Source organism: Paenibacillus sp. JT31N11 (assembly GCF_056269285.1).
In genome coordinates this window covers 288,358-346,028 of sequence record NZ_JBWDNQ010000001.1, presented here as the reverse complement: position 1 = coordinate 346,028, position 57,671 = coordinate 288,358, and the positions used below count along the sequence as shown (strand labels likewise).

Below are 57,671 nucleotides of genomic sequence, written 5' to 3'. Positions count from 1 at the left end.
CTCAGGGCCGATAGCAAGCTCCGTACGCGAAAATTGATGTAGCATATGGTACAGCACCTCCTAAAAGTCCTGCATAAGCAAGGACAGCCTCTCAGTACGATACTTCTGTCTTATAGGCATGCATCCCCGCCGGATAACCCGGGGGAACGCTCCAGCCGTACCGGGATCGATCCGTCCTTGTTTACACGAGGTCTATGTTAAATGTGCAGCTTTCCCGCAAGTCTACTCAGCTGGCGTTCCGGCAGCGGCTGCTGCGGCTTCCGTCTGTTTTACCGGCTTGGGAAGCGTGCGAATATGAAGCTGCTGCAGCTGTGACAAATCGACCTCGGATGGGGCATCGACCATCAGATCGGTTGCGCTTGCCGTTTTTGGAAAAGCTATCGTCTCTCGCAGATTGGTACGGCCGGAAAGCAGCATCACCAGACGGTCGAAGCCAAAAGCGATTCCTCCATGCGGCGGCGTTCCATAATCAAATGCATCCAGCAGGAAGCCGAACTTCTCATGCGCTTCTTCGGAAGAGAAGCCAAGCGCCTTGAACATTAGCTCCTGTACCTCGCGTTTGTAAATACGCATGGAGCCCCCGCCCACTTCATACCCATTGAGCACCAGATCGTACGCTTGCGCGCGGATTTGACCCGGATCCGTGTCGAACAAAGCCAGATCCTCCTCGTTCGGACGGGTGAACGGATGATGTTCCGCCACGAAACGTTTGGAATCTTCATCCCAGCCAAGCAGCGGGAAATCCACAACCCAAGCAAATTTGAAGGCCGACTCATCAATCAGGCCCAGATCCTTGCCGATCTTCAGGCGCAAATTGCCAAGCACATCGGCGACCACTTTCTTCTTATCGGCCGAGAACAGCAGCAAGTCGCCTTCTTCCACGCCAAGACGCTCGGTAAGCGAAGCGATTTCCTCCGGCTTGAAAAATTTCACGATTGGTCCACGCCATTCGCCTTCCTTGACCGTTACCCAAGCCAGGCCTTTGCCGCCGTAACGCGATGCAAACGGCTGGAGGTCATCCAGCTCCTTGCGGCTCCAGCTGGCACAGCCCTTGGCATTGAGCGCCTTTACAACGCCGCCGCTTGCCGCTACGCTGGCGAATACTTTAACATCGCTGGTGCTCACGATATCCGTGATATCTTCCATCTCCAGGCCAAAACGCAGGTCAGGCTTATCCGAGCCGTATTTGTTCATGGCATCGGCATAGGTAATTTGCTGGAAAGGGGCTTGAATGTCGACCTGTACGGTTTCCTTAAGCAGCCGGACAACCAGCTTCTCCATCAGCTCAAGCAGCTGCTCCTGCGACAGGAAGGAGGTCTCGATGTCCACCTGCGTAAATTCAGGCTGACGGTCGGCGCGCAGATCCTCATCGCGGAAGCAGCGGGCGATCTGATAATAACGCTCAAGTCCGCTGACCATCAGAAGCTGCTTGAAGATTTGCGGTGACTGTGGGAGCGCGAAGAATTCGCCGGCGTGTACGCGGCTTGGCACCAGATAATCACGCGCGCCTTCCGGCGTGCTTTTGGTCAAGATCGGCGTTTCCACATCGATAAAGCCTTCTCCATCGAGGAAGTCGCGGAATATTTTGGCCGCTTTGGAGCGAAGCTGAAGCGTTCTTTGCATTTCCGGACGGCGAAGATCCAGATAGCGGTATTTCAAACGTACCGATTCATCCACTTCCACGCCATCCTCAATAGGGAATGGAGGTGTTTTGGCCGCGTTCATGATTTCGATTTCCGTAACGCGGATTTCAATTTCACCTGTTGCAATATTCGCATTGACCGTTTCCGCATCGCGTTCGACTACCTGACCTTTGACAGCCAGTACATATTCATTGCGCGCGCGGTCTGCAACAGCCAGCGCATCTCCGGAGAAATCCGGGTTGAAGACGATTTGCACAATGCCTGTACGGTCGCGAAGATCAATGAACAACACGCCGCCGAGGTCGCGCCGGCGCTGTACCCAGCCGTTCAATGTAACGGTCTGGCCTACTTCCGTTTTCGTTAACAAGCCGCAAGAATGAGTTTTCAACATCATGATTAGAGTCGACTCCTTTTAAGGTGTGTTCGTATTTTTGGCCATACACAAATCCGGATCGTACATTAAGAAAAAAACTGTCGTTACCCCAGAATTTCATCGGCCAGCCGGTCAAGCGGAACGAAGCGCTGCTCGCCGCTTGTCATATCCTTCAGAGCAATCTCGCCCTTGGCCAGCTCGTCATCGCCCAGTATCGCGGTGTAGCGTACCTGCAGGCGGTCCGCTGATTTCATCTGGGCCTTCATTTTCCTCCCCTGATAATCCCGTTCTGCCGCAATGCCGCGCAGGCGCAGCTGCTGCAGCACCTTCGTCAGCTCGCGTTCTGCCGCTTCGCCGAGCGCAACCAGGTAGACATCGACCCCGTTCAAATTCTCAAGCTCCACGCCCTGCGCTTCAAGCAAAATCACTGCGCGTTCCAAACCAAGTCCAAGTCCGACGCCCGGCTGATCAGGACCCCCGATATCGGCAACCAGTCCGTTATAGCGGCCGCCGCCGCCTACGGTATCGATAGCGCCGATGCCTGCAGCCTTGTATTCGAAGGCGGTGTGCGTATAATAATCAAGACCGCGCACAAGCCGGGAATTGATCGTGAACGGGATATCCATATCAGTCAGGCTGCGCTGCAAACCCTCAAAATGCGTCCTGCTCTCCTCATCCAGGCTGTCCAGAATGGACGGGGCGCCTTCAAAAAGATGCTGATCCTCTTTGCAGTCCAGCACACGCAGCGGATTGCGGTCGATCCGGGCCTGGCAATCCTTGCACAGCAGCCCGCGAATCGGATTCAGGAAGCCGAGCAGCTCACCGCGAAATGCGGCACGAACAGCAGGCGTTCCAACGGAGTTGATTTCCACGGTCACTCCGCTAAGGCCAATTTCTTTATAGAACATATAGCCCAGCGCAATGACTTCCGCATCGAGAGCGGGGTCAACCGCGCCGAGCGCTTCTACGCCGAACTGGTGAAACTGGCGGTAGCGGCCTGCCTGCTGGCGTTCATAGCGGAACATCGGGCCGATGTAATACAGCTTCGTCAAATCCGGTTCCCCATACAGCTTGTTCTCGACAAAAGCCCGTACTGCGCCTGCGGTACCTTCCGGGCGGAGCGTGATGCTGCGGTTGCCGCGGTCCATGAATGTGTACATCTCTTTCTCTACAATATCCGTCGCTTCTCCCACACCCCGTTGAAACAATTCTGTCGCTTCAATAATCGGTGTACGGATTTCCCGGAAATTAAACCGTCGGCAAATATCGCGTGCTTTGCTCTCTACAAATTGCCATCTTTCTACAGAACCAGGCAGAAAATCCTGCGTTCCAGGCGGCTTCTGAAACCCCATCGTTAACCCCTCCTTCTTATAATGGCCCTTCCTTCGCAAATACCAATTCAATTGCATCTGATGGGGAAAACCCGGCTGCAACGGCTTCCGGGCAGATAGCCCTCTTCCCCTTGTACCTTATTGGACTAGATACGTGTGTGATGATTCTACGCTCTATAAGGCCAAAAAAGCTCCCGCCCCTGCCTTATCAAAATAAGGCAAAAGGGACGAGAGCTGCGATAAACGAAGCTTCCGTGGTACCACCCACATTTCGAATCAGACCGCCAGCAAGCACGGCATTGATTCGCTTTACCCGGTTAACGCCCGATTACGCAGATCGGCTAATGTGCAACGGAACTGATGCAGTCCGTTTGCGGTTCACCGATTGTCCTCCGGGAAGTCTGTTCGTTCATGCACGCCGAGGATTCTTGCAGCCAAGGAATCCCTCTCTGAATTGGTGCGGGTTGAACGACGCGGTCCCATCACTGGATCGACACAATATAACAATCATTGTAGCGATGGGAATGGGGGCTGTCAAGGGGGATGCCCCCTAAATCCCCCGGAGGGAGACCCCAAAGGGTTCCGGCCCTCTGGACACCCGGCAGAATAACGTTGGCGATGCTGCCAAGCGGGTTAGCTGCTGCGAGGTCGCCTCGTTTTTCGTCCCTTGCGGGACCTGCAGCTGCCCCCTAAATCCCCCGGAGGGGGACCCCAAAGGGTTCCGGCCCTCTGGACTCCCGGCAGGGTAACGTTGGCGATGCTGCCAAGCAGGTTAGCTGCTGCGAGGTGGCCTCGTTTTTCGTCCCTGACGGGACCCGCTTTTACTTTTTCTGCGCTCGGGGCACCTGGTGTCCCTTCGGGACTGGAATAACGTTTGGGGTTCAGAGAGCGCATGAGCGTGACTATTTATGGTTTCTATTTTTCATCCCTGACTGGACCTGTTGATGCCCCCTAAATCCCCCGGAGGGGGACCCCAAAGGGTTCCGGCCCTATGGACTCCCGGCAGAATAACGTTGGCGATGCTGCCAAGCGGGTTAGCTGCTGCGAGGTGACCTCGTTTTTCGTCCCTTGCGGGACTCACTTTTACTTTTTCTGCTCTCGGGGCACCTGATGTCCCTTCGGAACTGGAATAACGTTTGGGGAACAGAGGGCGCATCAGCGTAATTATTATGGTTTCTAGCTTTCGTCCCTGACGGGACCTGCAGCTGCCCCCTAAATCCCCCGGAGGGGGACTCCAAAGGGTTCCGGCCCTATGGACACCCGGCAGAATAACGTTGGAGATGCTGCCAAGCGGGTTAGCTGCTGCGAGGTCGCCTCGTTTTTCGTCCCTTGCGGGACCCACTTTTACTTTTTCTGCGCTCGGGGCACCTGATGTCCCTTTGGGACTGGAATAACGTTTGGGGAACAGAGGGCGCATCAGCGTAATTATTATGGTTTCTAGCTTTCGTCCCTGACGGGACCTGCAGCTGCCCCCTAAATCCCCCGGAGGGGGACCCCAAAGGGGTCCGGCCCTCTGGACTCCCGGCAGAATAACGTTGGCGATGCTGCCAAGCGGGTTAGCTGCTGCGAGGTTGCCTCGGTTCTCGTCCCTTGCAGGACCCACTTTTACTTTTTCTGCGCTCGGGGCACCTGATGTCCCTTTGGGACTGGAATAACGTTTGGGGAACAGAGGGCGCATTCATGCAACTATTTAAACTTTCACGTTTACGTTACTGGAGACTGAAAAGTAAACTTATCAAACTTAAACATCACTCAAAAACCGGCTCTGTCACACCAACGTTATTATGGGGCGAAGTCCACCAGGCGACTTGGGAGCACAGTAAGGAAGTGTGTCCCGCAAGGGACGAAAACGATCCATGGTGAGAAGTAACTTCCATGCGTTTCTCTGTGCCGCCAACGTTATTCATTCCGGGTGTCCAGAGGGCCGGCGGCCCTTGGGGTCCCTCCTGTGGAGGGATACAGGGAGGTGAATGTAAAAAGAAAAAAACCTACAAACAATGTTGTAGGTCCATCAATAATATATTCAAAAAAGGGGGTCGACCTTTATTATAGGTTCAACATGTTATAGGAACATTGAAAATAAGTTACATTTTCATTACAAAATTAAAAGCGTTTCCTTTCACACTTCACAACCGTGCTCGACATTCCAAAAAAATTACCTACATGGAGATGCAAGCAATGTTTGATTAGAAAAAATCACAACATTCTCCGCACAAGATGAGAAAGAGGCCTCACTTCAGCTACGGCCTCTCCTCTCTTTGCACATCCTCAACTGCCGCGCTCGCCCTGAGTTTCTCGGCGTGGAGCCACTGCCCCGCCCAACCATTCGGCAGCGATCTCCTCCTCAAGCTCCGAGAAGATCAATGCTTCCCGGCGGTCCGCCTGAAGCAGTCTCCTGGAGGATCGTTCCATACCTTGCTCCTTACGCGACTGGTGCATGGCGGCAAACCCCTTTTCACCCATTTACTTAAAAAAGTCGTCCAGAGTCCGTAAGGCGGCAGATAAAAAGATCTGTCGCCAAGTCTCAAGGAAAAACCAGCCGGGTTATGAATTCTCCATTCCCGCTGCATCGCCTTTTTAAGCTTATATGGTTACTAGTGTTGCCCATGCGCCCGGAATTAAGCCGTGTCCGGCCGGTTTGGAATAAATTCTCTTCCTGACTCCCTTATTGCCTGCTGTCCAATAAAAGAGTGACCGGACCCCAATTGACCAAAGAGACATCCATCACTGCCCCAAAACGCCCCGTCTCCACATGAAGCCCACTGGACCGCAGCACCTCGTTAAAGTTTAAATACAGCGCTTCGGCCTGCTCCGGCTTGGCCGCAGCCATGAAATTGGGACGCCTGCCCTTTCGGCAATCGCCGTACAAAGTGAACTGGGAAATTAATAAAATGGACCCTCCGGTATCAAGAATGGATAAATTCATTTTATCGCTGTTATCTTCAAAAATCCGCAAGCCCGCAATTTTATCAGCCATCCAGCGGACATCGTTTTCGGTATCTTCATGCGTAAGACCTACCAACAAGACAAGACCTTGCTCGATGGAGCCCACCGTCTCGCCATCGATGGTTACGGCCGCATGCTTGCTTCGCTGCACAACGACTCTCATATGTCTATAACCCTCTTCATTACCTATTGCATGATCCGATGGACCGAATACACATCCTTCACACGCTTGATCTTCTCCACAACAGACTGCAAATGTTCCAGATTACGGATCAGGATGGTCATGTGGATCATGGCCAGCTTGTTCTTGTCAGAACGTCCGGACACCGCGGAAATATTGGTTTTGCTCTCCGACACGGCCTGAAGCACTTCATTCAGCAAGCCGCGGCGGTCATGGCCGGTAATTTCAATATCCACACTATAGTTGGCCTCAATGGACTGCTCCCACTCCACTTCAATAACGCGTCCCGCTTCCTCGCCGCCTTCACCGAGTGGAATGTTCTGGCAATCCGCCCGGTGAACGGATACGCCGCGGCCCCGGGTGATATATCCGATAATATCGTCGCCGGGGATCGGATTGCAGCAGCGCGCAAATCGAACGAGCAAATTATCCAGGCCTTTGACCGTAACACCATGGGTGGGCCGCGTCTTGCGCTGCGCCGGTGCGGTCTTGACATCCTTCTTCTCATTCGTCAATTCAATTTGATTGGCTTCTTCTGCTTCTTTGCGCATTTTTTCCGTCAGCTTGGTTACAATCTGGGCAGCAGTGATGCCGCCGAAACCGATCGCGGACAGCATATCGTCGATATCGTTAAAGGTGAATTTGGCGGCAGCTTCCTGCAGCTGCGAATCGCTGAGCCATGCCGGGGGCTCCAGCCCCAGACGTTTCAGCTCGCGCTCGAGCATGTCTCGGCCTTTCTCCACATTCTCTTCGCGGCGCTCTTTCTTGAACCACTGCTTGATTTTACTGCGGGCATGAGAGGATTGGGCGATTTTGATCCAGTCCTGACTGGGGCCGTAGGAATGCTTCGAGGTGAGAATCTCAACGATGTCACCGGTCTTCAGCTTGTAGTCAAGCGGGACGATTCGTCCGTTGACCTTGGCTCCGATCGTACGGTTGCCGACCTCCGTATGAACCCGGTAAGCGAAATCCAGCGGTACCGCACCTGCCGGCAGCTCAAAGACTTCCCCTTTTGGGGTAAATACAAAAACAAGATCGGAAAAGAAATCCATCTTCAGGGATTCGACAAATTCCGATGCGTCGCTGGCCTCATGCTGCAGCTCGATAATTTCACGGAACAGCGTCATTTTATCCTCGAAATAGCCGCCTGGCACTACGGCCCCTTCCTTGTAGGCCCAGTGGGCGGCAATCCCGAATTCGGATGTGCGGTGCATGTCCCACGTTCTGATCTGCACCTCCGTAGGCTCCCCTGTCGGTCCGATCACTGTCGTATGGAGCGACTGATACATATTGGCTTTGGGCATCGCGATATAATCCTTGAAGCGGCCAGGCATCGGCTTCCAAAGCGTATGAATAATACCGAGTGTGGCATAACAATCCTTGATATTATCCACAATAATACGGATGGCGAGCAGATCGTAGATTTCGTTGAACTGCTTGCTTCTCGTCGTCATTTTTTTATAAATGCTGTAAATATGCTTGGGCCTGCCGGATATATCGCCTTCAATATTCATTTCCTCGAGCTTCTCGGTGATCCGTCCGATGACGTCGGCGATATACTGCTCCCGCTCCGTGCGTTTCTTCTTCATCAGATTGGCAATTCGGTAATACTGCTGGGGATTCAAATAGCGCAGCGCGATATCTTCCATTTCCCACTTGATGGCAGAAATACCAAGACGGTTCGCGATCGGACAGAAAATCTCAAGCGTCTCATAGGCGATACGCCGCTGCGCTTCCTCTGACTGATATTTGAGTGTGCGCATATTATGAAGGCGGTCGGCAAGTTTAATAAGAATGACACGGATATCCTGCGCCATCGCGACAAACATTTTCCGGTAATTCTCGTTCTGCTGCTCTTCCTTGGAGCGGAACTGGATCTTCTCCAGCTTGGTCAGACCGTCCACAACCGCCGCGCATGGCTCGCCAAACCGGGACCTGACCTCTTCCAACGGGACGGTCGTATCCTCGACCACATCATGAAGGAGAGCCGCTATTATCGACAATACATCCATCTGCATATTGACGAGAATTTCCGCAACTGCAACAGGATGCAGGATATAGGGCTCACCTGATTTACGAACCTGCCCGTGATGGGCCTGATCTGCAAAATCATAAGCTTCCTGAATTTTTTGCAAATCCTGTTCCTTCATATAGGTGGAAGCTATTTTGAGTAACTGCTCGATGCCCATGAAACGTCCCTTCCCGACTTCTATTTCCCCTTATTATGCCCCCTGTCAGGGCTCAGCGTCAACTATGGCAGCCATTGGCGGCACTCTTGCCCCTCTTGTGAAGCGAGCCACCGGACCTGACATAGGCCCTTCATACACTAGCATGATGCGGCATACCTCATGCAGCCGGTCAAAGCAAGACCTTCGCCCCATTCACAAAACAAAAAGCAAGGTCAACTCTCACTGTTGATAGATGAGAAGAAAGCCTTATAAAATGATACGGAATGAACTTTATAAATTGAGAAAAAACACCGGAACATGATCATTCCGGTGTTTTTTCTTACCATCTGTTCGAAGGAATCAATAGGTCATCAATGAGAAAATATCAAGGTCGCCAAGCTTGCTGCGGCCGTCCAGATAACCAAGCTCGATCAGGAAGGCCGCTCCGATTACTTGTCCGCCAAGCTGATCGATCAGATTGAGTGTCGTTGCAATCGTTCCTCCCGTAGCGAGCAGATCATCTGCGATAAGCACTCTCTGGCCAGGCTGGATGGCGTCCTTGTGAATCGCCAGCTTGTCTTTGCCATACTCAAGATCATAATCGGCTTCTACCACCTCACCCGGAAGCTTGCCGCTTTTACGAATCGGTACGAATCCAACGCCAAGCGCAACCGCTAGCGGCGCACCTACAATAAAGCCGCGGGCTTCCGGTCCGGCAATCAGATCAATCTGCTTGTCTGCCACCGCCTGCTTCAGGGCATCGATAACCGCGCAGTAAACAGGACCATTGTTTATCAGTGTTGTAATATCCTTAAATCGAATGCCCGGCTGTGGAAAATCGGGAATAATCCGAATATAATCCTTAAAATTCATGAAACGCCCACTCCTTTTATTATGGATAACGGTAAAACTTCCTCCGCCTGCTCAATAATCCAGCCGGCAAGCTCTTTGGTTTCTGCGAACAAAATCTGCTCCGTCTTCTCCCGCCGCAGCGCATCACGATATGTCGGAGAATGGGCAAGCTCTCTTTTGACGGGATCGGCGACAAGCCGGAGCTCATTGTTCTCTGTATGGATCAGCTCCAGCTCCAGAAACACCTTCAGCATGAAAGCGGCAGACGCTTTCTTCCAACCCATCATGACAGACAGCCGATCCGCTGCGCCATCCTCGTTGATTGGACATACGCGACGAAGGGTCTGGTACAGGTGGCCGAAATTCTTGCGGTCCGTATGGGAGAATGGCTGTACGGCTGCAGTTTCAGGTTTTATTTGCTTGTCCTGACGCGATGCGGCAGATTTCGCTTTGCTGCCTGGCTTGTCTTCATTGCCGTTAAAGGATTCGCTGTACATGGCGTAGACCCTTTCAATCCCTTGGCAAGCCTTAATGGAGGAAGCGAGCTTATCTGCAGAAGGCGGCCTCCCCAGAATAATCAATTTAGAGCAATACCAGCTAGCTTCTGCAGCATCTTCATAAGTGACCATTCGAAGGCCATCCGGGAGAGCCGCGGATTCCGATTCCCTGACGGCCTCAAGCCATACCGGCGATGGAATCAGGACCAGGACAGATTCCAGATCGTCATCCTTGATCAGCTTGAGCAAAGCTGAGAACGAATCGCTGCCGGCTTGTCCACGGCGATCAAAAAGCTGAATATGCGGTACCCGCATATCGCCAACCATGAACTGCACCCTGCGTTCGCCATTCCATTCATTGATGGAAAGCTCGCCAACCAGTTCTAGCTCAGCGTCATCGGAGAGCTTATCCAACTGTTTGCCGAAGCCAAAACCGACCGCATCCAGCAGCTTCCCGTCGCCGCTTAGCGACAGCTTCAAATGCTTGCTCTCCCTGCCAATGGCCCGCCGGTCCGCAAGCTTCGCCCCTTGCAGAAGCAGCTTAGGGGCCATATTGCCGTTTCCAAACGGCTCAAGCTGTCCAAGCTGCTCCAATACATCCATGGAAGCATCTTTGATTGTACACGGCATATCAATCAAGGTTCCCGGGATCCAGTCTTCCTCCGTGAGCCATTCATCCGCCAGTTGGCACAGACGCGACTCCAGCAGCTCCAGATTGTCTGCATGCAGGCTCATGCCAGCTGCCGCCTGATGGCCGCCATAATGGTCCAGCAGTTCATCGCATCGTGTCAGCGCGGCATGCAAATCATATCCGGCAATCGACCTGGCAGAGCCCTTACACATCCTGCTTTCCTTGTCGATACTCAGAATAAGTGTTGGCTTGTAGAATCGATCAATCAGCTTGGACGCTACAATTCCTACAACGCCGACATTCCAGCCTTCTGAAGCCAGTACGATGACAGCCGGCTCCTTCTGCCCCGCTTCAGCGGCTAAGCTGCGCTTGTCCTCCCACTGCTGCTCGGCTTCCTTCACAATGGTTTCCACGATAATCTGCCTCTCACGGTTCAAGGTATCCAGTGTAAAAGCAGCCTCTGCCGCTGTCTCGTCATCCGAAGCGATAAGCAGGTTCAATGCCCGATGCGCATGGTCCAGACGGCCCGCCGCGTTGATCCGCGGCGCCATTCCAAAACCAATGTCTGTAGAATTGACATCAGCAAGCTTGATACCCGCCGCGTCCGCAAGAGCACGGAAGCCCGGCTTATCCCCTTTGCGCAGCTCCAGCAGGCCAAGACGCACCAATACCCGGTTTTCATCCGTGAGCGGCATTAAATCCGCGACGGTACCAAGAGCGACAACATCGCACCATTCCACCGGCGGTTCGCCCAGCAGCGCCTGTGCCAGCTTGAACGCCACGCCTACACCTGCCAAGCCCTTAAACGGGTAGGAACAGTCCTCCTGCTTGGGATTGATTAATGACCATGCATCCGGCAGCACATGCGGCGGCTCGTGGTGATCCGTCACAATAACATCGATCCCCAGCGAATTGGCGTGATTGATTTGTTCAACAGCGCTGATTCCAGTATCCACTGTCACAATCAGCTTAACCCCCGCTTCAGCGGCAAGATCAATCGCTTTTACATTCAGTCCATACCCCTCCAGGGTACGGTGCGGTATGTAGAAGTCGAACTTCAGTCCCATTCTGCGGAACAAAAAGGTCATCAGCGCAGTGGAGGAAACTCCATCTGCGTCATAGTCGCCAAATATTCGGATATACTCATTTCGTTCCTCCGCCTGCCTGATGCGCTTAACGGCTTGTTCCATCCCCTTCAGCAGAAATGGATCATGCAGGCCCTCTACACCGCTATAAAGAAACTGACGCGCGGCATCAACGCCAGCTAAACCCCTTTGAACAAGCAGTCTTGCGACCAATGGTGATAAGGATAATTCACGGGCCAATATGGCGGCGCGCTCCTCTCCTTCATCGTCAATCTTTGCGATAGTCCAACGTGTTTTGGATCTGATCAGAATGCACACCTCCTTTCACCGGGACTGAAAAATCGTTATGAGCTCAAAAAAAACGCTGCTGCTACTGCAACAGCGTCGGCATATGGTCCTGGTTCGGATCGTGATTGGATTTGTATGGATAACCCGGGTCATAGGGCTCAACATGTACCGATACATCCGTAACATGACTGAACCGCTTCATCAAGAAGTATTTGACCCGCTTGGCAATCTCGTTGCCCTCTAAAACCGAGATGCGCGGATTAACACTAATTACGATGTCCCCGACAACATAATGCCCATGCTCCCGGACACGAAGCTCCTCAACTGCAATTACGCCTTCAATCCGCTGAATCGCGGCTTTGAATTCATTCAAATCCGCAGGCTCGATCTCACTTGAATGGCTTTTCAATACGGAAGCTGAAGCTACACGATAACCGCTGGAGAACACAATCACCACAATAATAAGCGATGACGCGGGGTCAAAATAATAGAGCACCGGCAGATCGAGCGGCTTGCCGAGGGCTGCCGCACCTGTTCCCACGAGAGCAGCCAATGAAGCATAAAAATCAGTGCGGCGTTCTTTAATCGGGAAGAACAGCTCCTTTATGACAAAAGCTAGCACGACTGTTGTAACGGCAGGCCAGCCCGGCCCCTTGTCCACCCCGTCGGCGATTGATTTTATGGCGGATATACCGATTTCCAATCCGACAATCATCAGTAATATCGAAGCCATCACACCGGATGCTGCCTCGGTTTTTCCTTGCAGGGCCGGTACCGGAGCATCGGGTGCGCCAAGCCTCCTGCTGCGCCTGATACCGGTAAGAGAGACAAATGATGAAGCAGCGTCGGAGGCGGAGCGGCATGCATCGGCAAGCAATGCTTTACTGCCTGTTTGCGCACCGATTCCACCTTTCACCGCCGCGATGCAGACATTACCGAGAAGTCCGGTCCATGCCGCTGATTCCGCCTTAGCGTAACGTTGATTCGCTGTCATGGAGGCCTCCTAAGCCATCATAATAATTGAATCCTTATATTCTTATGAAGCGGCTGGCGTTTTTACCGCAGTTTTTGGTTTTTGTTTCTTCTTCAACACCAGCCAGAGCGGGCTTGCGATAAAGATCGAAGAATATGCTCCGCTGACAAGTCCAATGAGAATGGCCAGTGAGAACAGTTTGATGGCTTCACTGCCGAATATCAACAAACAAATTGCAGCGACCGCAACAGTCAATACCGTATTAATGGAACGTGTGAACGTCTGCCCTACGCTGGCATTAACCAGCTCGTCCAGATCGGACGGCTTTTTGATCTTGGCAAAACGTAAATTCTCGCGCACACGGTCAAATATGACGATCGTATCGTTAATGGAGTAACCGATAATGGTCAATACCGCAACGATGAACGGCAAATTCACTTCCAGCTGCAGAATGGAGAACACACTGATTACGATGAAGGCGTCATGCATCAGGGCGACAATCGCCGCGAGCGCAAAGCGCCATTCAAAACGGATGCTTACATAGATCACGATACCCAAACTTGCAACGAGCATCGCAATTAATGCATTGCGTTCCAGTTCTTTGGCAATTTCAACATCAACCGTATTCACCTCGGCGGATGCATCCTTGTCAAATTTCGCAGCAAAGCCATCTTTAAGCGTTCTTTCCTTGGCGTCGTCAAGAACGGTGTCAAAGCGCATGGTTACACGGCTGGCTCCAACGGTTATGGCCGGTTGACCCAGGCCGTTATCCGCAAGGAACTTCTCGATGGCTTCCTTTTGTCCACTCATATCCTTCTTGACGGCGATATCGACACTGGAGCCTGCACGAAAATCAACCCCGTAATTCATTCCAAAAATGCCGAGCATAGCGATTCCCAATATCGTGATGGCAATCGAAAAGATAAAGAAATAACGGGATCTTTTTACAAAATCGAACTTGATGTTCGAATCATGACCAAATTTATTAAAGCGCACGGATATCCTCCTCCTTGACTCCGAAATATCCCGGTTTTTTCACCAAGTTACTGCGAATAAGCAGGGAAAGGAGAAAGCGGGAGATGAACACGTTGGACAGTATACTCACAATAATGGTCAGGATGAGGATGATCGCAAAGCCTTTGACAGCGCCTGTCCCAAGGAAATAAAGCACGATCCCTGCAATCCCTGTCGTTACGTGCGCATCAATAATGGTCCGGAAAGAGTTTTTGGAACCGGCCTTATGCGAGGACATGATGCTCTTGCCGCTGCGCATTTCCTCCTTGATCCGTTCCGCCATAATAATGTTGGCGTCGACCGCCATCCCGATTCCCAATATAAAGGCGGCAATACCAGGCAGAGTAAGCGTCGCATTAATCAAGTTGAAGCACAGGAGCAAAAGCCAGATGAACACCACGATCGACACACTGGCAATAATTCCAGGCAGACGGTAAAAAATCATCATAAACAGCAGGATAAGCACCGTTCCGAGCGCACCGGCAAACAATGTTTCCTGCAAGGAAAGTTTGCCCAGGGTCGCCCCTACGCTCTGGGTATATTTCTCCGTCAATTTAAGCGGAAGTGCGCCAAGGTTGATTGTATTCTTCAGATCGGTTGCTTCCTCACGGGTGTAATCACCGGTTATAACAGCTTCATCGCTGTTGATTTCCTGTGCAACGTTAGGCGCTGATAGCTCTGTATCATCCAAATAAATGGCCAATTGATTTTTTGGAGAAAGCTTCGCAATTTCTCTGGTTATCTCAGCAAATTTGCTTTTATCCTTCATCTTTATGGATATCTCATACTGGTTCAAATTGGTTTGGCGGATATCCGCCCCATTTTGTTTGAACTCGTTCCCTTGAAGCTCCACATTGCAATAGCCTGCGTCGTCAGCACAGCCGCGGGCACTGCGGAAAGTAAGCTCAGCCGGTTTCTTGAGAATATCACGTACTTTATTCTCATCGGTGACTCCTGCAATCTTGACGCGAATCCGGTTTGAACCTTCAGTTGTTACGTCAGGCTCAGCAACCCCCGTTGCGTTTGCACGCTGTTCGAGACTTTTGGCTGTCTCGGTCAAGGACTCTTTGGTAACCTTTCCACCTGCTTCAATCGGTTGTGCCTCGTACAGAATTTCGAATCCACCCTTCAGATCAAGACCCAGCCTGACCTTGTCAATGATCATAGGGCTAGTTGCTGCTACGACGCCGACGGATACGACGACGATGAGCACAAATGCTAGCAGACGACGGTTCATAATACCCTTAGTTCCCCCTTAAATTCTCATGTCAATATTCCTATTATAACGATGGTGCAAAAACGAGTCAAAAAAAAAAGAGCCCCTCTTTTAAAAATGGGTTCCTTTATAGGCGCTGATGGTCATAAAGTTCATGAATTTCGTTACCTTGAGCGACAAAATGTCATTTACCACCTGGTGCATCATCGGTTCTCCGGTCTTGGCGTATTTCTCACTGACACATTCCCATATATCCTTGCCTGAAACATATTCGTAGCCCACAAGCCTGAACTCTTCCGCTTTGCTCTGACACAGCGATTCAATCGAGCTCACCCATTCTTCACTTGTCATCGGCTTATCGTCATCAGTCAATAAAAGATTATTATCCGTTGTCAAGGGAACAACTCCTTTCGCACTTCCTGCTTTCTTTCTCTGCTGCTCCTTATATTCGCCGCTTAGCCCCTGAATTCCTGCTGCAGGTTCAAAATTGGCTGCATGGAAACGGACATGCCTCGCATAAACATGAAGACAGGACAGGTTAGCGTCTGCATGCTGTCATTCACTTAAGCACGTCCATTAATCGTGGAGGAAAGAGGGAACGACCGTGACCAAGCAAACGTTTATCAAAGGGGCTCTTATCCTGCTGGCTGCCGGGGTCGTGAATCGCATTCTTGCGTTCATTCCCCGTATTGCGCTGCCGCGAATCATCGGAGCGGAGGGCGTGGGCCTATACCAGCTCGGTTACCCTTTCCTGATCGTGCTTCTTACCCTTATAACAGGCGGGATTCCCCTGGCAATCGCCAAATGGATTGCCGAGGCGGAGTCACAAGGCGATCATAGACGCGTAAAACAAATTTTCCGGACGGCAATGGGACTGGTGGTTTCTCTGTCCTGCGTGCTGACAGTCTCCTTTATTCTGCTTACCCCTTGGATGGTCAAGCATTTGATGACAGACCAGCGCGTTTATCAGACCTTTCTCATGATGACCCCCCTCCTTCTCATAATCGGGATTTCTTCCGTTTACAGGGGCTATTTTCAAGGCAAACAAAATATGATTCCAACCGCGATTTCCACGACCGTCGAAACGATTTTCCGTATTGTTTTTGTACTCCTGTTTGCAAGCTGGCTGCTTCCTTACGGTCTGGCATGGGCGGCGGCAGGCGCCATGATCGGCGTCGTTGCTGGTGAAATTATGGGATTGGCGGTATTAGTCTGGCAGTATGTCCGGGACAAGCGCCGGCAATCCTCCGCCCCGCAGCATGAAGCGGCAGACAGTCTGGAAGCCGCCTATCAGCCCGGCCAGCCAATAATGGGCAGCGATAGTCAAAAACCAATCCTGCGGCTCATCAATCTGTCCGTCCCCGTGACGGCAAGCAGAATGATCGGCTCCTTCTCCTACCTGCTCGAATCCATTTTCACCGCTCGTGCGCTCGCAGCCGCGGGTATCGCAACCGGCATTGCAACTGCCCAGTATGGCGCCCTGCAGGGAATGATCATCCCTATCCTGCTTCTGCCGACGGCGCTTACTTACTCGCTGGCTGTTTCTCTGATTCCCTCGCTTTCTGAAGCAGCAGCCAAAGGAGATTGGACGACAATCCATAAGCGGCTTCACCAATCGATGCGGCTGGCCCTGGTCACTGGCGCCCCCTTCGTCGTGGTGATGGCCCTGTTCGCCGAACCGATCTGCCGGCTGCTGTACAATCATGCGGAAATTGCCCCCATGCTCAAGTGGATGGCGCCAATCGGTCTCTTTATTTACATGCAGGCTCCGCTCCAGGCTGCGCTCCAGGCGTTGGAGAAGCCAGGTACAGCTCTTATGAATACATTCATTGGCGCAGTGGTCAAGCTTCTCCTTATTATCAAATTAGCTTCTGACCCTGAGCTTGGCATCTATGGTGCTCTGATCGCCATCAATATCAATATCGTTCTGGTCACTTTGCTTCATGCATTCAGTGTTATGCGTTTTGTCAAATTCCGGATGAACATTATGGACTTCCTGAAGGTCGGAGCGGCAATGGTTATCATGGGGGCTGTCTCCCTCTGGATGATGAATCAACAAACCCTGCCAGCATTATGGCAAAACATGACCGCAGCCTGCCTCCTTGGCGTTTTGGTATATTTGATTCTAATGGTTAAGCTTCGCATTATTGACCGTTATGATGCCGCCCGGCTCCCCCTGATCGGAAGGTGGTTCCGCTAAATAATATCTAAATCCTAAAGAGGAATGGGCAGAAAAAAGGATCGCTCCTTCTCATCCGGGGAGAGAAAGAACGGTCCTTATTTGCGGCCATCATCGATATACAGCTTGCCATTGTGGTCAATGGTGCAGAGAAATATTTTCTTCATATCATACACGCCATTCTGGCGCAGTTGGTTATTAAGCCAGAAACGGTCTTTGCCCATACTCTCCAAATTATCGGTTTGCAGCTTGCCGTCCATGATCAAGGCAACAGGCAAGGATTCGAATCTGAAATTTTTGGGAAAAGGCTTCGGCGGCGTTGATTTTTTGGCCCATTCGGAATCTTGCCGGTTGTTGGCATCCGGTTCATCCGGCTGCGGATTCTCTTTTTCGATGACGGATAATTTGCCGCTTGGTTCAAGAAGCGCGAATTCAACATCGGCAACAGAAGATATCTGATTTTCCCGAAGCTGCAGCATGAGATCATCCAGATTGTATCGCTGCTTTTTCATGGCCTCGCGATCCAGCTTGCCTCCCTGAATAACGACCGAGGGCTTACCATCAAACCATGTGCGAAGCGTGTGGCTTTTCAAGGTGATTAATGCAATCCCAATCTGGATGATGACCAGTACGGCCATCGGAAGCAAGCCTTCCATCATCGGTCTTGACGTGTCTTCAATAACAATGACCGCAATTTCCGCGATCATGACAGAGATCACAAGATCAAAGACTGACAACCGGCCGATCTCTCTTTTCCCCATGAAACGCAAGGTCAGAAAGACCACAAAATAAATCAAAACGGTACGGAGCGCAAGAATCCAGAGGTCCATCAGATCACGTCCTCCCAAAGTTCTAAGGAGTATTGTCACCTTCCATGTGCGGGGTCATACGTCCAAAAGGGTTGGTTATATTCATCTCCTGCCCCAAATTCTGCCCCATGGAATCTTCATTGCCACAATTGGAATATTACCGCTCGACTTGTACTATTCTTGTCAGCTTGACCATATGTTTAGTAACGAAAAGTTTTAACCTGTCCTTCCCGGGTATAAAATGATTCTCTGGCAGCATGTCATCCGTGGAAGGAAAGCATCGCTATAATTCTTAAGGAGGCTGCACGGAATGAATCCAATGAAAAATGTTCCTAATGTGCATATGAAATCGCCCATGCTCTCGGGACTTCTGTACGCGGGGATTTGGCTGGCTGCCGGAGCCCTGCTCCTGTCGGCATTGTTAAGATGGGGCAGCATGCAGGAAAGCGAGCTGCCTTCCTACAGTATGATCGTCCATGGCTGCGCAGCCCTCGCCGGCGGCTTCGTATCAGGCCGGAGATCCGGACGCCGCGGCTGGTATTCAGGCGGAATGCTGGGTCTTTTCTATGCGGTGCTGGTGCTGTTTATCAGCTTCATGGCTTCCAATACGGGAGTCAGCGGACGAACCTTGATCATGCTTCTGGAAACGCTTCTGTGCGGCATGGTCGGCGGAATGGTAGGCGTAAATGCCAAACGCTCCTGAGCGAATACATCTAATTCGTGAACAGTTTTTGAACATGCAGTCTCCCCCTTAAAATATGCTATACTGAATCGCATCCATAGAAACCGTTTTTTGGGGGGAAAGTAAATACGATGATTCTGTTCAACAATATGACAACCGTTGCCATCTACACCACGATTGTGGTTGTCATTTTATTGGGGTATGGTTCTTTGAGCAACCCGCTCCGCATCGGCGGATTATTTCTGAAAGAGCTGGCGACGAACCGCAAATACCTGCTTCATTTTGCAGCAATGATGCTCATTTTATTTTTCAATAAATATGAGCTTTCTATCGAACAAAATATGATAAACACTCATGATTTCGCTACTTTTTTTCAATCAATCGAAGGTCATTTTGTGGGCAACCTGCAGCATTTTTTTAAAAATGATATTTTGACGACTGTACTGGCGATGATGTATGTCGTTGTATTTCAAGCGCTGCTCATCACTTCAATCGGTCTTTATACGTATCAGGAAAAAACCCGGCGCATGTTCTACGCGTTATGCTACGCGATCATGCTGAACTATCTTGTAGCTATCCCGTTTTATTTATATTTCCCTGTCAATGAGGTTTGGGCGCATGATCCGACTGTACAGTTTTTAATGCTTGACGCTTTTCCTCACTTCGAGACTCAATACCGGGCTTTATCCGGAATAAATAATTGCTTCCCAAGCCTGCACACCTCCATATCCGTAACGCTTGCCATTCTGGCTATACGCTCAGGCAACAAACGCTGGGCCTGGTTCTGCAGCATCAGCGCGGTTGTCGTGATCTTTGCGATTTTCTACCTGGGTATCCACTGGCTCATCGATATGTGCGGAGGGTTGCTACTTGGCCTTGCGGCCTCGACGCTCGGCATGAAGTTCAGCGCGATCAAAGATCCATCCGAAAATCGCAAAAGAAGACCCGAGGCTTCGCCAGCACCTGGATCCGCAAATGTCAGTTTCGTTCGTGAGGAATGAAACTGAAACTGATTTCACGCACATTTTTCACCGCACGCCCGGCTCTTGCAGCCGGAGCGTGTTTTTTGTTTTGACTTCCAGAAAGTCCTGAAGGAACATACTTCCCCTACTTCAGTCCCCGTTTCAACTCGGCTAAATGGCGGTATTTATTTCTATGATGCTCTCCTGCATCGAACAAAAGAACTATTCGATCCAGAAGATTTGGGTCACAACAACCAAGCAATTCATCAACTACGCACAATAGGAGGTGCTCTCATGATAGAGCACATAATTGAATGGAACCGCCATTTTCAGGCCAAAAAATGGGCAAAACAAAATACCTCCTTCATCTCGAGCTGGCATGCTTATGTTGGCTATACCGCCCAGCTGTTTGACCGGTTCTCTCAGGGTGGCACCATTGCCCATATTGCCGAACGCTATGGGCTGGATCCTCTGCTGCTTCAGCAGTGGGCTGATGTGGGGATTGAAGTCGGGCATTTGCATAAAACCGGGGATATCTATATGACGAGCTCCATCATGCGGCAGTATGCTTCAAGCGAAAGCAACGAATCGATAGGACACTGGCTGGAGGAAATGATGGAGATCCACATTCCGACGCTGCTGCGCTTCCCGGACCTGTTGACAGCCTCTTCTAAAAGCACACATACATATTCCAAATCATTATCGACTTCTTTTTCCTCTCTGCTGGAGACGCTCGCCTACCCAAAAATCTTGCAATGGGTGCGCAGGCAGGGAGCCAAAACCATTCTGGACATCAGCTGCGGCCGCGCCACCTATCTGAAAAAACTGGCTAAAAGGGACAGAAGACTTAAATTAATCGGGATCGAGCAAAATCGTTCTTTAATTGGCAAGTCCTTAAAAGGAACAAGACGTCAGTACCATGGCAGAATTGAACTGGTGCAGGGAGATTTTCGCAGCTGGAAGGGTCCCAAAGAGCCGGTAGATCTGGTCATGCTGAATAACGTTCTGCATCAGGTCAAACCCCGGGACCGCAAATGGATGCTTGAGAAGGTAAGCGGATTTCTGGCTGGAGACGGCTCGGTATCCATCATCACTCCACTTCATGTAGCCTCTCGCGGTAAAAAATTTTCAGATGCCTTCAACAGTCTCACGCCTGCCCAGCAGAAACCGTTTCCAATACTGACCCGGGAAGAGCTCACGGATTTGGCTCATGTCAGCGGACTTAACATCGTCTCGCAAATTCCCATTCATCCAGAAAGCCATTGGTATTTTATCACTCTGGAATCCTAAAATCCTTCCCACGCCCACTGGAATATATTCATTTGAATCTCTTAATTCCAATTGAAAAGGCCGGCAGCTGATAGAGGAAAGAAACCTCTTCAGATGCCGGCCTTTTATTGACAAGAAGGCTGTTTATTTATGTAGCTGACTCTTCTTTCTTATCAAGTGAGACTGGTGCGCTGGCGGTTACAATGTTATTCACCGCACTGCGGTCGAAGGTAATTTTTGTCGCGTCATTTACACGCAATACCACGATATCATCGCTAAGTTCCAAGACCGTTCCATGCATGCCGCCAATCGTGACGATTTTATCGCCTTTCTTTAATTGGCTCAGCATGTTGCTGCGTTGTTTGGATTTGCGCTGCTGCGGACGGATAAGGAGAAAATAAAAAACCGCAAACATCAGTACAAATGGCAGAATAGATGTTAATCCTGTCATTTTCTTTCACCCCTTTCCTTAAAATCCTTTGGTGTTCTCAAACAGACCGTATTGAGCAAAGAAGGTCTCCCGGAAATCGAGCAGCCGGTCTTCCATAATTGCTTCGCGAACGTCCCTCATGAGCTGCAGTAGAAAATGCAAATTGTGGATCGTCGTAAGCCGGATACCGAACGTTTCCTCCGCCTTAATAAGATGGCGTATGTATGCACGGGAATAATTCTTACAGGTGTAGCAGGAACACTCCGGATCCAGCGGCCCAAAATCCTCGGCATACTTGGCATTTCGTATAACAAGTCTTCCACTGCTTGTCATGGTTGTACCATTACGCGCAATACGGGTCGGCAGAACGCAATCGAACATATCAATTCCGCGGATCGCACCGTCAATGAGAGCATCCGGTGATCCTACTCCCATCAAATAACGGGGTTTCCCGGCTGGAAGCAGCGGAACCGTACATTCAAGCACGTTATACATCATATCCTTCGGTTCTCCAACGCTAAGCCCACCAATAGCATACCCCGGGAAATCCATGGAAGTCAACTCGGTCGCGCTTTGGCGGCGCAAATCTTCAAACATGCCGCCCTGAACAATAGCGAAAAGACCCTGGTCCTGAGGTCTTGCATGGGACTCCAGGCAACGCTCCGCCCAGCGGGTGGTCCGTTCCAGCGATTTCTTCACATAATCATATTCGGCTGGATAAGGAGCACACTCGTCGAAAGCCATCATAATGTCGGAGCCCAGTGCATTTTGGATTTCCATCGCTTTCTCCGGAGAGAGAAACAGCTTGTCCCCGTTCAGATGGGAGCGAAACTCCACACCCTCTTCCTTGATTTTACGCATGTTGCTCAAACTAAATACCTGAAATCCGCCGCTGTCTGTCAAAATAGGCCGGTCCCAGTTCATAAACTTATGCAATCCGCCGGCTTTCCTGACAATTTCATGTCCTGGGCGAATAAACAAGTGATAGGTATTGCTCAGTATAATATGGGCATCCATCTGCTTCAGTTCTTCAGGACTCATCGTCTTGACCGTTGCCTGAGTGCCAACCGGCATAAATGCCGGTGTCTCAATGACTCCATGGGGAGTATGCACCCTTCCGAGCCTGGCTCCGGACTGTTTGCAGGTTTTAATCAATTCGTAAGTAATCGCCAATTTGCTCTCGTCCATTCCTAGTAGATAAACATCGCATCGCCAAAGCTGAAAAAGCGATATTCTCGATCAATTGCTTCCTGATAAGCTCTCATCACCGCCTCGCGCCCTGCAAGCGCGCTGACCAGCATGACAAGCGTTGACTTCGGCAGGTGAAAATTGGTCAGCAGCGCGTTGACAAGCTTGAAGGCATAGCCGGGATAAATGAAAATATCCGTCCATCCGCTGCTCTCGCGTATCGGTTCTCCCTCAAAGCGGCTGGCCACTGTTTCCAGCGTCCGCGCCGAGGTAGTTCCCACCGCTATAATCCGGCTGCCGCGCTCACGCGCCGCCTGCAGCACAGCAGCTGTCTCCCGGCCTAATTCATAATATTCCGAATGCATCGTATGCTCTTCGATTCGTTCCACCGACATAGGCCGAAACGTGCCCAATCCGACATGCAGAGTTATATAGGCAATATGAACGCCTTTTGCCGTTATCTGCTCCAGCAGCGATTGCGTAAAATGCAGCCCTGCCGTAGGAGCGGCGGCTGAGCCTTCATGCTTCGCGTACACGGTCTGATACCGCTCACGGTCATCCAGCCGTTCCTTGATGTACGGCGGCAGCGGCATCTCGCCAAGGCGGTCGAGCAGCTCGTTAAAGATGCCCGCGTAATGAAATTCAACTATCCTGGCTCCCATGTCGCCTTCGCCAATAATCGTAGCCTTCAAAAGAGGCTGGCCCTGGCTGTCTTCGCCAAAAATCAGCTCTGCGCCAACTTTTAACCGTTTGCCCGGCTTGGCCAAGGTCTCCCATCGGTCTCCGGCCAGTTGTTTCAACAGAAGCAGCTCGGCTTTGGCTCCTGTATCCGCCTTGATTCCCAGGAGTCTGGCCGGCATTACTCTCGTATCATTAAGTATAATGGTGTCTCCGGGGACCAGCATCGTCAGCAGGTCTACAAAACGGTGATGGCCGATAACGCCTGTCCCGGCAGAGAGGCTCAGCAGCCTGGAAGCGGTACGATCCGCTAGTGGTGTCTGGGCAATAAGCGATTCCGGCAGTTCAAAATCAAAATCATCTACATTCATCTGTTATTTCTCATTCCTTCATGATCGTTACATCTTTAAAGTAGTATTGCAAAATATATTTGTAGTCATACCCTGATCCCGCAAGTCCCAAAGCGCCATATTGCGATAAACCCACGCCATGCCCGTTTCCGTGCCCGACAAACCGGAACGCCGGTTCCGTAGTTGCCGCTCTCACCGTACCATCACCGCTCAGAACGAATATATTGCCGCTCAACTCCTTCGTTTGGGAGCTGCCCGAGGCCATAAGCATGCCGCCTTCCGCCGGCCTCTCGCTGACCCGGCCGCTGGCGCCTGCAATCGTTAAGCGCGCGGTTTGGTCAATGGTAAACAACGTGCTCGGCAGCCCTCCAAAAGCGGAACGGTAGGAGTCTGGTGTTTTCACATCCACCTTCTGACCATTGACCAGAATCTCGGTTGGACGTCCGGATGGACCTTTCTGGCTCACTTCGAACGTCTTGACCGCTCCGCTCACCGCGATTGGAACCTTGCCCTTCATGAACGCCAACAGCGCGTCGGAAGTATAGGGTCCCCTGATCCACGACATCTGGTTGGACTCAGTTACGGTCTCAATGACCGTAACCAAAGTACCTTTGGATACCTGAGCCACGGGTGCTGCCTTCTCATCCAATAATGGGGAGGGTCTGACCTGGACGGAGTCGGCATTCACCCGCATCAGCGGCTGGCCCGCTGCATTCTTCTCCCCCGTCTCTTCCAGCAGATCCTCGCGGATATAACCGACCACTCCTGTCGGAAGGACGGCGCGTTGCCAATGCTTGAGTCCCTTCTCGGAGGATTCATCCGGGCTCGTTACCGTCTTCAGGTAGCCGACATCATTGCCCCATATTTCCATGGAGTCAGCTGTTTGTCCGCCTGCGCTGGAAGAGAACAAAGCTTCGATTACGCTCCCGTTATACGTAAGAACCTCACCTTTGGTTGCATCCACTGCGGCAATTGTTGTGGGCTTCTCCGAACCAATTCCACCGTAAGCCTGGCTTAGCGTCGTATCCACAACATGCGCAACCTGAAATTTAAAGCCCTGGAACAAGGCATAGGTGCGGGCAGCCACCGCTTGCGATTTGAGTGCTTCGGCAGGCCAGGAGGCCGGCATTTCCGCTCCTACAACAGCGTACAGATATTGTTCAAAGGGCAGTTCATTAATAACGGTCAGCTTATTGTTGACTCCGCTCAGCTCAATTTGCCCCCGGTAGCTGCGGTTATATCGTTCTGTCAGTTTAATTCCGCTGGAGGCTGATGTGGACAACCACAACTTCGATTCGGCCATCGGGACAGAATACAGCATCTGAGGCGCGGCGGCCGCTTCCGAGATGGTATGATCATTGCGGATAATGACATAAGCGGCAGCGGGATCGGTTGCGGTCAGGGGCAAGCCGTTATCCGCTGCGGCAGCCTGCGCTTTGATATAGTCCAATGCGGCCGAATCAGCAGCAGCACCGACAATGACAGTGTAGGAACCCGCTGCGCCTCCAACAGATTTGATTGCTGCGAACGCGTCAATACCCGCTGCTCCGAACGATTTCGCCGCAGCCGCAGCTTCTTCCCGGGTGTTAAACGAGCCTGCCTCAGCATGCAGAGGGCCGGTGATATCCGGCTTGGCTTGTCCTCCCAGAGCAGCGATTGTGCCGTCCTTCTGCCATTTCTCACTGGCGGTGCGCGCTGCTGCTGCTGTTGTGTATGTACCTTCAAGAACCTGATATACTGTTCCGTTGCTTTTGAATAGGGAAGTCAGCAGCGGTGTTCCGCCTATTGCTTTCAACCGTTTGGCGGCACTGAGCGCCGTCTGGAAGTCGCCGGTCTCAAGCACCTTCGGCTTATAGTCGTCCAGAGTAAAGCGGATCGACTCTCCAGCGGATGATTGAAACAATGGCGTAACGCCCGAAGGCTGCCTCAAGCCCACCTGGATCGGGGCTGCGGAGGAGACTGTGGCTGTCGCCGTATTCAGCGTATATTTGCCCGGAACATCCAGGAACAGCCCCACCCGAATGGTATCCAGTGACGTAACCGCTCCCTGAGCTGGCTGTGCAGCAGCAACCAGCAGAAATACAAGTGTTGAAAGCATTGCAGTAACGGCCCATTTGTAGCCTGCTTTGGGACCTTTTGATCCCGAAGCCTTCTTATCAGAGCCTGCACGCATGACATTCATATGCCGTTCATCCCCCTTATGCTTATTCACGCCTCGGCAGGGTGCACGACCCATTCGTACAGCCATCGTCTGCTTTGCCAAACCAGTCATAACGTCTTGCAGCAATATATCTGTACAAGTAATCAGCCAATCCCCGCATACCCGGTATACGGTAGAGAAGAGCCACCCACTTCAAATTACGGACAGTACGCAGAATACGAACTATACCATCTGCTCCTGCATAGACAGCCCCGCCCTGATCAATGACATGAAGCCTGGAGAGCAGTTGTTCGCGGGGGAATGATTGAATGCTTGCAATCTCCTCCTCGCTCTCTTCGAGGGATTGGATGGAGATAAACCTCAAATCCGCCGAGGAGCGCAGCTCCTTCATTCGCCGCACACTGGTCAAGCACAAATTGCATACACCGTCATACAAAACGATAAGCCTCTCGCCTTCATTGTCCTTCACGCGCTTCCCCATCCGAGAAGACCGCCTCCTTTGTTCCTTCAGCCAAACTACCCCTTATACTCCATATCAAAGGGTCATTGCAGGCATACGAACGAACACATGCTTATGGCTGCCGCTAACTCTCCTCATCACCCGTAAAACGCTGCGGCACAGGCAGACCAAGGTGAAGATAAGCGAGCGGTGTGACGATGCGGCCGCGCGGAGAACGTTGGAGAAATCCGATTTGCATCAAATAAGGCTCGTATACATCCTCTATCGTCTGACTCTCCTCACCGATTGTAGCGGCAATGGTGTCAAGACCCACCGGACCGCCGCGATAATTGGAAATCATGGCACGGAGCATTTTGTGATCGATTTGATCAAGCCCCAGCGCATCAACCTGGATCAGACCAAGTGCGGATTGCGCCAATTTATGGGTGACAATCCCGTCCCCGCGCACCTGCGCAAAATCGCGCACCCGCTTGAGCAGCCTGTTGGCAATACGCGGCGTCCCCCGCGAGCGCGTCGCAATCTCCCCGGCCGCCTCGCCAATCACACTCACTCCTAATATTTCCGCAGCGCGGTTGACGATGTAAGCAAGCTCATCAACATTGTAGAATTCCAGTCGGCTGGTCACTCCGAACCGGTCCCGCAGAGGCGCAGAGAGCAATCCTGCCCTTGTGGTAGCACCAATAAGAGTAAAGGGCGGCAGCTCCAGCCGGACAGAGCGGGCGCTTGGTCCCTTGCCGATCATAATATCCAGCGCAAAGTCCTCCATCGCCGGGTACAGCACCTCCTCAACACTCCGGTGGAGACGGTGGATCTCGTCGATAAACAGCACATCGCCTTCCTGCAAATTCGTAAGCAATGCGGCAAGATCGCCGGGACGCTCGATCGCAGGGCCGCTCGTCGTCCGCAAATTTACTCCAAGCTCATTGGCGATAATGTTGGAGAGCGTGGTCTTGCCAAGCCCCGGGGGACCATACAAAAGCACATGATCGAGCGCTTCCTTGCGCAGTTTGGCGGCTTCGATGAACACTTTCAAATTTTCCTTGACCTGCGTTTGGCCAATATATTCAGCCAGGTAACGGGGACGCAAACTAAGCTCCACCGCCTGGTCTTCCATCATGAGGTTAGCGGAAATTATCCGATCATCCATTCACGCCTGCCTCCTTCCCCTCAACCTTTAAACAACTGCTGCAGCGCTCTTTTCATAAGCGCGTCTACTGTCTCGTCCGGAACTGCCGTGCCTTGCAGCAAGGTCCAGGCCCTGTCAAGCTCAGCCGCCGTATAGCCCAACGCGCCAAGGGCTTCACGTGCTTCCTGCCAAACCTTACCGCCTTCACCTGCACCAGCTGCTGGAGCAAAGTCCTCTTCAAGCGACCAGCCTCCGTTAACGCCGAATCCCGGAGATACGGAAGCAAGCTTATCCTTCAAGTCCAGAATCATCCTCTGCGCTGTCTTCTTCCCGATTCCCGGCAGCTTCATCAGAAAAGCTACATTCTCCTGCTGGATGGCGGCGATAATTGTCTCCGGACGTCCTCCCGCGAGGATCCCCAATGCCACGCGCGGCCCGATCCCGGAAACCTCCAGGAGCCTGCGAAACATCGCCTGCTCCTCGCGGCTTTGAAACCCGAACAGCAGTATAGCATCCTCTCTGACATGATGATGGGTATAAACCGTTACACTCTCATCTCCTGCCGCAAAAGCGTAAGGATTGGGCGTATAGACACGGTATCCGATATCCCGGACATCAATAACCACATATTCAGCATCCAGATGAACAACGCGGCCTTTCACAAAATCGATCATCGGCGTGTCACCTCGTTAATTTTGGCGGTAAGCACGGATGAATGGGCATGGCAAATTCCGATGGCCAGCGCATCGGCAACATCATCCGGCTTCGGGATTGCGCTGAGCTTCAGCAGCATCTTGACCATCTCCTGCACCTGGCGCTTCTCCGCCTTCCCGTAACCCACAACCGCCTGCTTCACCTGCAGCGGTGTATATTCGGAAACCGGCAGTCCCCGCTGCGCGGCAGCCAGTATGATAACGCCGCGCGCCTGGCCAACCGCAAAGGCTGTTGTCACATTCCGGTTGAAGAAAAGCTTCTCGACCGCTACAGTATCCGGCTCATATTTGTCAAGGAGCGAGCAAGTCGACTCATACACCTGCAATAACCGCTCTTCCTGGGGAGTATGTGCCTTGGTTTCAATGCAGCCATACTGGACGGGAACAAGTTTATGTCCTATTTTATCGATGAATCCGAATCCTACAATGGCGATTCCCGGATCGATTCCTAATACACGCAAGGCCTAATCTCTCCTCATGCCAGTCAATTGGCCTTTTTTGCCTACCTCCCATTATAACAAATGATAAGCGGAATGAGAACACGCGTTTTGTCTTTCACCGGAATCTCATATGCACACAAAAAAGGACATGCGGCAACCCACGCACGTCCTGCTTCATCTCTAGTTCAATAAGTGGACTTCATGACCTTCTCGCTTTCGTCCAGTGCATAGTCGCTGAATGTGGACAACACGCTGTTGTATCCGTCCAGATCGCTTATCCGTATACCGTTCAATAATTCATCCATTCGCTCCTTGGGTAGACTGCTCTCCATGTAGTTAACATCAAGCTGAAAAAAGGTCCGCATGACTTTCTCTTTTTTCGGCGGCCCATCGAATAATGTGAGGTTGCCATCCTTGTCTATTCCAATATAGGCATGGCTTTTGCAAGCTTCTGACAAGTCATCCATCCGCTGCTCCATCACAACCGTACTGTTTTTACCTGTAACCGCCGTCCATTCCGGATGTTGTTTAAGCATCCCAAGAACTGCTCGGGCATCCGCTGTTCCAAGTGAAGACGTCTCCTCACCGCATATATACGTCCGATGCAGCCAAACCTCCACCTGCCCCTGATGCTCAGCCAGAAGCTTGATGACACTGCTGCTGGCAGCAGGAGGGGATTCACTCTCTCCATGCGTCTCCGGCAGCATTCGGGAGACATCGACCCTGGCTATGTTCATGGAGCCGCTGCTATCCTGAAGGCTAGCAGCATAAACGTCTTCGGATAGTGCCGATATACTAACCAGGACGAGCATAGAGCCAAGCGTCCACAAGGAGCGGCGGCGGCGGCGGATTCTCTTCTTCAACTGCTTCCACAGGCTGAATTCCATCATGGAGGAACTCCCCTTTTAACTTTTCTGCTAGTATTCCTCCATTGTTCAGGAAATATGCACCTTGGAATATTGTGAAATAAAAGTCCTGATAGAATGTAGAAGACGGGCCGGACATGACATTTTTCAATTCGGAAGCAGTTAGTAAAAGACTCTCCCCTGTCCAACGAGGACCGGAGAGAGCCATATATTTAAAATCAATTATCGGTTAATCCATGGATAGGAGCCGCGGTTTTTCTGTCTTTGCTGGGTCTGTGCCTTACGGGATACCCGGACTGCTGGCTTGGCAGCGGGCTTGCGGATCTTAGCCACCTTGGCCGGTTGGCTTTGCTCGACGCTCTCATTTATTCCAGCCTGCTCTTCCTCATCGCGGTCATGGCAGCCGCAGTTGCAGGGCTTTTTGCCGGAACCGGTAGTCTGCTGGGCCGCAACCTGGCCATTTCCGACATAATTATAGCTCGGATAAGGTGATTCCGCCTGGCTTAGCGTTGCAGACGGATAACCTCCATATGGGCCCATACTCGCCGGAGACACGGCCGTCTGATCATAATACCCATAGCCGCCTCCTTGCGGCATCATCATTGCCGGAGATACGGCCGTTTGATCATATTGCCCATAGCCGCCTCCTTGCGGCATCATCATTGCTGGAGATACGGCCGTCTGATCATACTGCCCATAGCCGCCTCCTTGCGGCATCATCATTGCCGGAGATACGGCCGTTTGATCATACTGCCCGTAGCCGCCTCCTTGCGGCATCATCATTGCCGGAGATACGGCCATTTGATCATACTGCCCGTAGCCGCCTCCTTGCGGCATCATCATTGCCGGAGACACCATTTCGTTCTCCATCCCGTAACCGCCCATCGGTCCGTAGGGCATTGGCGCCGGAGCTCCCCAAGGCAGTGTTGATGAGCCCATCACCTGCCCAGGCGGACACCAATTAGCCGGCCCCATCTCAGCTGGACTCACAGCGGTTGGCATTGAATAGCCATAGCCTCCGGACATTGCCGGGGAAGTCATAGGATAGCCGTATCCATGAGTTTGCATTGCCGGCGAGACATTCTCCGGCATATTAGGCATATCATACAATGACATTACCTCGGTAGCCGGCACTCCGTATTGTTGAAACAAATCGATATGCTTCTCGTATTCGACATGGATCGGGTACGTTTTCGGCTTCTCCACCACTGGCACAACAGGCATTGGAGCAGGAGCAGGCTCTGGAAGGGGCATGGGAACCGGTGTCGGGACAGGAGTTGGAACAGGCATCGTGCTCGGCTTTTGCCCAGTCGGCTTTTTGCCGATGAAGGGTGCCGTGGACATCTTCCCCATCAAACCCTGTACACCTTGCATCACCGAAGATGGATGAAGCGGATGATGGCCTGCATCCTCATGATGCTGATCGTGCATATGCGGCATTTGACCCGGAGTGCTGGTCTTGGGAATGTTGACAATCTCACCCGTCAGCAGAACGTTCGGGTTTTTGAGCTGAGGATTGGCTTTAATCATATCGCTCAGCGGAACGCCCCAGGCTTTGGACAGCTTCCAAAGTGTATCCCCTTGTTTAACCTCATGCTGATGCATGATTTCCATGTCTTCCGGCTTCGATGCCGGGATTTTAATCTTCATTCCCACATCAATCATATCTACGTTTGTTATGGATGGATTAAGCTCAACAATGTCTTCCAAAGACACGCCATACTTTTGAGCGATCATATATAATGAATCGCCTTTTTTCACAATATGAATTTTCACTTGCCACTTACCTCCTGTCACGGTCTGTAGTTTATGGGCAGCGGCGAACGCCCATCCACCAATCCCTACATCCTATGCGAGAGATAGGCGGCTGCCACACTCTTTAGCAAAAAAAAATTGGCCCGCCGCGGGACAAAATCCCGCAACAGGCCCTATTAAAACCATGATTACTCGTATACTTTTACGCCATCCACTTCAACAATCTTACGGAATTCTTCAAGCAGATGGGTTGTGATTGGGCCCGCTTTGCCGGAGCCGATCGTTCTGCCGTCCACCTCGCGCACAGCGATAACTTCTGCAGCCGTCCCTGTGAAAAACACCTCGTCAGCCACAAATACGTCATGAAGCGTGAACGGCTCTTCCTTAAGCTTATATCCCAGTTTATCGCACAGCTCCATAATGGCTGCGCGGGTGATGCCTTCAAGCGCTCCGATATAGCAGGGCGGCGTGTACACGACACCTTTCTTGATAATAAAAATGTTGTCGCTCGAGCCTTCCGCCACATAGCCTTGGGCATTCAGCATGATTGCCTCGCCTACGCCTGCAAGGTTAGCCTGGATTTTAACCAGAATATTATTGAGGTAATTGAGCGATTTGATCTTCGGATTAAGCGCATCCGGGATGTTGCGGCGCTGCGATACCGACACAGAGACAAGGCCGTCGCGGTATGCTTCAGGCGGGTAAATGGCCAGCTGTTCGACGATGATGATTACCCATGCGGTCGGGCAGCGGTTCGGATCAAGCCCCAGATTGCCGGGTCCGCGGGACACAACCAGCCGGATATACCCGTCGCGGAACTCATTGCGCCGGATTGTCTCGACCAAGGCTTGTTCCATTTCCTCATAGGAAAGGGGAATATCCAGCATTATGGATTTTGCCGAGTCGTACAGCCTGTCAAGATGCTCCTTGCATTTGAAAATATTGCCGTTATATATGCGAATCCCTTCAAATATTCCATCGCCATAAAGAAAGCCATGATCGTAAACCGATACCTTTGCATTTTCCTTAGTAACGAATTCTCCATTCAAATAGATAACTTGCTCTGCCATATGCGTGTGTGCACCTCCAGGAATATTAGCCTTGATATGTGAAGCTGGGATAGCTGCCCAGCGTTCGGACCTGACAGCCAATTGCCTCAATTTCGCTGATTGCGGATGGAAGCAATACGGTATCCAATGACATTTCGATATCGATCAGAAAATAATAATTGCCCAGCTTTTTTTTCGTCGGGCGCGACTCGATGCGGGAAAGATTGATTTTGCGCCACGCGAAAGCCGACAGCACCTGATGAAGCGCACCCGGATAATCCTCCGGCAGCGTAATTAATATACTTGTTTTATATGCCTGCGATTGTCTGCTGGTCAACGGCTCCGGGCCTATAAGAAGAAATCGCGTAAAATTGTTGTCATGGTCGGTTACGCCCCGCTCAAGGACATCAAGCCCGTTGTTCCATGCTGCCGTCGTCTGACCGATAGCCGCCCATCCGCTTAGCGGATTTTCCCTTACGATGCTTACCGCTTCAGCCGTGCTTCCCACATGCTCCAGTTCCGCATGCGGAAGATGCTTGCGCAGGTACTGCAGGCACTGCGCCATGGCAACAGGATGGCTCATTACCTTGGTAATCCGGTTGTAATCCAGGACTCCGTCTGCGCCGGAGAGCTCTGCCAGCGGCCCGATCAGATTCTGGATGGAAGGATATACCCACTCAGCCTGAATCGGCAGATTCACCTCATCAATCAGCCAATCGGTATGTAGGCTTACGGAGCCGTCAATCGTATTTTCTATTGGAATAATGCTGTAGTCGGTTGTCCCGTCGGCTGTGGCAAGAAAAACATCTCCAATAATCCGAAAGTACTTGTAATCAACCTCGACGCCGGAGAACAGATATCTCGCCGCCTCATCCGATGTTGATCCTTGTGTCAAACACGCAATTCGTATCATGCTCTTACTTCTCCTTTAATCCGCTCCAGCAGCAAGCCGCCGCTCTCTTCACCCTGCAGAATGGTTATTTCAGGGCCAGTCGCACATGGCTTAAGCCACAGCGTCTCCGCCTTGATTCCTGCCCTGCCGAGTGTCTGAATGAGAAACTGCTCCAGTTCCGCCTTGCGCAGACTGTTAGTATCAACAAGAGTCAGCAGTGTCGGCCCAGCCCCGCTAAGAGCAGCTCCAAGAGCACCGTACTCTGTTGCCTTAATCAGTATTTCCTGCATTCCCGGAATTAGTGCGGCCCGATAAGGCTGATGCAGCCGGTCCCGCATCGCATGCTTGATCAGCTCCAGCTTCCCGCTTGCCAATGCGGCGACGAGCAGCGAGCTGCTGCCGACATTGAAGACTGCATCTCCATGCGGTATGTGCGCAGGCAGCGCATGACGGGCTTTTTCCGTTGCTAGATGAAAGGCCGGAATGGCCACCAGGACCTCAAGATCTCCATGCGGATCAAGGCGAACCTTCTCCGCCCGCTCTCCGTCCCAGGCCGAGACAACAATTCCGCCAAAAAGCGAAGCCCCGACATTATCGGGATGCCCTTCCAGCTTAGTCGCGATCTGGAACAGCCGGTCGTCCGTTAACGGGAAGCCAACCAGGGCGTTGGCCGCCGTCAAGGCTCCGACGATAGCCGAAGCGCTGCTCCCAAGTCCTCTGGTAAGCGGAATATCGCTGTACATGGCGATGTGCAGCTCCGGAATCTCAATGTCTGCCTCTGCGAATACCAGCTGTGCTACTTTGTAAATCAAATTGGACTTATCCAGCGGAATGCCATCCAAGCCCTCGCCATGCAGTTCAATAACCGTCTTGCCGCTTCGGGGCAATGACATCTCCAGCCAGGAATAGAGGGAAAGCGCCATGCCCAGCGTGTCGAAACCTGGACCCAAATTGGCCGTGCTGGCAGGAACCTTAACGATTATTTTGCGATCAGTCATCTTACACCACATCCCAATCCGGAGACTACAGGCAAATATTCTTTGCCGTTCTGAAGCAAACCAAGGTATCTCATGCGTGTCAATACTCCTTCAAAAAGGGTTATACATAGAGAAACGGCTTTGATGCCCCCTGGGCGGCAAAGTTAGTTTCCTTGCTTAAATGCCTGACTCAGCCTTCTACACGGTAAACGCTCCTGATGGTCTTAACCACATCCATACTTTCAAATGATTCCAGCACCTTCAGAACTGCCGCTTTGCTGGCATCATGCGTAATAATGATGATTTCCGCTTCGGGTATGCTTGCATTGGGCTGCTGAAGCACCGATTCCAGACTGACCTCGCATTCTGCAAAGGCTTGCGTGATCTTCGCCAGAACGCCTGCGCGGTCATCGACATGCAGCAGCATAAAATACTTCGATGCTATCTGCTCATCGGTCTTGAGCTTCTTCTGTTTATAGGAGAGCAGCGCCTGTTTGCCGTTGACACCGAGCTTCAAATTCTTGATGACAGCCACCAGATCAGCCACAATCGATGTAGCCGTCGGCAGTTCTCCTGCTCCTGCGCCGTAAAACATGGTTTCGCCGACGGCTTCGCCAAATACATAAACCGCATTAAAGACGCCATTGACCGAAGCAAGCGGATGGGTATGCTTCACCATTGTCGGCTGCACGCTAACGCTGATAAAGTCATCCTGGCTCTCTGCAATTCCAAGCAGCTTCACCACATATCCAAGCCGGCCCGCATATAAAATATCCTCGCGGCTGACCGATGATATTCCCTTCACATCGACATCTTCCAGTGCAATATTCGCACGAAAGCCAAGTGTCGAAAGAATGGTCATTTTGCGGGCTGCATCCAGCCCTTCGACATCCGATGTCGGATCCGCTTCGGCATAGCCGAGCTGCTGGGCTTCAGCCAGCGCTTCCGTATACGCAGTGCCCTCCTGTGTCATTTTGGTCAGGATGAAGTTGGTCGTTCCGTTGACAATCCCCATAATTTTTGTAATCCGGTCAGATGAAAAACCCTCGACGAGCGTGCGGATGATCGGTATGCCTCCGGCGACGCTGGCTTCATAGAGCACATCGCATCCATGCTCCTGCGCTTTGGCCAGAATCTCGGGTCCATGCAGAGCCATCAGATCCTTATTTGCCGTGATGACATGCTTGCCCCTTGCCAATGCTTCGAGAATATAACCTTTGGTCAGTTCAATCCCGCCCATGACCTCGACAATAACGGAAATATCCGGATCATGAATAATATCCCAGGGATCCTCTGTAAGCTTGCCCGGATCAATATTCACCGCGCGGCTCTTGTTCACATTTTGCACCAATATTTTATCAATAACGATCGGCGAACCCACCTGGCTCTGCAAATCCTCCTGATGTCCCTCGACGATCCGAACAACACCCGTTCCAACCGTTCCAAGACCAAGCAGTCCCACTTTTACCGGTTTCATGATTTCTCCTCCATCAACTCGTTCTATCCTTGTCCGATGACCGACGCTTTGCGGACGCCATCCTGTTCAAGAATGGCTGTCATAAGCTCCGTCAGCGTCCCACCCATCTGCGAAGTATCGACAGAAATAACTACATTGGCTAATCCTTGAAGCGGAATGCTCTGGTGAATCGTCAGCACATTGCCCTCCGAGCTTGCAACAAGACCAAGCACTTTGGACAAGACACCGGATCGGTGATCCAAATCCATGGAGATCGTGACGATCCGTTCACGTTCGAGCTGATTCAGCATATGAACGCCATCCTTGTACTTATAGAAGGCGCTTCTGCTCAGCCCGGCACGCTCTGTCGCTTCATGGACAGTAGCGGCCTCGCCGCGCTGGAGCATCTCTTTGACCTGAATCGTTTTGACAATCGCCTCAGGCAAAATGTCCTCTCGGACGATAAAATATCGTTCCGCCATTAACCGTCCTCCTAAGAAAGACAACTGTTCTTCTATAGTGGACATTATATCGAATATCCATCGAAGCGGCAATAGGCAATTCCATGAACACAATATTTCTATTATACCTGATTTGACAGAAGAGGGAAGCCTGAGGCTTAATGCTCCCGTATGCATCTTCTTAAACAAGAAGAAACCGCATTGCCATCCTCAGGGACAAAGCTTCTTCGCCCTAGAAACGTTGGCATAGTATAGACCTGAATTTAAATTTTCTTGTACTTCCAACAAAAATAAGACGGACCCGGCATATTATCCGGGTCCGTCTTATTCCTGTCCCACTTCATTTCTATGCCAAATCAGCCAAGTGCGGGAGAAGCGTTTATTCGTAGAAATAATCGCTGCCCTCGAAGAACTCGAATGAGAAATCCCCGATCCGAACGGTGTCGCCGTCCTTCGCTCCGATTTTACGCAGCTCGGCGTCGACTCCCATTTTCCGCAGAGTGCGGGCGAACCGCATGACGGCATCATGCGTGTTCAAATTGACGCGCCTCATAAATTTCTCGATTGCTGCGCTCTCGACATAGAAGCCTTCGTTTTCCTTGCCGACGGTAAAGGACTCGTCTTCCTGCTGCTCCAGCGTATATACTTTACGCTCTGCTACATCCTTGACCTCTTCGATAAGCGGCATTTCCGGTACAGTTTCAAGCAGATCCGCCGCTTTGTAGAGCAGTTCCTGCACGCCCTGCTTGGTTAGAGAAGACATCGGAACGATCTCGTACTCCATCTCGCCGTCCAGCCCGCTCAACTGTTCCCGGAACAGCTCCAGCTGCTCCTGTGAATCCGGCATGTCCATCTTGTTGGCGGCAATAATTTGAGGACGTTTGGCCAGCAGCGGATTATACAGGGCCAGCTCTTCATTGATCTTGTTCCAGTCCTCGAATGGATCTCTTCCTTCGGATCCGGACATATCGACCACGTGCACAATAACACGCGTCCGCTCCACATGTCTCAGAAAATCATGGCCCAGTCCCACGCCTTCATGAGCTCCCTCAATCAAACCCGGCAGATCCGCCATGACGAAGCTCCTGCCGTCGCCGACTTCGACCACACCAAGATTCGGTGACAGCGTTGTAAAATGGTACGCGCCGATCTTCGGCTTCGCCCCCGAAACGACCGAGAGCAGCGTAGACTTGCCTACACTCGGAAATCCGACCAGTCCAACATCCGCCATTACCTTCAACTCGAGAACGATCCAGCGCTCCTGGCCTTCTTCTCCGTTCTCGGCAAAATCCGGAGCCGGATTGCTTACGGTGGCAAACCGGCAGTTTCCCCGTCCGCCCCGTCCGCCGCGCGCTACAACGACCTGCTGGCCGTGCTGGGTCATATCGGCGATAATTTCCTGGGTATCGTCATTAATAATAATCGTGCCTGGCGGTATCCGGACAATCATGTGCTCGGCATTGGCTCCATGCATGCTTTTTACTTTGCCGCGTTCGCCCTTGTCCGCCTTGAAATGCTTCTGATACCGGAAGTCCATCAGTGTCCGAAGCCCTTCATCCACGCGAAAAATCACATCGGCTCCCCGGCCTCCGTCTCCGCCGGCAGGTCCGCCTTCGGGAACATATTTCTCCCGGCGGTAGGATACGATACCGTTACCGCCGTCCCCGCCTTTTACAAAAATCTTTGCTTTGTCGACAAACATGCCCCAGCCTCCGTTTATTTCACAAGCTCCGCATGGAGCACCAAATTGTCCGGTTCTATATCCGCTCCGGCTGCCCTCAGCGGCGAATCTGTCATCGCCCGCTTACATTTATGCTTCCATTCGTTTGTATCCTTCATTCCGCCGTCATAATGAAACGATGCGGTCATTGTATTCTCGTTCAGCGATAGATCGACCAGCAGCTTAGCCGCATCTCCGGAATCCGGTTTAACCGCGAGCCGGTACGCATCAATAATGTCCTGCATAGTCTGTGCCGCGCGATGACCGTCAACACCCAATTCCATGAAATTAAGGTCACCCTCAATATCAATATCCAGCTCCACCGCATTCGTCAGCGTTCGAAAGGACTGCAGAAAAGTGACAAGCGATGGAACGCCGAGCTTGGCGATCTTGCTCTCAGTCATCATTCGTTCTCTTATTTGCTCCACACATTGAACGGCCTTCTCGGCCTTCTGCATCCTGATATAGCCGTATAAAACCTGCAAATCATTCATCCAGTCATGACGATGATGATTCAAAGTTGTAATTGATAATGTCTGCAGTACATGAATCATCCGGGCTTCCCGTAACGCAAATTCTTTTCGTACACACCATGCCCAGACCGCTCCGGCCGCCACGAACCAAACAACGAAACCCGCTATAAACCAAGGCTCAAACCGCCATTCGAGAACGGCAACGGTTGGGATAATCAATGACGCGGCTGCATAATACTTGTTCCTGTTAAAGCGATTCATGGACCGATCCTACTTTCCTGTTCTCTCCTAGCCATTACCAGTATAGCATATGCTTCCAGGCGCCGCCTAAGGAAAAAAAGGAAGCCCCGGCCTGCGTGCAGACCGGGGCGAGCTTGATTATTGCGCTTCGACTGCCGCAGCTACCGGAGCAGCCTCGACCGAGTATACGCTAACTTTCTTACGTACACGTCCCCAGCGTTCAAACTTCACAACGCCTTCGATTAATGCGAATAATGTGTCATCTTTTCCGATCCCGACATTATTGCCCGGATGGATTTTGGTTCCGCGTTGACGGAACAAGATGCTGCCCGCCGTTACCAATTGACCGTCTGCGCGTTTGGCGCCCAAACGTTTCGATTGGCTGTCACGACCATTTCTTGTGGAACCTACGCCCTTCTTCGATGCGAATAACTGAAGATTCAGTTTCAACATGGTTGTACCCTCCTTTGTTACCGAGTTAGTTGACGAATCTGAACGTACTTTCCGTAAGAGGTTACGATTGTGCTGAGCATAACAATCATCGATTCCAGCAGCAGCTGTACCCTTTGGTTCATAACGGGATCGCTCTGCTCCGGAATATCAGACTGCAGCCACCCATTGTCCATGGAAGCTGGAAGCTCCAGGCCCGCAAGCTCCTCAATCGCGTTGACTGTACCGACCGAAATGGCCGATACCCCGGCGCAAATGATATCTTTGCCTGGATTCTTAAACTTCGCATGTCCTTCAATCGCAAATGATACGATACGTGAATTCTCGGCGGAATGCCGCAAAATAGTGATCGTAATCATCCCTGCGCCCTCACTTAAGCCTTGATCGCGCCAATCGTTACTTTCGTATACGGCTGACGATGACCTTGCTTACGACGGTAGTTTTTCTTCGCCTTGTATTTGTAAACGATAATTTTTTGACCTTTGCCGTGTCTCTCAACTGTAGCTGTAACAGAAGCTCCAGCAACAACGGGAGTTCCGGTTACGAGACCATCTTTATTGGAAACAGCCAGTACGCGGTCGAACGTTACGCTCTCGCCATCACCGGCGTTCAATTTCTCGATGTAAAGAACATCGCCTTCTTGAACCTTGTATTGTTTACCACCCGTTTCAATAATCGCGAACATGTATTGCACCTCCTTAATTTCGAAGACTCGCCTGATGCAGGTGCCTTCCGATTCAATAACCGGCCGGGCTTGTCAACCTGTTCTGTGCGGTAAATGACTGCAGGGGAAAAATCCCACTCCTACAGGCACCATAATATATTATCACAGGATCAGTCACAATAGCAACAATATAATTCCATTCCAGCTATCAAACTGCCGGTTTATTTACTTGCCACCCGATGGCCTGGACATATTCACTCTGCCCCTGCCCTTGCAAACCGGACAGACCTCCAGCAATTGATTCATGACATGGTCGCGCACCTTCTTGCGGGTCAGCTCCAGCAGTCCAAGACGGGTCCAGCCGACAACCTGGCATTTGGTGCGGTCAAGCTTGAGCAAGCTCTCCAGCCGGTGCGCGATCTGTTCACGGTGCGATTCCTGCTCCATATCAATGAAATCAATGATAATAATGCCGCCTACATCACGCAGCCGCAGCAATCTGGCAATCTGCTCGGCCGCTTCCATATTCGTCTGGAACACCGTATCTTCCAAATCGCGCGAACCGACAAATTTACCGGTATTGACATCAATCACGGTAAAAGCCTCCGTTTCGTCCCAGACCAGATCTCCTCCGCTGCTCAGACGGATACGGCGCTCGAATGCCTCCTGCAGCTGATGATTTACCTGATAGCGATTCATGAGCCCCACAGAAGAATGACTGGAGTGGGACTGATCATAGAACCGCAGCCGGGATTGCATGGTAGGCGCCATTTGCCTGATTAAAGCTTCCGTCTCGGTGTAAAATTCCTGATCGTCGATCCAGACCTCGTCCATTTCCACAGTAAGCAGATCTCTCACCAGCCGGTGGGCAAGACCTGCCTCGCGGTGAAGCTCCGCGGGTACCGGAGTATCCTCCGAACGGGCCTCGATCCCCTGCCACAGCTCCCGCAGGAACTGCACATCCGTCTGCAGCGCGTCACTGGCCTCGCCCTCGGCCGCGGTGCGCAGAATAATTCCTTCATCAAAATGGCGGAAACGTTCACCAAATGAACGCAGCCTTGTCCGCTCCTGCTCCATCTTCACTTTTTTGGATACTCCGACATATGCGGCATGAGGCATATACACGAGAAATCTCCCCGGCAGCGAGAAATGTGTGGTTACGCGCGCCCCTTTACCGCCGAGAGGCTCCTTGACAACCTGTACCAGAATCTCCTGACCGACCCGCAGAAGTTGAGCGATCGTCGGCTTCTCCTTCGGCTGTTGATCCAGATGGGGATGAAGCACATCGTCAATATATAGAAATGCGTTCTTGACAAGTCCTATATCCACAAACGCCGCCTGCATGCCTGGAAGGACGTTCACGATTCTTCCTTTAAATATACTCCCGACAAGCTGGCTGTCCATCTCTCTGGTTTCCATATAAAATTCCAATAAACGGCCTTTATCGACGATTGCGATTTGCAGTCTATCCTTTTCACTATGCACTAGCATCAGCTTCATCTTGATTTATCACCTGCCCAGTAGGTGTTCTGGGTTATATTTTACATGAAAAGCTCCAAAACTGCACGGTCTGCCTTTCCCTCTGCCAGGAAACCGTTCACCAGCCGCTGTTCCGGCAGCACCGCGACAATGCTTCCCTGCTCCTCCATGACGACAATCAAGTGGTAGCTGTCGCGTTTAAACAAACGCAAAGCAGAAGCGATTGTATGATGCCTTGAGATAATAATGGGAAGCGCCCAGCTCCCATGCTCAAGTGATCTTGAAGAGGCTACCGCCCGATGTGTCAGAAAGCGGATAAACAAAAAAGGGATATGCCGATAGGCTGTCCAATTCGTCAGCAGCAAAAAAAATCCCACCGCCAGCAAGTTCGCCTGAATCCCGCCGCCCGGATGACGAAATACGGGAACAACCGACACTATTATCATGCAGCTGCTGAGGAGCAGACTAATTCTCGTCCCCCAGACAAGCGTACGATGAAATGGCTGAATTCTGCTCAGGGCTGCCTGCAGCAGCTTGCCTCCGTCAAGGGGCAGGATGGGCAGTAAATTAAAAAGCCCGATCATCATATTCGCCTGCATCACATAAAGGGCCCAATCATGGCTCCACCAGCCTAAGAAACCCATAAACCACGCCAAGCCCCCCATCCAGACATTCTGCAGCGGACCGGCAATTGCGACAATCGCCTCTTCCCTTGCCGGAAGGTTGGCCCCTTCTTCGATTTCAGCAACGCCTCCAAAGGGAAGCAGCTTCACTTCACGGACTGTCCACCCGAAGCCTCTGGCCGTAACGACATGTCCGATTTCATGGACCAGCACGATAGCGAACAAAGTGATAAGCTCTACAAAATAACCCGTTGCAATGGAAGCCAGCATGACAAGCACAAAAAGCGGATGAACCGACCACGCAATCCCGTACAGCTTAATCAAACGGAATGACGTCAGCGGGATCGACGTACCGGCCTTTCTCCTTCACCGCAAAAAATAACAAGCTTTGTTCACCTTCTTTGGCAGCAGGCAGCTCCCCAAGCGACTCCCCGGCTTCCACCCAGTCATTAACAGCCACCTTCACCTGGCCAAGCCGTCCGTAGACCGTCATCCGTCCGTTGGCATGCTGGACAACAATGGTCTTGCCCGTCTCCTTCTCTTCGGATACAAGCAGAACCCGGCCTGTTTCAGCCGTCAGTACCGGAGCCGCGGAGCTGCCGGCAAGCTCGACACCGCTTAAGGTTTCCGCAAAGGAGCGGATAATTACTCCCTTTGGAAGCGGTGCGACGACAGGCAGCGCCACCTCCCCCTCGGCCAGCTGCGACTCTCCTTGATCCCCGCCGTTGAACAGCGGAATAAAGGAAGGCGCACCGGCAAACATCCGATTGTACCAGGTTGCAGCCTGGTTAAAATCGATTTGTTCCGTGAGGGCTGCCGTAACTATTTCCTGTCCCTTCTTCGCTGTAGGAGTCTCCAGATGGAACATGGCGAATACAATAACGAAAAGCGCAGCGGCGATAGCACTCTGAATGAAAAGTCCCTGGACGATGAACGGTTTGCCGGGAGGGCGCTCGCCTCCGGGGGCATCGGGAACCGGCCGGTTCCCGATGCCCTTTTGAGGCGAGCGCTCCCATCCCGTTCTTTCCCATGGATTGGCCTGCGCTTTCCACATTTGCTCAGGATCAAGTCCCTGCTCCGGGATTTGCACAGTGAGCGGAAAGTTCTTCTCTTCGAAAGGCAGCGGCATAACGGGTGATGGCTGATTATCCTTGAAGCTGCGTACCGGTATCATGACAGCTTGTTCCTGTTTCTGCTTTTGCTTCATTATCCGACGGATCCGCTCCTGGCGGCGCTGACGGATACCATTGTTTGTATCCACGGCCAATCCCTCCATCTCATCAAGCTTGTTCGCTTATTTATATGAGAAGACGGGCTTGTTTATGTTGTTGGCAAAACTGGGCAGCGGACACAAATAACCCGTTCAGCTTTGCTGAACGGCTTCCAAGAGAGCCAGGGGGATGAACAATTCACTCCGGTTCAACGGTTAGAGATTGCTCAATCACTTGCAATCAACCTATTCCAAGAAACTTGCGGAAACGCTTTATGACTCCCGACTTTTCCTCAAGCGGCATTAGCGGCACCATGTCGCCTAACATCCGGCGGGCGATATTGCGATAGGCAATAGCAGCACGCGAGGAAGGATCCATGACGGTAGGTTCACCCGCATTGGCCGATCGGATTACGTTCTCGTCGTCCGGAACGATCCCCAGCAAGTCGATTGCGAGCACCTGGCAGATTTCATCGATATCCAGCATTTCACCCGACCGCACCATATTGGCGCGGATCCGGTTAATGATCAGTTTGGAGGGGACCTTGTTTTGTTCAAGAAGTCCAATCACCCTGTCCGCATCCCGGACAGCGGCATTCTCCGGCGTGGTGATGATAATCGCGCGGTCAGCGCCCGAAATGGCATTGCGGAATCCCTGCTCGATCCCTGCAGGACAATCAATCACGACATACTCGAACTCCTTCTTCAGCTCCAATACAATATCTTTTACCTGCTCGGGTGTGATATCGTTCTTGTCCTTGGTCTGAGCAGCCGGCAGCATATAGAGTTCATCGAAACGTTTGTCCTTAACGAGCGCCTGATTCAATCGGCAGCGGCCTTCGGAAACATCGATCAAATCATAAATGATCCGGTTCTCAAGCCCCATCACCACATCCAGATTACGCAGACCGATGTCGGTATCCACCATGCAAACTTTTTTGCCCAATAAAGCCAGCGCCGTCCCTAAATTGGCCGAGGTCGTTGTTTTTCCGACTCCGCCTTTCCCTGATGTAACCACTATCGCTTCTCCCAAGCTTAACACTCCCCCGCTGCAACCATCGAAGCCTCAAACCGATAAGCCAGGCTCCAATTGGCAGTCTAAGTAACGTTGTACCAGAGCATATACTCCGCTAAGACCCAAAACCTGGATAGTATTGGGACTTTTAAAAGCCTGGCGGTATAACAAGATTGTTCTTCGCTTCATGAATAAATCCAATAAACCTATACCTTAAAAACAAATGAATGATTGCGTAAACGATGCAGCTGCGACATCTTGTCAATCTTCATGGCGCCCTCATTCAAATAAGCGAATTCCATCGTTGCATCACCTGTCATCCACTCATCCGGCGGCCGGCTGATCACTTCATTGATACGAAGCTGAGTAGGTCTGAGCAGAGAAGCTGCAATAATAGCATCCGTTTTGCCGCCGGTTCCAGCATGGGCGAGTCCGCGAAGAGCGCCAAGCACATAAATATCCCCTGTGCACAGCAGCGAACCTCCGGGATTCAGATCTCCCATCAGCAGCAAATCGCCATGATGCTCCACGGTTTGCCCGGAGCGGATAATGCCGGTCATGACGCGTATATTGTTGCCCTCATCAATCCTGGGTGCTTCCGGCATATCACTTTCAACCGACTGCACGATAAGATTGCCTTGCTGGCGGATAACGGACCTTATTTGATCCTTCTCCTCCTCGTTCGCCAGGCGGGCACCCAGCTTCACATGAACATGAACGATCGGACCGGTCAGCAGCTGTTGATGCGACTTTTCCAATTTGTACTGCAGTTCTTGAAGTAGCACGGAAAATTCGCAATGGTCGTCAAGAAGAAAAACCAATCCTTCTTTAACGCCTTTGATCGTAATATGCTGCTTATCGGTCACGCTCGTCCCTCCTTCTCTACTTATTACGATTCTTTTTCGGACCTCCCGATTCCTGCCTGGGTTTATTTTTCATCGTCATCTTCTTTATTCTTTTTCAGGCTGCCCTCGAACCACCGCCTTGCAGGCACGTACATGAGCAGGGAAAATAACAGCTGAAGAAAAAGACTCGGCAGAATGTGATCAAAAATCGCCCATTCATAGGACAGGCTGGTTAGTCTGAAGACGCGGTAAATAAAATGGACAACCGTATCATTTATAAAAGTAAACAAACCGATGATGGATAAGGCCATCAGAAGGGTACTTCTTTTATTTTCCAGCAGCAGACCAGACAAGTATCCCACAAGCCCGAACGTAAAGGACTCAACTCCAATAATTCGGCCATAAAAAGCCAGATCCTGCAGCAATCCAAAGGACAAGCCAAGAATAACTGCGGAATGGCGGCCCCGGTACATCGCTGCAAAAAGCACTAAAGCCAGTGTGAAATGAGGAACTACCCGCCCCACTAGACCATCCGGCAGAATCCAGTAAAAAATCGTCCCCTCCGAAATAAAGAAAAGCAGCATCACAAGGATAATCCGTTGTATGCTCATTGCGTTTCTGCTCCGGTATCCGGAATTTTCACCACGAATACTTCCGTCAAATGATTAAAATCCGCTGCAGGCGTAATCGTTGCTGTCTGTGTCAGACCAAAATCCCCTACCTGAACGGAATCCACGGTGCCCACAATCAAACCTCTCGGGAACACATTGGCAAGCCCGGAAGTAATAATTGTATCACCTTTGGCAATAGGATCGTTCTCGGGAATTTTGCTCATCGTCAGCTTGCCCGTATCCTTGCCGTAACTTTCAATCATGCCAAAGGAGTCCTCTTTGTTCAGTGCCGTGACGGGAATTTGCTTCGTACTGGCATCGAGTGAATTCGCATCCAAATCCGTTATCGGCATCACTGAGGAATAAAATGGATCAACCCGGCTTACCAAACCGACGAGACCTTTGGTTGTGACGACAACCATATTTGTTTTAATCCCGTCCTTAGACCCCAGATCAATACGAATGGTCTTGTCATAAGGATCATTACTTGCGGAAACAACTTGTGCAATCAAATATTGATAATTTTTATACAGTTCCTTTTGCCGTTGTGTAAATCCCAATGCCTCAGTCAACCGCTCATTATCTTTTTTAATCTGGTTAAAATTAATGCTGTCCCTGGCATAATTTGCCGCAATTCCGCGGAGAATTTCATTTTCCTTGTATACGTCATGCAGCTTGGATAAATCTTCAAACAAGCCCGCGATATAGCCTGCGGGCCTGTAAAACCATTCCTGTACAAATGCGCTGGAATCGAGGATAAAATTTTCCGGCCAGGTGAGCTTCTTGCGCTCACCGATCGAAAAGCCCATAACGGCTACAAAAATAATAAATATGATCATCAGAACAAACATGCGTCGATTGCGCATCCAATTAAACAATTATTATCACCCGTCCATTCCACTCATCCGTTTTCCCCATCCGGACTTTATCGTTTGGAACGAGAAACCGGGCCGCCCCGCGTTTTGAATAAATCAATATTATCAAGCGCACGTCCAGTTCCTATTGCAACGCAATCAAGCGGATTCTCCGCAACAATAACAGGCATCCCTGTTTCACGGGCCAACAATTTATCGAGGTTGCGCAGCAGCGCTCCTCCCCCGGTCAGTACAATTCCACGATCCATAATATCGGAGGACAGCTCCGGCGGACACTTCTCCAAGGTAACTTTAACCGCTTCAACGATCGAATTCACGGTATCCATAAGCGCTTCCGTGATTTCGCCGGAGGAAATCGGCAATGTTTTGGGCAGTCCGGACACAAGGTCGCGGCCGCGAATTTCTATGGTTTCGGGCTTGTCCATCGGCAGAGCCGAACCGATCTCCATCTTGAGCTGTTCCGCTGTCCGTTCCCCGATCATGAGGTTATACATGCGCTTGATATATTGGATAACTGCTTCATCCATTTCATCGCCGGCAATCCGGATCGAACGGCTTGTTACAATACCTCCAAGGGAAATAACCGCCACTTCGGTCGTACCGCCGCCAATATCGACGACCATGCTGCCAGTAGGCTCCCATACCGGAAGATCGGCCCCGATAGCCGCTGCGAAAGGTTCTTCAATTGTGAAAGCTTCCTTGGCTCCCGCCTGCTCCGTTGCTTCCTTGACAGCCCGCTGTTCCACTGCTGTAATGCCAGATGGCACGCAAACCATGACATTCGGATGGCGCGGAAAAAAAGAACGCTGCTTCTGAGCCTGGCGAATAAAATATTTAATCATTGTAGCTGTTGTTTCAAAGTCAGCGATAACGCCGTCTTTCATCGGACGGATCGCCCGGATGTTGCCCGGTGTGCGGCCGATCATTTTTTTGGCTTGCTCGCCAACAGCTTCAATGGTTTTTGTATCCGTACGAAGAGCTACAACTGAGGGTTCTCTTACGACAATACCTTTTCCTTTTACATATACAAGCGTATTTGCCGTTCCCAGGTCAATCCCTAAATCCTTTGTACCACCAAACATGATAATCTTCCTTTCTCTTCTTAAGGCAATCCCTCATATTATATTACATACAACCTTGCTCCTTCAAACTGATAAACCGATTGTCACCTATTACCAAATGGTCAAGCACATCGATGCCGACCAGTTCGCCCGCCTCCACCAGTCTGCGTGTCAAAGTAATGTCCTCAGGGCTCGGCGTAGGGTCGCCGCTTGGATGGTTATGTAAACATATTATAGATGCGCTGCTGCACTTAATGGCCGCCCGAAAGACTTCACGCGGGTGCACAAGCGACGCATTCAAGGTTCCAACAGAGAGGGTCTCGCGATGGATGACATGGTTTTTGGTATTCAAAAATAAACAGACGAAGTGCTCCTTTTTCAAATACCGGAGTTCCTCCATCATGAAATTAGCCGCATCGGAGGGCTTGCGAATCGTCAGAGTCTCATTCTGCTGGCTGCGCGCAAGGCGCCTGCCCAGTTCAATGCCTGCACGCAGCTGAACGGCCTTGGCCGGTCCAATACCGCGAATGGCCGTGAGTTCATCAATGCTCATGTCAACCAGGCCATACAAGCTGCCGCATTCTTTCAGAATACGCGAAGCGAGCAACACAGCAGATTCACTCTTGGTTCCCGTTCGTAACAAAATAGCCAGTAATTCGGCATGACTTAATGCTTCGGCCCCAACTGTCATCAGGCGTTCTCTTGGTCGGTCTTCGTTAGGGACATCCCTCAGCACATATTGCTGCGCCTCCATGTCCTGTTCCTGCCTTCTTGGATGAATTGACAAATCATGCTTGAATCAAATGACTTCTACGCCAAAAGCAGACAGCATTTCGGACAGCAGGGATAACGGCAAGCCCACGACATTGAAATAGCAGCCGTCCAACCTGTCTACCAGCGTCGCGCCTAGACCTTGTATGGCGTAGCTTCCCGCTTTATCCAGTGGTTCTCCGGTCGCCACATAACGCTTCATCCGGTCCTGATCAAGCGGTTTCATGGCAACCCTGGTCATCCGGTAACGGACAAGCTCCCTCCCTGAGGAAGTCTCCAGGCAGGCGACACCTGTGTAAACATGGTGTTCCCGTCCCTGAAGTCTGGTCAGCATCCTGAGCGCGTCCTGCTCATCGACAGGTTTCCCCAGAACGTCTCCGTCCACTACGACTATCGTATCCGCTCCAATAATAAGAGACCGGTCCGCGTCATGGCCGCCGAGCATGGGAACAGCCGCTCTTGCTTTGCGTAGTGCGAGCTGCTCAACAATACGGGATGGCGACCAATCCGGAGGTGTTTGTTCATCCGCATCGGTCGACAAAATGAGAACCGGCAAGGACAGGTCGAGCGATGCGACCAAATCCCGCCGGCGTGGAGATGATGAAGCCAGCACGAGCTGGCGAACTTGTTTTGTAGGAAGGGATGCATCCATTTGAGTAGCACTCCTATTAATTACTGATGCGTTGTCACATTTTGCGGTACAGCCAGACGGCTGCAACAAGCCCGATGATACTGAGCAGGCTTACCTTTAAGCGGATTGTGAAATCGTAGCTCAGCACAAGTAAATCTGCAGCTGGCGACCACTTAACTTCGGAGGTTTTGGTTAGAAACGATAGTCCAGAGACGGGAGTAAGCCAGCGCGCCACCAAAGTGCCCGCCAGTAAACCGATTAAGATGAATAACAGCAGAATCCATCCATTTTTCTTCATCTTCCATCGTCCCTCGCCATTTTTTGACACGTTTGCTCTATTATACGCTCCAGCGAAACGCTTTACAATCCATCGATAGCAGCAAACCAGGCTTTTTGGGCAAACACCGCTTCCATGAGCGCGTTTTGCATTGACCACAGATGCGCATCAGAAGGCTTCTTTGCATATTCGCCAGCTGCAGCGGAGGCCGCGTTCACCTGCTGAATAACCTTGAGCAGCGCTGTTTTTTGCTGTGCATCTGTCACACCCTTCTCTACAAGCGAAGCTGATTTTACCCACTGCTGATGAAGCTCGCTCCAACTGCTCGCCTCACCCGTGGAGGCATCATTAAGCTTTTCTAATGTGCTCTCATCCATTTGACGAATAAGCTCGCCCGTTTGTTTGAAAAAACTTTCAATTTCTGCAGGCTTCCCGGTATAGGGTATGGAGGAGAGTGCGGGTACATCGATTTGTTTGATATAAACTTCCATTCCGGTTAACGTTTGGCCAAGCGCAAGCGCCTCGTTTCGATCCGCAGCCATACCCACATAAACCCGATAGTCTTCACCATCCGCATAAGAGGCAGCCGCCAACCCTTTTGCCGTCAGCTCCTGAACTGCCGCATCCAATCCTTCTTGATTGCTGAAAACTCCATACTGCAGCATGTAATAGGAACTTTCAGGTATATCGACATTGATATTGGATGATCCAGCCGCTGCCCCGCTCTGATTTCCAGAAGCGCTGCTGCTCCCATTTGAATTAACCGCCGCGACTTGACTGTCCTTATTATCTGCGGCGTTCGCGCCCGCACCAACCTCAACAGTCGGCACAGTCGCTCCGGCCCCAGGATCCTCCGTCGACGGCGGACCTCCCGCAAAAAGGGCCAATATAAAATAACCGAACAATCCTCCGGTCACAACCGCTCCGGTCACGGATGCAAATACCTTGTACCAGGATGGATTCCGGCCATGGCGGTAATTTGCAGCCGTCTTGAACGAGCTGAGGTTGCCCTGTGAACCTGAAGGATTCCTTTCGTGCTCGTCCAGATCCGCAAGATCAATTTCAGGCTGATGCTCTTGAATTGTTTTCGGTCTCCCGTTGAACGGCTCCTCCGCTGCCGGCATATGATACAGACTATCGTGAGCGTCATAGACGGGAGTTGATGCCATATAGGCATCCTCCCAGGACGAAAGCTTCGCTTCTAAAGGTTTCACTGTTTGTGGCGGGTCAGCATGGGCGGGCTCGGCAGGTTTTACTGTATTCCTGGAGTCCTGAGGCGTGGCTGAAGGCTGAGATGCTCCCTTGACCGTTTGACGATCCGTCTCGCGAATCAACTGCTCCAACGCATGCGCATCATTTTGGAACGGGCTGTTCCATGTTCCCTTATCGGATGAAAATTGAAGTTCTTCCTGAAAAATCGGCACGACATTGGACTTGTTCGGGCGTTCCTGCAAATCCGGATCCGGCATTCGCTGCTCACGAGCTCCGTTTTGCTTGTCAAAACGGTACGTAATGCGTGCTTTTGAATTCATATCACTCTCTCCTTGTCCGCATTCTCTAGTACGCTTCCTGTGGTACTTAGGCAAATATCTTTGTGAATCCTGTCCCTCTTCTCAGCAATGTCTTTGTGTTCCTTCTCCCTCTTCTCTAGTAATAGTGTATGAAGAGATTAAGAGACTTATGACAAGTGCCCCTCCCTAAATCCCTCCTGAGGAGGGACCCCAAGGGTCTTCCGACCCTCTGGACACCCGGAATTGACTAACGGGGGCGTTATAGAGAATCGCTAGTATGCCGCTGACTGCTATGATCGTTTTCGTCCCTCTCGGGACACACTTCCATGTAGCGCTCCCGAGTCGCCTGTGGACTTTCGTCCCTGAATAACGAACGCAGCTGCAGGGACGCTCTTATGTTACAGCAAGCAGGGATCGTTTTCGCCCCTCCCCGGGACACACTTCCATGATGCGTTCCCAAGCCGCTGATGGACTTCGCCCCTGATAAGATTTGGTTCATATTGATGAGGAATTTACCTTGGTATAATTGAATTGTAATTATCTCGAATTCTTAAATCGGGGATTAAAATAAGATTGGAAGAATGTAATCGTAAATGGAGTAAATGAGTCTGTGATTCTCAAACGTTATTCCAGTCCCGAAGGGACATCTGGTGCCCCAAGCGCAGAAGAAGTAGGAGTGGGTCCCGTCAGGGACGAAAAACGAGGCCACCTCGCAGCAGCTAATCCGCTTCGCCGCTCCGCCAACGTTATCCCACCCGGGTGTCCAGAGGGTCGGGACCCTTTGGGGTCCCCCTCCGGGGGACTTAGGGGGCCATCAGCAGTAAAAGTAGGAGTGGGTCCCGTCAGGGACGAAAAACGAGGCCACCTCGCAGCAGCTAACCCGCTTCGCCGCCCCGCCAACGTTACCCCACCGGGTGTCCAGAGGGCCGGAACCCTTTGGGGTCCCCCTCTGGGGGATTTAGGGGGCCATCAGCAGTAAAAGCAGGAGTGGGTCCCGTCAGGGACGAAAAACGAGGCCACCTCGCAGCAGCTAATCCGCTTCGCCGCTCCGCCAACGTTATCCCACCCGGGTGTCCAGAGGGCCGGGACCCTTTGGGGTCCCCCTCCGGGGGACTTAGGGGGCCATCAGCAGTAAAAGTAGGAGTGGGTCCCGTCAGGGACGAAAAACGAGGCCACCTCGCAGCAGCTAATCCGCTTCGCCGCCCCGCCAACGTTACCCCACCGGGTATCCAGAGGGCCGGAACCCTTTGGGGTCCCCCTCTGGGGGATTTAGGGGGCATCCCCAAATAAAAATAGCCCTCTGGCAGCATCCGAAATTGAATCGGATGTCCAGAGGGCCAAGAGGCACTTGTCGTCCCACAGAGGACTTAGGGATGCCTTGATCGAAGCAGTCTTGCGAGTCCATCGGCAACCTTCCAAATGTCTCCGGCACCCATAGTAATGACAAGGTCACCTGGTGACACTCTTTCGGACAGCTCGGCAAGCACCTCTTCTTTAGTTGGCAGATAGGCGGTGTTCGCATTGCTGTTTTTGACGATGAGCTCGACCAATTTTTTAGAATGAACGCCTTCGATCTGCAATTCGCCGGCAGGAGAGTAGATGTCTGTAATAATGACCTCATCCGCCTCCAGGAAAGCCCTGCTGAATTGCTCGAACAGAAAGAAGGTCCTCGTGTAGCGCTGCGGCTGGAATACGGCGATAATTCGCTTTCCAGTTGATTTTGCCGCACTGATGGTCGCCTGGATCTCAGTGGGATGATGGGCGTAATCATCAATAACGAGAATGTCATTAACTTCGCCGAGAACCTGAAAACGGCGTTTGGCTCCGCGAAAATCGACGATAGCCGCGGCTATTGCGTCGAAAGGCACGCCTGCCTCCAGACAAGTAATGATAGTTGCCATCGCGTTGTAGACATTATGCCGCCCCGGAACGGACAGGTTGATGCTGCCCAGCTTATTGCCATGCTTCGTCAACTCGAAGGAGGCTTTACGGTCGCCGAGTTCAATATTCGCTGCTGTGTATACGGCGTCGTCTCTTTCGATCGCATATGTGATGATCCCGGATCCGCCAAGCGGACCGGCTTCCAGATTCGGCAGCATATCCAGGAGGTTTTCATCGTCAATGCAAATAATCGCTTTCCCGTCTTCCTTAACCTGGCTTAAGAACTGCACATAAGCGGCCTTCAGCTTGGTGAAATCGCCGTCGTAGTTCTCCAAATGGTCAGGCTCAACGTTGGTCACAATAGCAATCGCAGGATGATATTGCAGGAAGGAGCCGTCGCTCTCATCGGCCTCCGCCACTACAAACTCTCCCTTTCCGGCTTTTGCATTGGTGCCTACATTAATGATCTCTCCCCCGATAATATAGGTGGGATCAAGTCCGCATGTTTCCATAACAAGTGCGATCATCGATGAAGTCGTCGTTTTGCCATGAGCGCCCGCAACTGCGACGCCTTTGCCGTTATTCATCAGTCTCGCCAGCATTTGTGCGCGATGCAGGATCGGAATGTTCAAATCCTCTGCTTCTTTGCGCTCCACATTGTCGCGGGACAAAGCGGTAGAGTAAACAACAAGGTCCGCGCCTCTCACATGCTCCCGCTCATGGCCAATATAGATATGCGCTCCATTAGCCGCAAGCTTCTCGGTGAGTTCCTGCCCTGCGACGTCGGAACCTGACACCTTGTACCCCATTTCCAGCATGACCCGAGCGATAGCGCTCATACCATAACCGCCGATACCGATGAAATGAACGTGTTCTGCCGTATTCAAAGACGGTTCACCAACCTTTTTCAGAATCCATATTGTAGAGCAATTGAGAGCGGACGTCTGCAATCAAATAGAGCGTTCCGGTTACAACCGCCAAATCGGCTTCACCGGTCAACTTCTGAAGCCGCGCGAGCGCCTGCTTCCAATTCGGTTCCACGATGAGCTCGAAAGGGCGGCCGATTTTCTCCCTCATCTCCCGAACGATATCTGCCAATGCTTCGGCCGACATCGCCTTGCGAAAATCAGGCTCAGTTACCACGAGCGTATCCACTAGAGGTAGTATATGCCGTATTGTGTCAGGATGATTCTTGTTCGCCAGCATCCCGATCATAAGATGAAGACGGTTATACGTATACGTATTGCGGAGTGCGTCCGCGAGCGTTTCTGCGCCCTCGGGATTGTGCGCGCCGTCAACCAGAAGTCGGGGAGATTGGAGCAGCATCTCCAGCCGTCCGGGCCAGGCTGCCTTGCGCAATCCCTGCCGGAGATCTTCATCATCCATAACAAGCGCATAGTATTGACGCATAACCTCCAGCGCCATGACAGCTACCGCAGCGTTGGCGCGTTGATGCGCACCATTCAACGTAATCGTCAAATCGTCAATGGAGCGGAACAACCCGTTGAAACGAAAATGCTGCTCGTCTTCCTTCACATTGAGTGTGGTTTCACTGAATTTCTCACCGAGCAGATACAAGGTGCTGTTTGCAGCCTTGGCCCTGGAAGCGATGATTTCGATGACCTCCGGCTGACTGACGGCGCTTATTACTGGAACTCCGGGCTTGATAATCCCTGCTTTCTCCCGGGCGACATCTTCAATCGTATCACCCAGAATATCCATATGATCATGTCCCACATTCGTGATGATAGAGACGATGGGATTGACAATATTCGTTACATCAAGCCTTCCCCCAAGCCCCGTCTCCCAAACCACGAAATCCGGATAAGCCACAGTCGCATAATACAGTATAGCCAATGCCGTTGAAACCTCGAACATTGAGGGCGATCCAAGCTCCGATTCCGCAATCTCCTCGACATGCGGCTTAAGCCTATTGGACAGCATCAGCAGCGTTTCCTCCGGGATATCGACACCGTTATATTGAAACCGGTTGGTGAATTTGGTGATGAAAGGAGACGTGTAGGTCCCCACATCATAACCGGAGTGAATCAGCACGCTGGTAAGGTAAGCACAGACGGAGCCCTTGCCGTTCGTACCGGCAACATGAATAAACTTCAAGCGGCGCTCTGGATGGCCGAAGCGTTCCATCAACAGCTCGATGCGTTCCATTCCCGGCCGAATGCCGAACGCAACTAATCCTTCTATCCAATCCCGTGCTTCCTGATAAGTTGCAAGCCCGCCGTCAGCGGACTTAAGAAGCTGATCTGTCATAAAAGTTTTTCCTTCTTCCTCATATTAACCTAAGCAATTGCTCGCAGGCTGCTATAGCAGCGTTAACGATCGCTATCCGCGCAGCTCCGCGAGTCTTGCTTTCACTTTTTCCCGTTTATCCGCATAATCGGCCATTTTGGCCCGTTCTTCATCAATGACCTTGGCAGGCGCTTTGGCTACGAAGCCTTCATTGCCCAGTTTCTTCTCGACCCTTTCAACTTCGCCGGTCAAATTCTGAATTTCCTTCTCCAAACGTACAATCTCCTGGTCGATATCAATCAGCCCGGCCAGCGGCAAATACAGCTCCGCTCCGGTAATAACCGCCGTCATTGCTTTATCCGGCGCCTCCTGGGAAAGACTGATTTCAAGCAAGGATGTCCCGCAGAAACGGCTGACGAATTCTTCGTTGCGGCTGAGAATGCCCGCTTCCGCTTCACCGGATGGCTTGATGAGCAGCTCGACTTTCTTGCTCATTGGCACATTGACCTCTGCGCGAATATTGCGGACCGATCGGATAATCTCCATCAGAAGCTCCATCTCGCGAACGGCATCAGGCGCTTCCAGCGCCGAATCATATGCCGGCCAGGCAGCCAGCGTGATCGTCTCGCCTTCATGGGGCAGATGCTGCCATATTTCTTCACTGATGAAAGGCATGAACGGGTGAATCAGCCGCTGCGTCCGGTCAAGCACATATGCAAGAACGGACTGCGTGGCCCGCTTCGCTTCCGGATCGCTGCCGTACAGGTTCAGCTTCGCAAACTCAATGTACCAATCGCATAAGTCGTCCCAGATGAAATTCGTCAGCAATCTGCCGGTTTCACCGAACTCATAGCTATCTATAAGACGTGTAACATCGCGTGAGGTTTCATTTAACCGGTGCAGAATCCAGCGCTCTGCTGTTCCGAGCTTCCCGCTGATATCGATATCTGAAGCCGTTACCCCTTCCAGATTCATCAGCGCAAAACGGGACGCGTTCCAGATCTTGTTCGCGAAATTACGCGCCTGTTCCACTCTCTCCCAGCGAAAACGCAAATCCTGGCCAGGCGTACTGCTTGTCGAGATCATGAAGCGCATCGCGTCAGCGCCGTATTTCTCGATCACTTCAAGCGGATCGACGCCGTTGCCCTTGGATTTGGACATCTTGCTGCCATTCTCATCGCGAACAAGCCCATGCATCAAAACATCCTTGAACGGTTTCTGGTCCGTGAATTCCAGGGCGGTAAAGATCATGCGGGCGACCCAGAAATAAATAATATCATAACCGGTCACCAGTACGTCGGTTGGATAGAAACGCTTAAGATCCTCAGTCTGCTCCGGCCAGCCAAGCGTCGAGAACGGCCATAATGCCGAGCTGAACCAGGTGTCCAGCACATCCTCATCCTGCCTCAGCGAGGAGCCACCGCATTTGTCGCAAACTTTAATATCTTCTCTTGCAACAAGCAGTTCTCCGCAATCCTCACAATACCACGCCGGTATGCGGTGCCCCCACCACAATTGGCGGGATATGCACCAGTCACGGACATTTTCGATCCACTGCAGATAAATTTTCTCAAACCGGTCAGGAACAAAACGGACACCGCTGCCCGCACGCTGAGCCTCAATCGCCGCCTGTGCAAGGGGTTTCATCGATACGAACCATTGCGTGGACAAATAAGGCTCGATAACGGCGCCGCTGCGCTCGCTGTGCCCTACCTGATGGACATGATCCTCAATTTTAATGCAGACGCCTTGCGCCTGAAGATCAGCCACAATGCGCTTGCGGCATTCCGCACGGTCCATTCCCTTGTAGGGGCCTGCCTCGTCGTTCATCACGCCGCTCTCATCCATGACAACAATTTGCGGGAGCTCGTGGCGCAGGCCGACCTCAAAGTCATTCGGATCATGGGCAGGCGTTATTTTGACCGCGCCGGAACCGAAATCCTTCTCTACATATTCATCAGCGATAATCGGGATTTCCCTGCCGATAATCGGCAGAACGATCACCTGCCCAATCAAATGCTTGTAGCGGTCATCCTCGGGATGAACAGCAACAGCGGTATCGCCAAGCATCGTCTCCGGACGGGTTGTAGCAACGGTCAGGAAGCCGCCCTTATCCTTCAGCGGATATTGCAAATGGTAGAGATGCCCGTTCACTTCTTTATATTCAACCTCAATATCCGAAAGCGCTGTACGCGCGGCGGGATCCCAGTTAATGATCTTTTTGCCGCGGTAGATCAGCTTCTTTTCATACAGTCTTACGAATACCTCGCGCACAGCTCGTGAAAGTCCTTCATCAAGCGTAAAGCGTTCGCGCGAATAATCCAGCGAAAATCCCATTTTGCCCCACTGCTCATGAATGGTCTGTGCGTATAATTCCTTCCACTCCCAGACCTTCTCCAAAAATTTCTCGCGCCCGAGATCGTATCGGGATACACCATCCTCGCGCAGCTTCTGCTCCACTTTGGTTTGTGTCGCAATCCCGGCATGGTCGCTGCCCGGCAGCCAGAGCGCGTCAAAGCCCTGCATCCGTTTCGTGCGGATCATAATGTCCTGAAGCGTAAAATCAAGTGCATGCCCGATATGCAGCATCCCCGTTACATTGGGCGGCGGGATAACAATGGTATACGTCGGAGCATCAGGACGCTTGCCGGCTTCAAAATATTTTCCCTGCATCCAATATTCGTACCACTTGGCTTCCGAGGCCTTCGGATCATACGTCGTCGGCATCTCTGTCGTCATTTGTTTTTCAGACATGGCTACTTACCTCCATTATGTTTGCAAACCGAAACTTGAGTAACGGCCTGAAGGCCGCTGCTCCGGTTGTGAATATGAATATGGTGAAACATTGTAAATGGAAAAGAAAGGAGCAATTATTTTCCAAATAAAAATAAACCTTCCGCCCCTTTATTGCAAAGGACGAAAGGTTATGCTTCCGCGGTACCACCTTTGTTTCGACCAGCGGTTTCCCCCTGATGCGACACCT

The 57,671-nt window shown here is 51.6% G+C and carries 53 protein-coding genes (2 of these 53 only partly in view); 5 read left to right on the top strand and 48 right to left on the bottom strand.

Translation table 11 applies throughout. The annotated features are described in order from the left end of the window. From AC0YNV_RS01595 to AC0YNV_RS01540, 12 genes are all read right to left on the bottom strand, one after another. Nucleotides 1-45, bottom strand: the 5' end (the start) of a protein-coding gene (locus AC0YNV_RS01595; protein WP_475765291.1) for a tRNA threonylcarbamoyladenosine dehydratase. 711 nt of this gene lie to the left of the window's left edge; only the first 45 of its 756 coding nucleotides appear in the window; its start codon is at nt 43-45; the stop codon falls past the left edge of the window. A gap of 177 nt (nt 46-222) precedes the next feature. Then, on the bottom strand, nt 223-2,037 hold the full coding sequence (gene aspS / locus AC0YNV_RS01590; RefSeq protein WP_475765289.1) for an aspartate--tRNA ligase: 1,815 nt from the start codon (nt 2,035-2,037) through the stop codon (nt 223-225). A gap of 83 nt (nt 2,038-2,120) precedes the next feature. Then, entirely contained in the window at nt 2,121-3,368 is a 1,248-nt protein-coding gene (gene hisS, locus AC0YNV_RS01585) for a histidine--tRNA ligase (protein WP_475765287.1), read from the bottom strand. Nucleotides 3,369-5,615: 2,247 nt separating this feature from the next. Beyond that, nucleotides 5,616-5,786: a hypothetical protein gene (locus AC0YNV_RS01580; protein WP_475765286.1), complete on the bottom strand. Its 171-nt coding sequence runs from the start codon at nt 5,784-5,786 to the stop codon at nt 5,616-5,618. 226 nt (nt 5,787-6,012) lie between these two features. Continuing rightward, nucleotides 6,013-6,456, bottom strand: coding sequence for a D-aminoacyl-tRNA deacylase (dtd, locus tag AC0YNV_RS01575; protein WP_475765285.1), 444 nt, complete (start codon nt 6,454-6,456; stop codon nt 6,013-6,015). 23 nt (nt 6,457-6,479) lie between these two features. Next, entirely contained in the window at nt 6,480-8,663 is a 2,184-nt protein-coding gene (locus AC0YNV_RS01570; RefSeq protein ID WP_475765283.1) for a RelA/SpoT family protein, read from the bottom strand. A 339-nt stretch (nt 8,664-9,002) separates the two neighbouring features. Further along, nucleotides 9,003-9,515: an adenine phosphoribosyltransferase gene (locus AC0YNV_RS01565; protein ID WP_210045682.1), complete on the bottom strand. Its 513-nt coding sequence runs from the start codon at nt 9,513-9,515 to the stop codon at nt 9,003-9,005. Next, nucleotides 9,512-11,947, bottom strand: coding sequence for a single-stranded-DNA-specific exonuclease RecJ (recJ, locus tag AC0YNV_RS01560; protein ID WP_475765281.1), 2,436 nt, complete (start codon nt 11,945-11,947; stop codon nt 9,512-9,514). Before recJ ends, AC0YNV_RS01565 begins: the two co-directional genes overlap by 4 nt. A 130-nt stretch (nt 11,948-12,077) precedes the next feature. Further along, nucleotides 12,078-12,989: a cation diffusion facilitator family transporter gene (locus AC0YNV_RS01555; protein WP_475765279.1), complete on the bottom strand. Its 912-nt coding sequence runs from the start codon at nt 12,987-12,989 to the stop codon at nt 12,078-12,080. A 42-nt stretch (nt 12,990-13,031) separates the two neighbouring features. Continuing rightward, complete coding sequence (gene secF, locus AC0YNV_RS01550) at nt 13,032-13,964, bottom strand: protein translocase subunit SecF (protein ID WP_475765277.1); 933 nt, start codon at nt 13,962-13,964, stop codon at nt 13,032-13,034. Then, nucleotides 13,954-15,219: a protein translocase subunit SecD gene (secD, locus tag AC0YNV_RS01545; RefSeq protein WP_475765275.1), complete on the bottom strand. Its 1,266-nt coding sequence runs from the start codon at nt 15,217-15,219 to the stop codon at nt 13,954-13,956. Before secD ends, secF begins: the two co-directional genes overlap by 11 nt. Nucleotides 15,220-15,309: 90 nt before the next feature. Beyond that, nucleotides 15,310-15,549, bottom strand: a complete 240-nt coding sequence (locus tag AC0YNV_RS01540; RefSeq protein WP_210045737.1) for a post-transcriptional regulator — start codon at nt 15,547-15,549, stop codon at nt 15,310-15,312. Nucleotides 15,550-15,802: 253 nt separating this feature from the next. On the opposite strand from AC0YNV_RS01540, the gene spoVB reads away from it, so the two are divergent. Further along, a complete protein-coding gene (gene spoVB / locus AC0YNV_RS01535) occupies nt 15,803-17,398 on the top strand; it encodes a stage V sporulation protein B (RefSeq protein ID WP_475765274.1) in 1,596 nt (531 codons plus the stop codon). Nucleotides 17,399-17,475: 77 nt separating this feature from the next. Here spoVB and AC0YNV_RS01530 read toward each other — a convergent pair whose 3' ends face one another. After that, the gene (locus tag AC0YNV_RS01530; protein ID WP_475765272.1) at nt 17,476-18,207 is read right to left on the bottom strand and encodes a YetF domain-containing protein; all 732 of its coding nucleotides are present in this window, start codon (nt 18,205-18,207) and stop codon (nt 17,476-17,478) included. Between the two features lie 289 nt (nt 18,208-18,496). On the opposite strand from AC0YNV_RS01530, the gene AC0YNV_RS01525 reads away from it, so the two are divergent. The 3 genes from AC0YNV_RS01525 (at nt 18,497) to AC0YNV_RS01515 (ending at nt 21,120) form a co-directional block, all read left to right on the top strand. Next, nucleotides 18,497-18,889 (top strand): TIGR04086 family membrane protein, encoded by a 393-nt coding sequence (locus AC0YNV_RS01525; RefSeq protein WP_210045677.1) that lies wholly within the window; start codon nt 18,497-18,499, stop codon nt 18,887-18,889. Between the two features lie 110 nt (nt 18,890-18,999). Further along, nucleotides 19,000-19,869 (top strand): phosphatase PAP2 family protein, encoded by an 870-nt coding sequence (locus AC0YNV_RS01520; protein ID WP_475765270.1) that lies wholly within the window; start codon nt 19,000-19,002, stop codon nt 19,867-19,869. 255 nt (nt 19,870-20,124) lie between these two features. Continuing rightward, nucleotides 20,125-21,120, top strand: coding sequence for a class I SAM-dependent methyltransferase (locus tag AC0YNV_RS01515; RefSeq protein ID WP_475765268.1), 996 nt, complete (start codon nt 20,125-20,127; stop codon nt 21,118-21,120). A gap of 127 nt (nt 21,121-21,247) precedes the next feature. On the opposite strand, the gene yajC is transcribed toward AC0YNV_RS01515, so the two are convergent. The 35 genes from yajC to AC0YNV_RS01340 all read right to left on the bottom strand — a co-directional run bounded on the left by yajC (nt 21,248) and on the right by AC0YNV_RS01340 (nt 57,442). Next, nucleotides 21,248-21,550, bottom strand: a complete 303-nt coding sequence (gene yajC / locus AC0YNV_RS01510; RefSeq protein WP_210045674.1) for a preprotein translocase subunit YajC — start codon at nt 21,548-21,550, stop codon at nt 21,248-21,250. An 18-nt stretch (nt 21,551-21,568) separates the two neighbouring features. After that, complete coding sequence (gene tgt / locus AC0YNV_RS01505; protein WP_475765266.1) at nt 21,569-22,717, bottom strand: tRNA guanosine(34) transglycosylase Tgt; 1,149 nt, start codon at nt 22,715-22,717, stop codon at nt 21,569-21,571. A 2-nt stretch (nt 22,718-22,719) separates the two neighbouring features. Then, a complete protein-coding gene (gene queA, locus AC0YNV_RS01500) occupies nt 22,720-23,766 on the bottom strand; it encodes a tRNA preQ1(34) S-adenosylmethionine ribosyltransferase-isomerase QueA (RefSeq protein ID WP_475765264.1) in 1,047 nt (348 codons plus the stop codon). A gap of 10 nt (nt 23,767-23,776) precedes the next feature. Further along, complete coding sequence (locus AC0YNV_RS01495) at nt 23,777-25,927, bottom strand: SpoIID/LytB domain-containing protein (RefSeq protein WP_475765262.1); 2,151 nt, start codon at nt 25,925-25,927, stop codon at nt 23,777-23,779. A 22-nt stretch (nt 25,928-25,949) separates the two neighbouring features. Continuing rightward, entirely contained in the window at nt 25,950-26,387 is a 438-nt protein-coding gene (locus tag AC0YNV_RS01490) for a thiol-disulfide oxidoreductase DCC family protein (protein ID WP_475765260.1), read from the bottom strand. 103 nt (nt 26,388-26,490) lie between these two features. Further along, nucleotides 26,491-27,513 (bottom strand): Holliday junction branch migration DNA helicase RuvB, encoded by a 1,023-nt coding sequence (gene ruvB, locus AC0YNV_RS01485; protein ID WP_475765258.1) that lies wholly within the window; start codon nt 27,511-27,513, stop codon nt 26,491-26,493. Nucleotides 27,514-27,533: 20 nt separating this feature from the next. Next, on the bottom strand, nt 27,534-28,166 hold the full coding sequence (gene ruvA / locus AC0YNV_RS01480) for a Holliday junction branch migration protein RuvA (RefSeq protein ID WP_475765256.1): 633 nt from the start codon (nt 28,164-28,166) through the stop codon (nt 27,534-27,536). After that, nucleotides 28,163-28,666: a crossover junction endodeoxyribonuclease RuvC gene (ruvC, locus tag AC0YNV_RS01475; protein WP_475765254.1), complete on the bottom strand. Its 504-nt coding sequence runs from the start codon at nt 28,664-28,666 to the stop codon at nt 28,163-28,165. The genes ruvA and ruvC overlap by 4 nt, the downstream gene beginning before the upstream one ends. Before the next feature lie 164 nt (nt 28,667-28,830). Next, the gene (locus AC0YNV_RS01470) at nt 28,831-29,535 is read right to left on the bottom strand and encodes a BofC C-terminal domain-containing protein (RefSeq protein WP_475765252.1); all 705 of its coding nucleotides are present in this window, start codon (nt 29,533-29,535) and stop codon (nt 28,831-28,833) included. 198 nt (nt 29,536-29,733) lie between these two features. After that, the gene (locus AC0YNV_RS01465) at nt 29,734-31,287 is read right to left on the bottom strand and encodes a LysM peptidoglycan-binding domain-containing protein (RefSeq protein ID WP_475765250.1); all 1,554 of its coding nucleotides are present in this window, start codon (nt 31,285-31,287) and stop codon (nt 29,734-29,736) included. 167 nt (nt 31,288-31,454) lie between these two features. Then, nucleotides 31,455-32,336 carry a branched-chain-amino-acid transaminase gene (ilvE, locus tag AC0YNV_RS01460; protein WP_475765247.1) on the bottom strand — a complete coding sequence of 294 codons (882 nt, stop codon included), beginning with the start codon at nt 32,334-32,336 and terminating at the stop codon, nt 31,455-31,457. Nucleotides 32,337-32,361: 25 nt separating this feature from the next. Then, nucleotides 32,362-33,228, bottom strand: a complete 867-nt coding sequence (gene pheA, locus AC0YNV_RS01455; protein WP_475765245.1) for a prephenate dehydratase — start codon at nt 33,226-33,228, stop codon at nt 32,362-32,364. Then, nucleotides 33,225-34,205 carry a homoserine kinase gene (gene thrB, locus AC0YNV_RS01450; RefSeq protein ID WP_475765243.1) on the bottom strand — a complete coding sequence of 327 codons (981 nt, stop codon included), beginning with the start codon at nt 34,203-34,205 and terminating at the stop codon, nt 33,225-33,227. Before thrB ends, pheA begins: the two co-directional genes overlap by 4 nt. A 169-nt stretch (nt 34,206-34,374) precedes the next feature. Then, nucleotides 34,375-35,661: a homoserine dehydrogenase gene (locus tag AC0YNV_RS01445; RefSeq protein WP_210045662.1), complete on the bottom strand. Its 1,287-nt coding sequence runs from the start codon at nt 35,659-35,661 to the stop codon at nt 34,375-34,377. 23 nt (nt 35,662-35,684) lie between these two features. Continuing rightward, entirely contained in the window at nt 35,685-36,122 is a 438-nt protein-coding gene (locus AC0YNV_RS01440) for an ACT domain-containing protein (RefSeq protein WP_475765241.1), read from the bottom strand. A 358-nt stretch (nt 36,123-36,480) separates the two neighbouring features. Next, on the bottom strand, nt 36,481-37,803 hold the full coding sequence (gene obgE, locus AC0YNV_RS01435) for a GTPase ObgE (protein WP_475765239.1): 1,323 nt from the start codon (nt 37,801-37,803) through the stop codon (nt 36,481-36,483). Nucleotides 37,804-37,817: 14 nt separating this feature from the next. Beyond that, a complete protein-coding gene (locus tag AC0YNV_RS01430) occupies nt 37,818-38,555 on the bottom strand; it encodes a Spo0B domain-containing protein (RefSeq protein WP_475765237.1) in 738 nt (245 codons plus the stop codon). A gap of 117 nt (nt 38,556-38,672) precedes the next feature. Next, nucleotides 38,673-38,987, bottom strand: a complete 315-nt coding sequence (gene rpmA / locus AC0YNV_RS01425) for a 50S ribosomal protein L27 (protein WP_210045658.1) — start codon at nt 38,985-38,987, stop codon at nt 38,673-38,675. 17 nt (nt 38,988-39,004) lie between these two features. Continuing rightward, nucleotides 39,005-39,343, bottom strand: a complete 339-nt coding sequence (locus AC0YNV_RS01420) for a ribosomal-processing cysteine protease Prp (protein WP_475765235.1) — start codon at nt 39,341-39,343, stop codon at nt 39,005-39,007. A gap of 14 nt (nt 39,344-39,357) precedes the next feature. After that, complete coding sequence (gene rplU, locus AC0YNV_RS01415; protein WP_475765233.1) at nt 39,358-39,669, bottom strand: 50S ribosomal protein L21; 312 nt, start codon at nt 39,667-39,669, stop codon at nt 39,358-39,360. 204 nt (nt 39,670-39,873) lie between these two features. Then, nucleotides 39,874-41,148: an Rne/Rng family ribonuclease gene (locus AC0YNV_RS01410; protein ID WP_475765231.1), complete on the bottom strand. Its 1,275-nt coding sequence runs from the start codon at nt 41,146-41,148 to the stop codon at nt 39,874-39,876. 41 nt (nt 41,149-41,189) lie between these two features. Beyond that, complete coding sequence (locus tag AC0YNV_RS01405) at nt 41,190-42,074, bottom strand: site-2 protease family protein (protein ID WP_475765229.1); 885 nt, start codon at nt 42,072-42,074, stop codon at nt 41,190-41,192. Continuing rightward, complete coding sequence (locus tag AC0YNV_RS01400; RefSeq protein ID WP_475765227.1) at nt 42,067-43,011, bottom strand: peptidoglycan DD-metalloendopeptidase family protein; 945 nt, start codon at nt 43,009-43,011, stop codon at nt 42,067-42,069. Before AC0YNV_RS01400 ends, AC0YNV_RS01405 begins: the two co-directional genes overlap by 8 nt. Nucleotides 43,012-43,201: 190 nt before the next feature. Further along, nucleotides 43,202-43,993 carry a septum site-determining protein MinD gene (gene minD / locus AC0YNV_RS01395; RefSeq protein ID WP_210045652.1) on the bottom strand — a complete coding sequence of 264 codons (792 nt, stop codon included), beginning with the start codon at nt 43,991-43,993 and terminating at the stop codon, nt 43,202-43,204. Nucleotides 43,994-44,181: 188 nt separating this feature from the next. Then, on the bottom strand, nt 44,182-44,841 hold the full coding sequence (locus tag AC0YNV_RS01390; RefSeq protein WP_475765225.1) for a septum site-determining protein MinC: 660 nt from the start codon (nt 44,839-44,841) through the stop codon (nt 44,182-44,184). A gap of 62 nt (nt 44,842-44,903) precedes the next feature. After that, nucleotides 44,904-45,431, bottom strand: a complete 528-nt coding sequence (mreD, locus tag AC0YNV_RS01385; RefSeq protein WP_475765224.1) for a rod shape-determining protein MreD — start codon at nt 45,429-45,431, stop codon at nt 44,904-44,906. Next, nucleotides 45,428-46,309: a rod shape-determining protein MreC gene (mreC, locus tag AC0YNV_RS01380; RefSeq protein WP_475765222.1), complete on the bottom strand. Its 882-nt coding sequence runs from the start codon at nt 46,307-46,309 to the stop codon at nt 45,428-45,430. The genes mreD and mreC overlap by 4 nt, the downstream gene beginning before the upstream one ends. Nucleotides 46,310-46,356: 47 nt before the next feature. Next, the gene (locus tag AC0YNV_RS01375; RefSeq protein WP_210045649.1) at nt 46,357-47,388 is read right to left on the bottom strand and encodes a rod shape-determining protein; all 1,032 of its coding nucleotides are present in this window, start codon (nt 47,386-47,388) and stop codon (nt 46,357-46,359) included. A 43-nt stretch (nt 47,389-47,431) separates the two neighbouring features. Then, nucleotides 47,432-48,121: a RadC family protein gene (gene radC / locus AC0YNV_RS01370; RefSeq protein ID WP_210045648.1), complete on the bottom strand. Its 690-nt coding sequence runs from the start codon at nt 48,119-48,121 to the stop codon at nt 47,432-47,434. Between the two features lie 45 nt (nt 48,122-48,166). Further along, the gene (locus AC0YNV_RS01365) at nt 48,167-48,790 is read right to left on the bottom strand and encodes a Maf family protein (RefSeq protein WP_210045647.1); all 624 of its coding nucleotides are present in this window, start codon (nt 48,788-48,790) and stop codon (nt 48,167-48,169) included. 34 nt (nt 48,791-48,824) lie between these two features. Further along, entirely contained in the window at nt 48,825-49,067 is a 243-nt protein-coding gene (locus AC0YNV_RS01360) for a DUF4321 domain-containing protein (RefSeq protein ID WP_210045646.1), read from the bottom strand. Between the two features lie 62 nt (nt 49,068-49,129). Then, complete coding sequence (locus AC0YNV_RS01355; RefSeq protein ID WP_475765219.1) at nt 49,130-50,578, bottom strand: SPOR domain-containing protein; 1,449 nt, start codon at nt 50,576-50,578, stop codon at nt 49,130-49,132. 1,346 nt (nt 50,579-51,924) lie between these two features. Beyond that, nucleotides 51,925-53,325: a UDP-N-acetylmuramate--L-alanine ligase gene (murC, locus tag AC0YNV_RS01350; RefSeq protein WP_475765217.1), complete on the bottom strand. Its 1,401-nt coding sequence runs from the start codon at nt 53,323-53,325 to the stop codon at nt 51,925-51,927. 7 nt (nt 53,326-53,332) lie between these two features. Next, a complete protein-coding gene (locus tag AC0YNV_RS01345) occupies nt 53,333-54,709 on the bottom strand; it encodes a bifunctional folylpolyglutamate synthase/dihydrofolate synthase (RefSeq protein WP_475765215.1) in 1,377 nt (458 codons plus the stop codon). Between the two features lie 72 nt (nt 54,710-54,781). Continuing rightward, entirely contained in the window at nt 54,782-57,442 is a 2,661-nt protein-coding gene (locus AC0YNV_RS01340) for a valine--tRNA ligase (protein ID WP_475765214.1), read from the bottom strand. 97 nt (nt 57,443-57,539) lie between these two features. Between AC0YNV_RS01340 and AC0YNV_RS01335 the strand changes: the two genes are divergently transcribed. Beyond that, a protein-coding gene (locus AC0YNV_RS01335) for a hypothetical protein (RefSeq protein WP_475765212.1) crosses the window boundary here: on the top strand, nt 57,540-57,671 show its start. Its footprint extends 348 nt past the window's final position; 132 of the gene's 480 nt are visible here — the first part of the coding sequence; it begins with the start codon at nt 57,540-57,542; the stop codon falls past the right edge of the window.

What these genes read in the sequence shown, in the direction of transcription:
- AC0YNV_RS01470 (WP_475765252.1), bottom strand. Translation starts at nt 29,535, where the DNA reads ATGATGGAATTCAGCCTGTGGAAGCAGTTGAAGAAGAGAATCCGCCGC.
- AC0YNV_RS01440 (WP_475765241.1), bottom strand. Translation starts at nt 36,122, where the DNA reads ATGGCGGAACGATATTTTATCGTCCGAGAGGACATTTTGCCTGAGGCG.
- AC0YNV_RS01410 (WP_475765231.1), bottom strand. Translation starts at nt 41,148, where the DNA reads ATGAAGCTGATGCTAGTGCATAGTGAAAAGGATAGACTGCAAATCGCA.
- AC0YNV_RS01490 (WP_475765260.1), bottom strand. Translation starts at nt 26,387, where the DNA reads ATGGGGAAGCGCGTGAAGGACAATGAAGGCGAGAGGCTTATCGTTTTG.
- aspS (WP_475765289.1), bottom strand. Translation starts at nt 2,037, where the DNA reads ATGATGTTGAAAACTCATTCTTGCGGCTTGTTAACGAAAACGGAAGTA.
- dtd (WP_475765285.1), bottom strand. Translation starts at nt 6,456, where the DNA reads ATGAGAGTCGTTGTGCAGCGAAGCAAGCATGCGGCCGTAACCATCGAT.
- AC0YNV_RS01360 (WP_210045646.1), bottom strand. Translation starts at nt 49,067, where the DNA reads ATGAAGAAAAATGGATGGATTCTGCTGTTATTCATCTTAATCGGTTTA.
- AC0YNV_RS01345 (WP_475765215.1), bottom strand. Translation starts at nt 54,709, where the DNA reads ATGACAGATCAGCTTCTTAAGTCCGCTGACGGCGGGCTTGCAACTTAT.
- AC0YNV_RS01430 (WP_475765237.1), bottom strand. Translation starts at nt 38,555, where the DNA reads ATGAATCGCTTTAACAGGAACAAGTATTATGCAGCCGCGTCATTGATT.
- obgE (WP_475765239.1), bottom strand. Translation starts at nt 37,803, where the DNA reads ATGTTTGTCGACAAAGCAAAGATTTTTGTAAAAGGCGGGGACGGCGGT.
- AC0YNV_RS01580 (WP_475765286.1), bottom strand. Translation starts at nt 5,786, where the DNA reads ATGCACCAGTCGCGTAAGGAGCAAGGTATGGAACGATCCTCCAGGAGA.
- AC0YNV_RS01530 (WP_475765272.1), bottom strand. Translation starts at nt 18,207, where the DNA reads ATGGACCTCTGGATTCTTGCGCTCCGTACCGTTTTGATTTATTTTGTG.
- AC0YNV_RS01520 (WP_475765270.1), top strand. Translation starts at nt 19,000, where the DNA reads ATGATTCTGTTCAACAATATGACAACCGTTGCCATCTACACCACGATT.
- hisS (WP_475765287.1), bottom strand. Translation starts at nt 3,368, where the DNA reads ATGGGGTTTCAGAAGCCGCCTGGAACGCAGGATTTTCTGCCTGGTTCT.
- AC0YNV_RS01515 (WP_475765268.1), top strand. Translation starts at nt 20,125, where the DNA reads ATGATAGAGCACATAATTGAATGGAACCGCCATTTTCAGGCCAAAAAA.
- mreD (WP_475765224.1), bottom strand. Translation starts at nt 45,431, where the DNA reads ATGAGCATACAACGGATTATCCTTGTGATGCTGCTTTTCTTTATTTCG.
- AC0YNV_RS01355 (WP_475765219.1), bottom strand. Translation starts at nt 50,578, where the DNA reads ATGAATTCAAAAGCACGCATTACGTACCGTTTTGACAAGCAAAACGGA.
- AC0YNV_RS01495 (WP_475765262.1), bottom strand. Translation starts at nt 25,927, where the DNA reads ATGAATGTCATGCGTGCAGGCTCTGATAAGAAGGCTTCGGGATCAAAA.
- rplU (WP_475765233.1), bottom strand. Translation starts at nt 39,669, where the DNA reads ATGTTCGCGATTATTGAAACGGGTGGTAAACAATACAAGGTTCAAGAA.
- tgt (WP_475765266.1), bottom strand. Translation starts at nt 22,717, where the DNA reads ATGGACGAGAGCAAATTGGCGATTACTTACGAATTGATTAAAACCTGC.
- thrB (WP_475765243.1), bottom strand. Translation starts at nt 34,205, where the DNA reads ATGACTGATCGCAAAATAATCGTTAAGGTTCCTGCCAGCACGGCCAAT.
- pheA (WP_475765245.1), bottom strand. Translation starts at nt 33,228, where the DNA reads ATGATACGAATTGCGTGTTTGACACAAGGATCAACATCGGATGAGGCG.
- radC (WP_210045648.1), bottom strand. Translation starts at nt 48,121, where the DNA reads ATGGAGGCGCAGCAATATGTGCTGAGGGATGTCCCTAACGAAGACCGA.
- AC0YNV_RS01340 (WP_475765214.1), bottom strand. Translation starts at nt 57,442, where the DNA reads ATGTCTGAAAAACAAATGACGACAGAGATGCCGACGACGTATGATCCG.
- AC0YNV_RS01420 (WP_475765235.1), bottom strand. Translation starts at nt 39,343, where the DNA reads ATGATTACGATCACTATTTTGCGGCATTCCGCCGAGAATTCACGTATC.
- AC0YNV_RS01525 (WP_210045677.1), top strand. Translation starts at nt 18,497, where the DNA reads ATGAATCCAATGAAAAATGTTCCTAATGTGCATATGAAATCGCCCATG.
- AC0YNV_RS01540 (WP_210045737.1), bottom strand. Translation starts at nt 15,549, where the DNA reads ATGACAAGTGAAGAATGGGTGAGCTCGATTGAATCGCTGTGTCAGAGC.
- rpmA (WP_210045658.1), bottom strand. Translation starts at nt 38,987, where the DNA reads ATGTTGAAACTGAATCTTCAGTTATTCGCATCGAAGAAGGGCGTAGGT.
- AC0YNV_RS01375 (WP_210045649.1), bottom strand. Translation starts at nt 47,388, where the DNA reads ATGTTTGGTGGTACAAAGGATTTAGGGATTGACCTGGGAACGGCAAAT.
- AC0YNV_RS01445 (WP_210045662.1), bottom strand. Translation starts at nt 35,661, where the DNA reads ATGAAACCGGTAAAAGTGGGACTGCTTGGTCTTGGAACGGTTGGAACG.
- ruvB (WP_475765258.1), bottom strand. Translation starts at nt 27,513, where the DNA reads ATGGATGATCGGATAATTTCCGCTAACCTCATGATGGAAGACCAGGCG.
- ilvE (WP_475765247.1), bottom strand. Translation starts at nt 32,336, where the DNA reads ATGGCAGAGCAAGTTATCTATTTGAATGGAGAATTCGTTACTAAGGAA.
- secD (WP_475765275.1), bottom strand. Translation starts at nt 15,219, where the DNA reads ATGAACCGTCGTCTGCTAGCATTTGTGCTCATCGTCGTCGTATCCGTC.
- queA (WP_475765264.1), bottom strand. Translation starts at nt 23,766, where the DNA reads ATGAATGTAGATGATTTTGATTTTGAACTGCCGGAATCGCTTATTGCC.
- AC0YNV_RS01565 (WP_210045682.1), bottom strand. Translation starts at nt 9,515, where the DNA reads ATGAATTTTAAGGATTATATTCGGATTATTCCCGATTTTCCACAGCCG.
- AC0YNV_RS01555 (WP_475765279.1), bottom strand. Translation starts at nt 12,989, where the DNA reads ATGACAGCGAATCAACGTTACGCTAAGGCGGAATCAGCGGCATGGACC.
- AC0YNV_RS01570 (WP_475765283.1), bottom strand. Translation starts at nt 8,663, where the DNA reads ATGGGCATCGAGCAGTTACTCAAAATAGCTTCCACCTATATGAAGGAA.
- ruvA (WP_475765256.1), bottom strand. Translation starts at nt 28,166, where the DNA reads ATGATCGATTTTGTGAAAGGCCGCGTTGTTCATCTGGATGCTGAATAT.
- yajC (WP_210045674.1), bottom strand. Translation starts at nt 21,550, where the DNA reads ATGACAGGATTAACATCTATTCTGCCATTTGTACTGATGTTTGCGGTT.
- AC0YNV_RS01365 (WP_210045647.1), bottom strand. Translation starts at nt 48,790, where the DNA reads ATGGATGCATCCCTTCCTACAAAACAAGTTCGCCAGCTCGTGCTGGCT.